This is a genomic window from Enterococcus sp. S53, assembly GCF_016516865.1.
GTDB lineage: Bacteria > Bacillota > Bacilli > Lactobacillales > Enterococcaceae > Enterococcus_D > Enterococcus_D innesii.
Genome location: NZ_JACVUH010000006.1, coordinates 173015 through 222923, shown reverse-complemented (window position 1 = coordinate 222923; position 49909 = coordinate 173015). Strand labels below are relative to the sequence as shown.

Here is a 49909-nt window from a genome sequence, read left to right as displayed (position 1 = left end):
AACCGAAAGAAATTCCAGGGTGGTATGTGCCAGAAATGCCAAGCAATGTGTCTGGAACGTTTACTGAAGAAGCGCAAGAAGTAATCTATATCTATGACCGTTCGGATGCGGCACCTGTAACAGTCAAATATGAAGACACCGAAGGAAATCAACTGTCGGAACCAACGATCTTAAGCGGAAAAGTTGGGTTGCCATACGAGAGCAAACCGAAAGAAATTCCAGGGTGGTATGTGCCAGAAATGCCAAGCAATGTGTCTGGAACGTTTACTGAAGAAGCGCAAGAAGTAATCTATATCTATGACCGTTCGGATGCAGCCCCCGTAACAGTCAAATATGAAGACACCGAAGGAAATCAACTGTCGGCACCAACGATTTTAAGCGGAAAAGTTGGTCTGCCATACGAGAGCGAACCGAAAGAAATTCCAGGGTGGTACGTGCCAGAGACACCAAGCAATGCTCATGGAATTTTTAGCGAAGAGCCACAGGAAGTGATCTATGTTTACGACCGCTCCGATGCGGCACCTGTAACCGTCAAGTATGAGGATAACGAAGGAAATCAATTGTCAGAACCAACGATTCTAAGCGGAAAAGTTGGCTTACCATACGAGAGCGAACCAAAAGAAATTCCAGGCTGGTATGTTCCAGAAACGCCAAGCAATGCTCGTGGAATTTTTAGCGAAGACGCACAGGAAGTAATCTATGTTTACGATCGCTCCGATGCGGCACCAGTGACAGTCAAATATGAGGATACCGAAGGAAATCAATTGTCAGAACCTACGATTCTAAGCGGGAAAGTTGGATTGCCATATGAAAGCGAACCAAAAGAAATTCCAGGTTGGTATGTGCCAGAGGAACCAAGCAATGCCCATGGGATTTTTGGTGAAGACCCACAAGAAGTGATCTATGTCTATGACCGCTCCGATGCGGCACCAGTGATAGTTAAGTATGAGGATACCGAAGGAAATCAACTATCGAAGCCAACGATTCTAACTGGGAAAGTCGACATGCCATATGAAAGCAAGCCAAAAGAAATTTCTGGTTGGACCGTGATGGAAATACCAACCAACGCCTCTGGAACGTTTACGAATGACGTCCAAAAAGTGATTTATGTCTATCAAAAAGAAGGAAATAATGGTGGACAAACTTCGCCTGAAAAAGAGAATCCAGAAAATGACAAAAGAGATCCTGCAGATCCAAAACTTCCCAATACTGGGGAAATGATGGCGGGGCAACGAATCATGCTCATTGTTGGATCACTACTACTATTAATTACCTTAATCATTATTTTTGACAAAAAGAAAAATAAAGACAGGTAAGACTTACATTAGTCAATATTAAAAAAAGCAGCAAAGCCCACGAAGGTTTTGCTGCTTTCTCAAATCTAAAACTAGTTACAAAATAGAGTATTCAATAAATGAAAAGGGATGCGTAGTCCTTTTATGGTATGTGAGAATAATCAGTAAGAGCGGAGAGGAGTATAAGAAAATGTTGTTTGCGACGAAAAAAGAGTATGTCAATTATTTTCAAAAAGAGATAGATCGTTTGCCAAGAGAGAAAGACACGCTGGAAGACTATTTAGAAAAACAAGTAGAACGATTAAATCAACTAATTGAAGAAATTTCGAAAGAAACCTTTTGGGAGGTTATTCCACAAATTCTTGGGATTGATGCAAAATTGGGCCTTTTAGTTGATTTATCTAGGTATGAGGAGTTTTCAGACAACGACATCATAAGAATTATTGAGAGCGACTATAAAAATTACTTTAAAGAATTGTGTGGGTATGATCTTAGTATGGAAACGAAAAACTCAATCGTTTTTAATGTCTGCTGAAGACACTCTTTTTTATTGATCTTAGTACTTGTAAAAAAGAAGATATCTGAATCAATACTTTGTCTGCAATTATTTTTATCAGCACTTAGCATTAGGAGATGAAAAAATACTTGATCTTTCCCTCCTACTTGTTTTTCACGCAAAACCTGCGCTTTTCTTTCAGTTATTGTTATAATAAAAGAAAACGCAAAGGTGGGAAATCATGACAACGATCAAGGACATTGCTGAAAAGGCGGGAGTAGCGAAAAGTACGGTTTCCCGCTATCTGAACAATGGCTATATCAGTGAAGAAAAGCGCAAAAAAATTGATCAGATCATTGCTGAAACTGGCTATCGCCCCAATACATTTGCTCGTTCGCTGAAAGCCCAAGACACGAAATTGCTGGGCGTGATCATTCCTCGACTGAATTCGCCATCGACAAATGATGTGTTGAAAGGGATCGATACGACGGCACGGGAAAACGGCTATCAAATGCTAATCACCAACTCTGATCAAAGCGATGAACGGGAATTAGAAAATATCGAAATGCTGGTCAAACAAAAAGTAGCAGGGATGATCCTGTTTGCGCGCAAAATCACGCCGCAGCTGCAAGCGGTGCTGGCAGAGGTTCCTATGCCTGTTTTATTGTTAGGTCAACAGTTAGCTGGCATTCATTCCATCGTCCATGAAGATTATCAAGCTGGCAAAACCATGGCAGAATATGCAGTCAGCGCTGGCCACCGACGTTATTTATTTGTTGGTGTTAGCGAAAATGATTATGCGGTAGGTGTCTTGCGGAAAAAAGGATTTCTGGATGTCTTAGCACAAACGCCCAACGTCAAAGTCGACTTTATCGAAACCTCCTTTTCAAGAAGAGAAACGTACCAAAAAGCCCTTGTGTTCTTGAAAGATCAATCGGCAACGTACATCGCCTGTGCTACCGACAATATTGCTGTTGCTGTATTGAAAGCCGCCCATGAACTAGGGTATCAAGTGCCGCAAGACTTTTCCTTGAACGGATTTGGTGGCTATGATTCGACGGATTATGTCTATCCGACCATCACAACGACCCAATATCCCTATGTCCAATTAGGCACCGATGCCGTCTTAACGATCCAAAAACTGACGCAAGGGGAAGAGGTTCCTGAGGTGATCGAATTACCGAATCGATTAGTGGTCAAACAGTCGACTGCCAAGCGTGAAAAGCAGGAGAAATAAAGCAAACATTTTTAGAGAAAACAGGACGTCCAGTTGCGGCGTTCTGTTTTTTTATTTTCTTTGCTTGCAATTGCAAGCGGTTTCTGTTAATCTACAAATGTAGAACCGGTTCCACAAATGGACCGACGATCAAAGGAGTGGGAAAAATGAAGGAACAAAAAACGATCGACCAAGTGTTAGAAGCTGTTGGCGGCAAAGAAAATGTCAAAAACTTTGAACACTGTGCCACACGTTTGCGCTTGATTTTGAAAGACGATCAGTTAGTAGATAAAGACAAAGCGGAAGCAGTTGAGGGCAGCAAGGGCTATTTTTTCAACACGGGACAGCATCAGTTCATTTTTGGAACAGGAAAAGTCAATGAAGTTTATCAAGCCTTCGCAGCAGAAATGGGCAATGACGCCTCCGCTGATAAAGCTGGCTTCAAAGATGATGTGTATTCGAATCTGTCACCCGTCCAAAAAGTTGTCCGCACGTTGTCAGATGTCTTGGTGCCATTGATTCCAGCTTTGGTAACGACGGGGCTTTTGATGGGGATTCGGGGATTATTGACCGAGTTGGGGGTCACTTATAGTGCTGACTGGTTAGCTATGTTTGAAATGTTAACGGATACAGCGTTTGCCTTTTTACCTGTTTTGATCGCCTATAGTGCGACGAAAAAATTCGGCGGTAATCCGATCATCGGGATCGTGGTAGGATTGATGATGGTGGCACCGCAATTGCCGAACGCTTGGGCAGTTGCCAGCGGGGATGCAGAGCCACTGCACTTATTCGGTTTATCGATCTCTGGGTATCAAGGGTCGATTTTTCCAGCAATTATTGTCGGGATCTTAGTTTCTAAGCTAGAAAAATGGTTCCGTAAATTTGTTCCGCAAATGATGGACTTGATCGTGACACCATTCTTAACGATTGTCATTACTTTAGGTTTGATTTTGTTTGCGTTAGGACCAATCTTGCAAGTAGCTGAAAGAGCAGTCATCAACAGTATCGTCTACTTGGTGCAAGCACCATTGGGCATCGGTTATATCATTTACGGAGGGGTTCAGCAAGTAATCGTGATCACTGGATTGCACCATTCGTTAAGTATTATTGAGTTAGGGTTATTGAATACGACAGGCGAAAACGTCCTACAAGTCTTAGGTACAGCAAGTATGGCGGGACAATTTGGGGCTGCGATTGCTGCGGCATTTATTTATAAAAACAAAGTCAAACGCTCAAATGCCATCAGTGCGGCGGTTCCAACCTTATTTGGGATCACTGAACCTTTACTATTTGGGGTCAACTTACGCTCGATGCGCATTTTTGGCGCAGGCATGCTGGGAGGCGCAGTCGGCGGGTTTGCGACGTATGTCTTCCAATTAGCTGCCACTGGGATGGGCATCACTTTTATTCCAGGACTGTTGTTGTATACTGGAGATTTCGGTGCCATGCTGAAATACGTTGTCGTGATTTTGATTGCCTTTGGTGTCGGTTTTGCTGGTGTCCAATTGCAGCGCAAACCGCTAGCCAAAGAGTTGAACCAATAAATAATCCCTTGCTGTTCATCGGCAAGAGAAAAGAGGTACCACATTGTTAACGAAGGAATACTGGGCAAAGCTTGCCCAAACCCAAAACGATTTAGCAGAAAAAATCAGTGCTGATACGTGGCGCTTGAACTACCATTTGATGCCGGAAACAGGATGGATGAACGACCCGAATGGTCTTTGCCAATTCAAAGGCGTGGTTCATTTTTATCATCAATATGTACCGCAAACACCCCATGGCGGGGAACCACCCCACTGGGGACACAAAACGTCGACGGATTATGTCACGTTTCAAGAAGAAGCGCTGTTTCTTTCTCCCGAACACAACTATGACAAAGATGGGGTCTACTCGGGTTCTGCCTTTATCGAGAATGACACGATCCATTTCTTCTATACTGGGAATGTCAAACATCCTGGTGATCATGACTATACCTTTAGTGGACGAGAACAAAACACGGTCCATGTAATCAGCAAAGACGGCTATACCGTCGAAAAGCAAGAAGTCGTGATTCCTCATGAGGACTACCCTGAAGGATTTACCGATCATATTCGTGACCCAAAGGTTTTTGCCCACGAAGACACCTACTATATGCTGCTAGGCGCGCGTACGTTGGAAAACGAAGGCAAAATTTTGATTTATGAATCGACGGATTTAAATGAATGGACCTATCGAGGAATCTTTTTCGGTGAGGACTATGCTCTAGGCTACATGTGGGAATGCCCAGACTACTTCCATTTAGATGGCAAAGATGTGTTGGTCTTCTCACCGCAAGGCTTGGCAGCCAAAGAACATGCCTACCAAAATATTCATCAATCAGGGTATCTGATTGGTGAGGTGGATTGGGAAACCCTGACGTTTAAAGAAACTTCTGCGTTTCGTGAACTTGATTATGGGTTTGACTTCTATGCCCCGCAAACCTTTGAAGATGAGCAGAAACGTCGGATCTTGTGGGGCTGGATGGGGCTAGGGGATACCAGTCCTGAATACAGCAATCCTACGATCCCTCGCGGCTGGCAGCATGCCGCAACGCTGCCAAGACAGCTTTCGGTCAAAAATGACCAGTTGTATCAAGAACCTTTGCCAGAATTCCAAAAATTGCGAGACAAGCAAGTCAGCAAAAAAATTGTGCTTTCAGAGAAACCGCAGCACTTGTCTTTCGATGAATTGGCATATGAGTTGCAAGTTACGGCGGAAGTCCCATTGCAGCAGTTCCAGCTTGGACTTTTGCAAGATACGACTTTGGCTTATGAAGCTGGTGTCTTCACGATCCATCATGGCGTTTCTGGCTACGGTCGTAAACAGCGCAGTGTCAAGGTCGATGAACTGACGCAGCTGCAGATTTTTGTCGATACGTCTTCGATTGAGATCTTCCTAAATGGCGGGCAATATTGTTTGACCTCTCGCGTGTATCCCAAACGGACCGAGGCGATCGCTCTCAGCGGAACCGGCACGGTTTGTGTCAATGCTTGGGCATTGGCGAAAAAATAAAGCAACGATCCGAAAACGACAGCAAACAGTTGGTTTTTTTTGTTGCACCCCCAAGAGTCAGCTTTTTCTCTGGCTTTTAGGGGGGCATCATACCAACTATTTTGCTGTCGTTATTTGCTTGTTACTGCTTTTGTTGGTTTTGGATAAAGGTCTGCAGCGCAGGCGCATCGATCAGATAGCCGTCTGCAGTTTTTGTGACTAGTTTTTGCGTTTTGAAATCTTTTAAGGTATACGTTAAATGGCGATAGCTCACGCCTAAGTATTCTGCGGTCTCCGTCAATTTTTCTTGAAAAAGATCATCGATCGAAGCTTCCAACAGTAGATGGGCAAGGCGCCAAGCTAAGGGATAGGTTTGATTGACGGAAAAATGATCCATACGCAGCAGCAATTTTTCACCGATAGTTTTGCCTAGCGTTTGTACAAAAGCCAGGTCTTGCATGAGCCCGTGGGCTGCTGCTTGCATCGGAATGCCCAGACATGTTGTTTCACCGATCGCAACCACGGTTTTCGGTACTGTTTCGGCGCCAATCAACGTGAGATCGCCAATGCAATCACCAGGATGGAGAAACTGCAGCAAGGCACGTTTGCCGTTTTCTTGCGTTTGAATGATCTTGGCTTTGCCAGTCAATAGGACGAAAAAGACCGACATCGGCACCGTTTCTTTTTGGATCGCTTCTCGATGATCAAAGGTCCAGAGGGCACTTTGTTGTAAAATCTCCTCAGGAATCGGCAAGGGGCAGCTTTCTTTGATTGGTACCTGCTTTATTGCCAAGGCATAAGCGGTTTTTTTCACTTTTTCCCTCCAAACTAGGAGAAATCTCCTATTTGTTTTTAGTCAGTATAGCACATACTTAGAAAAGCAAAAAAGAAAGTGTGGGAGAAAAAATGAATAAAAAGCAATGGATAGGATCAGGGATTTTTTATGGGCTGAGTGCATTCGGGATCAGCTTGACCATTAAAGCAAGCGTTGGGGTCAGTAGTTTTAATGCCTTGAATGTCACGCTGGCAACGATGTCAGGAATCAAAGTCGGCACCATCACAACAGCCATCAACTTGGGCTTTTTAGCTGCCTGTTGGCTATTGGATCGGCGGCAGACGTCCCTCAAACAAAAAGGCAGTGAGTACTTGATTATGTTTATCGCTTTGCTGGCATTCGGCTATTTGATCAATGGCTTTGTTTACTACTTCTTGGCATCGCTGCACTTGACGAATTATTGGAGCCAACTAGCTGCTTTGATCGGTGGGATCTTGATTTCTGGAACGGCGACGGGACAAGTCCTACGGTTGCAGGTCTTGAAATTTCCAATCGAGCACTGGTGTCATTTGCTGGCGCAACGCAGTCGTTTGACATTTAAGCAGTACCGTTATGGCGTTGATGCAGTCTGTATTTCGGGGGCACTCTTGCTAGCGATCAGTTTGGGCTTACCGCTAGCGGTGAGGGAAGGGACGGTCATTAGTTTCTTTTTGCTGTCAGGTGCCATCGCTTGGTCGAAGGAACGTGATTTGACTTTGGGAATACCGACACGGCAAAAGCGTCAAGGGTAAATCCTTCAACGCCTTTTGATCTTACGCATCAAATTGCACAGTGATCCCAGATTTCGTCAATTGTTCCCATTCAAGGATCGTTGGCAAGCGGCCTTGGCAAAATAGCTGATCGTCGACATACACGAGTGGCAGACAGCTGCGGCCATTGCTTGCTAATTGCTGCCTGACGGCTTGATTCGTATGAAAAGGGGCAGGATCTTCTGCAAAAAAATATTCGTCGATCGTTAAAGGTTCGTTATGAAATGTTTGATGAGCCTGGGTCCTTTCTTCATTTATTTTTAACTGGTGAGTCAAGTGTGCTTCCCAAGTATCTTCTTTCTGCTCGGTATAAACAGCAATCGTTGGCATTGCATCAAATCCTTTCATGGCAGCTGATTTGTCAAAAGTATACCTGAATTTTTTGCCACGAGCAAAAAAGAGTATCAAAAAGAAGTGAAACAACAAAAAAGACGCAAATGCGTCTTTTTTGTTGTTTCTTATTCGTCAGCGGGTAAAAAATCGAAATTGGTCAACTCGTTGTAAGAATATGCTTGGTCGATTTGACCCTTGTCTTTCGTCCAAGCAATGATTGCGTCGAATTGCTCTTGCGGCACTGCCTTGGCATACGGATAGTCTTCCTGGCTGTCTAAGTAAGTACTCATAGCATCGGGAAATTGATAGTCTGCCAAGATGTCGGCATAGTCTTTTGCTGAATGAGCATTCATGTAATCGATGGCTTCGTTATAAGCAGTGTAGAATGCTTTTAGGTCTTGCGGGCGATTTTGGATAACTTCGTCCATAAATTGCAGTGTGCCGCCTTTGATGCCAGCATCTTTAGAGCTGCCTAAAACAATCGCCCCTTGGGCAGCCAACATGCTGGCTTGCGGTTCCGTATAAACAGCGCCATCGACTTGGTCATTGAGCAATGCTTCGGAACGGGCAGAAAAAGAAGCGATATCCACGATGTCATAGGTAAAATCATTTTCCTGTGCAAATTGGTCCATGATGTATTCTAAAATGAAATTCGGTACAAGGGTGATTTTTTTATCCGCTAACCCTTTCATCTCAGTGATCCCTGAATTCGGTGAAGCGAGAATCTTGAAGTTTTCCAAAATATCAGAAGTGATCGTCATATCGATGCCGTTTTGCTTAAAGGTCGCTTCTGTCATGACATCGCTGATCGTACCATCCAGCTCGCCTGACTGCACCGCCACATTGCGGTCATTCGGGGAAGTGAAGGATTTGAGTTCCACAGTCAATCCTTGCTTTTCGAAAAAGCCTTCTTCTTTTGCTAGAATGATCGGAATCGCTGATTCAGCTGGTAACACCCCGATCGTCAATGTTTGATCTGTGACCGCAGCTTCTGTACTGCTAGTGCTGGAATTGCTGGTACTTGCTGTTTCGTCAGTGTTGCCGCAGGCGGCAGCGCCAACAGCGAATAGTGCTAGGATACTTGCTAAAATCGTTTTTTTCATTGGTTCATTTCCTCGTTTCTAAATCGTTGTTCAAAAGCAGCCATTGGTAGTGAGAACGGGATGACTGCCCGATGGAGTTCCATTGGCTTGGTTTGTGCCGTGTTGATACCTGGTTTAGTGGTAAATGCTAGAACAAAGCCTTCCTTTTCCAAGGTAGCGATCGTCTGTGGATCATAAAAGCCAAAGGGATAGGCAAAAACATCCTTGATGGCCACGTGCTGATTACAGCTTCGTAAGTCTTGCGCAAAAGCTGCTGATGTTTCCCACATTGAACGCCCTTGCTGGTCCTTGCGTTCGTGAAAATGATCGGTATGATTGGCATATTCGAAGACATCGCTCATTTCGGCTAATTCGGCGCTGCTCAATGTCTGCGAAACTTCTGGCTCGTAAGGCTGAGGGGCATCAAAAAGCCAGCCAGTCACGACAAAGGCAGTTGCCTTGAAACCAGCTTCTTTCAACAGTGGGTAGGCATATTCTTTCATCGATTGATAACAGTCGTCAAAGGTCAGCAACACGGATTTTTCTGGTAGCGGCTGCTGCCGGAAATAAAAATCTTTGACTTCTGCAAGGGTCAACGTATGGTAATTTTCTGCTTTCAAAAAGTCGATTTGTTGTTTAAAATGAGAAGTGCTATTGAATAAGGGCAGAGGCAAGGCATCTTGATACCCGTCTGCGACTTTGATCGGGCGGACCTGATCATAAAGTTCTGCTTCGGGACGTATTTCATGAAATACGAGGGTCTGAAACATCATAAACCATCCTTTCTTGTCAATCACGCAAAAAATAGTATAGCATAAAATGTGAAAACCAACACAAATAATTTGAAGAAAGAAGTTTATTCTCTGATGAGTATTCTATTCGATACCGTTTCCTTTACCTATGGAGATACCGCCATTTTTAAAAACCTTTCGTTTTGTTTTGAACAAGGCGTGACCTATGTGCTGCTGGGAGAATCGGGCATTGGCAAAAGCACGCTTTTATCCTTGGTCAAAGGGTTGCAGCGACCGCAATCGGGCACGATCACTTACCAAGGCTGTTCCACTGACAACATCGAGGTCGTTTTCCAAGAACTGCATTTGTTTCCTTGGCAAACAGTCTACCAAGCACTGGAAATGCCGCTGATTATCAACCAAACCCCTAGTGAGAGTCGTAAAAAACGGGTCGCCAGCTGTTTGGCTGAGTTGGGATTGACGCAGGTGCAGGACCGCTATCCGCATCAGCTTAGCGGCGGTCAAAAACAGCGGGCTGCCATGGGGCGGGGACTGATCACACAGCCCGATGTTTTATTATTGGATGAGCCGACTGCTTCGCTGGACCAAGAAACCAAAGCAAACGCCCAAGCCATGATCGCTGCCCAACAGCAGCGCAGACAAAAAAGCTTGATCGTGGTGACCCACGATCCAGAAGAGGCAGTGTTTTTGGGGCAGACGATTTTGCTGCTAAAAGATCAGGGCGTTACGCCGATCAGTAATCCATTTTACGGCAGCCAGCAGGAACGAGACTCGTTGGCTTTTTATGAAGTCGTCTTGCAGTTGAAAGAACAAATGAGGGAGGCGAGGCAATGAAACCCATCAAATCTTTTGCTTGGGGCTTCTGTTCGTTTGTCGTGGTTTGGTGGGGCGTAAGCTGGGTGACCAACAACCGCTCGTTGCCTAATCCTTTAGAAACCGCTGAACGTTTTTGGGCATTACGAGAAGTCTTACTGATCCACGCAGGTGCCAGTTTGCTGCGGGTATTTGCGGCGTTGAGTGGGGCGTTGCTGGTCGGGGTGCCGTTAGGGATCTTGATTGGGCGATCCCAAAGAGTGGATCGGCTGCTTGGTCCACTGCTTTACTTTTTATATCCGATTCCTAAAGTTGCGTTTTTACCCGTCTTTATGATCTTCTTTGGCTTAGGCAATCTCTCAAAAGTTCTCTTGATTTTTGCGGTGATCGTCATTCAAGTGATCGTCTCGATTCGTGATGCAGTCACAAAGATCCCGCCAGCGTATTTTCAAGTCATGAAAAATTATACCAACCAATGGCACCATGTCTTGCGCTTCGTTATTTTGCCCGCGCTCATGCCCGTGCTTTTTGCCAGTGTGCGGGTCAGTATCGGGATCGCGTTGGCTTCCCTCTTTTTTGCCGAAAACTATAACACGACGTATGGTGTCGGCTATCTGATCTTAAGTGCGTGGTCAAAAATGGACTACCCACAAATGCTTTCGGGTATCCTCCTGATTGCTTTGATGGGCTATCTGCTTTTTGCCAGTATCGATTGGTTGGAAAAAGTGGTGTGCCGTTACCGACAATCTTAGAAAAAAATGATCGATTGATAAATGTTTGCGGCAGTTCGTGTATTTTTGAACAAAATGATTTATACTAAGGATATCTTATTGAGAATCATTCTCACTGAAAGGAAGACCTTACTATGAAAGAAATCGATCTGTCAAAAACGCTCTATGAACTTGTGGCACAATATCCTGAAATACAAGAAATCATGAGTCAACTAGGGTTTACGGCGATCAATCAACCAGGGATGCTGCAAACTGCTGGACGTTATATGACGATACCCAAAGGTGCTCAGATGAAGAAGATCCCCTTGGAAATGGTTTGTCTCGCTTTCGAAAAACAAGGTTTTCTTGTGAAAGGAGCGACGAAATGAAAACCAACAGTCAAAGACAAGAACGGATCGTCGAAATACTGAGTTTGCTTCACCAAGGCGGTTCCTTTGAAGAAGCTAAACGCTTGTTTAACGAAGAATTTGATGGTGTGGATGTGACGGAGATCACTGCTGCTGAAAAAGCTTTGATCCAAACGGGGTTGGACCCTTCTGAGATTCAGCGTTTGTGCAATATTCATGCTGCTGTTTTTAAAGGATCGATCAATGAGATCCATCACTCCAATGAAGAATATGGGCAACCAGGCCATCCTGTGCATACCCTGAAATTGGAGAACCAAGTCCTGCAATCCCTGTTGACCGATGAGATCGACAGCCTCTTAGCCAAAATCAAAACCGGTGATTGGACGCCTAAAAAGCGTCTACAAGCTGCCTGCAATGATTTAATGCAGATCGACAAACACTATGCGCGAAAAGAAACGTTGATTTTTTCTTACATGGAGAAGTACGGCATCACTGCGCCGCCAAAAGTGATGTGGGGTGTTGATGATGATATTCGGGTTATGATCAAAGCGCTCAATGAGCTTTTGGCATCCGAAAAAGCTGCCTATAATCCAATCGCTGTCCAATGGGAAGCAGTCAAAAACGAGATCGAAGAGATGATTTTCAAAGAAGAAGAAATCATGGTGCCCATGACGCTGGATGTCTTCAGTCTTAAAGATTGGGAACAAATTGCGGCTGACAGTTTTGACATCGGCTTTGCCTTTATCCCAGAACCGCTTCCTTGGAAACCGAGCCAAGAAGCCCTTGAAAAGGAACAGGCGGCAGAACCCGCACGGCAAGCGGCGATCAAACAAGCCCAAGAAACAACCGCTGGCATCGCAGTCGGTTTAGGATTCGATGACTTTCAAGTCACAGAATCGGAAGATTCGCCGCAAATTGCTGAACAGCCGACCGTTTCATTGCCTACTGGTAATCTGCAATTTGAGCAATTGGTGGCCATTTTTCAAACGTTGCCAGTGGACTTGACCTTTGTAGATAGTGAAGAGCGGGTGCGCTTTTATTCAGAAGGCAAGAGTCGCGTCTTTCCACGAACGAATTCGGTTTTAGGTCGTGAAGTCGTCAACTGCCATCCACCGAAAAGCATGCATCTCGTGCAACAGATTTTGGATGATTTTCGAGCGGGTACAAGGGAGACAGCTGAATTTTGGATCGATATGCGGGGCCGTAAAATCTATATTCGCTACTTTGCATTAAAAAATGAAGCAGGCATCTATTTAGGTTGTCTAGAAGTCACGCAAGACATTACGGAGATCCAAACAATCGAAGGGCAAAGCCGGTTGCTGGATCAGTGAGCAGTTTGGAGAAAGGCTGATCCGTGTCTAGTTGAAACGAAGCAAAAAAAGAAAAATCAATAAAACGCTTGCAACGTTTCTGGAAAAATAGTATAGTAAAGGCAATCAAATGGGTAGTTACTGATAATGCAGGCTATACCTTTTTACGTGTGTATGGATCCTACACATGTATTAAGGTATCGCCTTTTTTCATTTTAAGGAGGTGAGAAGCGTCTTGAAGATCAAAAAAATCTTAAACAACAATGCAGTTTTGGTCGGACAAGATGGCAAAGATTTTATCTGGATCGGTACCGGCCTTGGCTTCAAAATGAAACCAGGACAAACCGCCGATGAATCAAAAATTGAAAAAGTGTTTGTGCTTCATAAGAAATCCTCTGATCGTTTGATGGAATTGCTAGAGAACATTCCAATCCAATATGCGTCTCTTGCGGATGATATTATCCGTTATGGAAAGCAAGTCATTTCCTACCAATTAAGTGATTCCATTTACATCTCTTTGACGGATCACATCTATAATTTGATTCGCTTGAAAGAAGAAGGGATCAGCATCAACAATCGCTTGACTTGGGAAATCAAGCGTTTCTATCCCAACGAGTATGCAGTAGGAGAGCATGCGGTTCGATTGATTGAAAGCAAAACGCAATTCTCCCTAAATGAGGCAGAGATCAGTAATATCGCCATGCATTTTATTAATGCGCAAATCAATGACGATTCAGAGAAGATGGAAGATATCGAATTGCTGACACAAAAAATCAAAGACATTATTTCACTTATTCGTATTCACAATCGTGTGCACATTGATGAGAATAGTTTAGCTTTCGATCGCTTCGTCACCCATTTGAGATTCTTTTTTAAACGGATTGAAAACAAGGAAATCGTTGAAGGCGTCGGGAATCCTCTGTTAGTCCACGTGATTGATAAATATCCTAAAGCCTATGAAACCACCCGTTTGATTGGCGAATATTTAAATAAAACATTATATGACGATGAACAATTGTATTTAACGCTTCATGTACAAAAATTGATCGATCAATAATTCAAGGTGTTACTGGTAAAGCAGGCAAGACTTGACAAGGCTACAAGAAATGTAGTGTTGTTTGGTCTTGCCTTTTTTATTGGTTGTATAGTAGAGAAAGGAATGAATGAGATGCAATACCAAGAATTGAATGAACAAATTTTAAAGAATATCGGCGGAAAAGAAAACATTGCTGGATTGACGCATTGTATTACCCGTCTTCGGTTTAAACTTAAAGATGAATCAAAAGCCCAGACCCAAACGATCAAAAATTTGCCGGGGGTTGTCACCGTCGTCCAAAGTGGGGGACAATATCAAGTAGTTATCGGAAATCACGTAGCAGAAGTTTATAAAGAATTTACGGACATGATCGATATGAATACGGAAGAAACTTCTGGACAAGAGGAAGAACCAAAAGGGATTTTAAACCGATTTATCGATATTGTCGCTGGTATTTTTACGCCGATCATCAATGTCTTGATGGCAGCAGGGATGATCAAAGGGTTACTTGCTTTATTGACAACATTTGAAGTGCTGGATAAAGCATCAGGGACGTATTTGATTTTAAATGCGACAGGGGATGGATTGTTTTATTTCTTCCCACTCTTTCTAGGGTACACTGCTTCGAAAAAATTTGGGGGTAAACCTTTTATCGGAATGGCGATCGGGGCAGCATTAGTTTATCCGACGATCGTAGCAGCAAATGGCGGAAGCGAAGCGATGTATACCTTATTTGCAGGTTCTGTCTTAGAATCTCCAATCTATATTACTTTTCTTGGAATCCCTGTTATATTGATGAGCTATACTTCAAGCGTGATTCCAATTATTGCAGCTACTTATTTGGCATCAAAACTAGAAGCTTTCTTTTCTTTATTGATTCCACGAGCAGTGCGGAGTTTCTTTGTTTCTTTTCTGACCTTGATCATCACAGTTCCCTTAGTCTTTCTAATCGTTGGACCGATTACTACTTGGGCAGGATTATTATTAGGGCAAGCATTGTCAGCTGCTTACGAATTTAGTCCGATTATCGCGGGTATTGTTATCGGTGGATTTTGGCAAGTCTTCATTATGTTTGGCCTGCATTGGGGCTTTGTGCCGATCGCTTTGAACAACTATGCCACACTAGGGTACGATGTCGTGATGATGGCTGGTCTGGCAACACCTGTGGCGATGGCGGGAGTCACCCTCGCAATCTTTTTGAAAACTAGAAACAAAAAATTAAAAGAAATTGCCTTCCCTGCTTTTCTTTCGGCAATCTTTGGTATCACGGAGCCAGCACTGTATGGGGTAACCTTACCAAGGAAAAAAGCATTTTATACTACCTCCATCGCAGTCGCTGTTGCAGGAGGAATCATGGGATTGTTCAAAACGAGAGTCTACATCAACGGCGGGACAGGTATTTTCGCTTTACCACGATTTATTCACCCAGAAAATGGCATTGATAACAGTTTTATCGGGTTTGCCTTAGCTAGTGCCGTTGCCTTCGCATTAGGATTTTTGATCACATTCTTTTATGCCTATAATCCCAAAAGTGATGACGAACCAGCTAGTGAAGGAGCCAACGAAAAAAACGTGGAGCCATCGACACTGAATCATGAACTTGGACAAACTGTTCTCTATGATTTAGCAACACCAGTTAGAGGAACGATCATCCCACTAAAAGAAGTAAAAGACGAAGCGTTTTCCAGCGGATTGTTAGGGAAAGGATTAGCTGTCATTCCGTCAGAAGGAAAGGTCTACGCACCAGCAGATGGAATCGTTTCAACACTTTTTCCGACAAATCATGCTGTGGGAATCACGACCGCAGATGGTGTTGAAGTTCTGATTCATGTAGGGATGGATACAGTGAATTTGAAAGGACAGTATTTCCAGCCAGCCGTTGCCCAAGGAGACTCAGTAACGAAGGGACAATTACTTTTGAGTTTTGATAAAGACGCATTGGAAAAAGAAGGCTATTCCATCGTGACACCGATTATTATTTCAAACACGGCGGATTACCTAGATATTGTTGAAACAGACAAACAAGATGTTGAAAAACAAGATACCTTATTAACGGTCATCGGTTAGGAGGAAAGACAAGTTGAAAAAAAATATCTTTTTATTCGTAGCAGATCAGATGAGAAATGACGCACTCGCACATATGGGGAATCCCGCATCAATCACCCCTAACTTTGATGAACTGGCAGAAGAAGGGGTCTCATTTGAAAATGCCTACTGCCAAAACCCTGTCTGTGTGCCTTCTAGAAATAGTTTTCTGACGGGTTTTTATCCACATGTCAATGGGCATCGAACGATGCACTATTTGCAAAGAGAAGATGAACCCAATATTTTGAAAGAAATGAAGAATCAAGGCTATGAAGTCATCTGGATCGGCAGAAATGATGTGGTTCCAGGGGATAAACCAAAAACAGACTATTGTGATGAATATTATGACGGTGTGGTAGACGAAAACACTCGGGATGCTCAAAACAGTGAAGTCAATCATTCTGCTGATATGAACGAAGCCAGTAAACAGCTGTACGACCAGATGCTTTCAGGAGATACGTATTATTCATTTTATATGGGAAAATTACCAGACAGTGAGGGCTATGGCAAAACGGACTGGAATTGTGTGAAAAAGGCGTTGGACTATCTTGAACGTCGCAGTCAGGAAAAGACAGACAAACCATTTTTCGTTTATTGTACGATCTCATTCCCACATCCACCCTATGCTTGCGAAGATCCATGGTATTCGAGTATTGATCGTCAGAAACTGCCGAAACGCCGGCCGAATATCAAAGATATTCCTAACAAAGCCTCAATGCTGTATGGCATCAATGAGAAACAGAATTTAAACGGTTGGACAGAAGAGCGCTTTGATGAATTACGTGCCACCTATTTAGCAATGGTTTCGCGTTTTGATCATCAACTGGGCATGATCAAAGAGAAGCTGCGTGAAACAGGCTTTTACGATGAGACAAACCTCATTGTTTTCAGTGACCATGGAGACTATACTGGTGACTACACGATCACTGAAAAAGTCCAAAACTGTTTTGAAGAGCCGATCACGAATGTCCCATTGGTCATCAAACCTGCTAAAACGATTGAAAGTGTGCCGCGAATCACCAAAGCACAAGCGGAACTGCTAGATTTACCAGCAACGATCGCCGAACTGGCTGAGTTCGATCTTTCCTATACACAATTTGGAAAATCCTTGGTTCCTGTGATCAAAGGAGCCGAAGAGCACAAAGATGCTGTTTTTTGCGAAGGCGGACGCATTCATGGCGAGACACAAGCGATGGAGCTGGGGCATGGACCGAAATCTCCGTATTGGCCGCGGCTTGCGACACAGTATAGCGAAGGTCCGGAACATACTAAAGCAGTTATGTGCAAGATGGGGAACTATAAATATGTGATGCGTCTTTATGAGCATGACGAATTATATGATTTGGAAAAAGACCCAATGGAAATCAAAAACTTGGCGCTAGAAAAAGAATACGCCGAAATTGTTGAGAAAATGAAGCAACGCGTTACTCGTTTTTATATGGAAACGACTGATTTTGTTCCGATGAAACGGGACAAACGCTAAATAAGTAAAAAAAGAATCGAGGCCTCCACATGAAACACATCTCCGTATTGATCAAGCCAGCATCCTCTCTTTGCAATCTGCGCTGCACCTATTGCTTTTATGCTAACGTCAGTTCCTTGCGTGAAGTGCGTTCCTTTGGCAAAATGAAAGAGGATGTAATGGAAAAGATGATTGCAAACATTTATGCAGACTTAGAAGCTGGCGATCATTTGACGTTGGCATTTCAAGGCGGAGAGCCGACGATGGCGGGGCTGAGTTATTTTAGAAAACTAACGGCTTATGTTGCGGCGCAAAAAAAGCAAGTGACAGTACACTATGCGATCCAGACCAACGGCATGGTGATCAATGACAAGTGGTGTCGTTTTTTGAAAGAGCATCGCTTTTTAGTCGGGCTGTCGATCGATGGGCATCCGCTTGCGCACGATCGTCATCGATTAGACGCCAAAGGGCGGGGAACCTTTGCGCGGGTTTTACAGACCAAGCGGTTATTGGATGCCTATCAGATCGAGTACAATGTCTTGTGCGTGTTGACAAATCCGTTAGCAAAGGAAGCCCAGCGTGTGTTTGACTTTCTCAAGGAAGAGCAGATTGCATTTGTGCAATTCATTCCTTGCTTGGCTGATTTGGATGCCACATCAACCAACGACTATGCCTTGACACCAAGAAGCTTTGCTGGCTTTTATCAGCAGCTGTTGGCGTTTTGGCTGCAGGAATTGAAGCAAGGGCGCTACCTAAGTATCAAGCTGTTCGATGACTTATTGAATCTATTGGTGCGGCAGCAAGTAACTGCCTGCGGGATTCTAGGCAATTGCCAAGTGCAGTATGTGATCGAAGCCGACGGCAGTGTCTATCCTTGTGACTTCTATGTATTAGATGAGTATCGCATGGGCTATATCAAAGAGCAAACGTTACGGGAATTGTTTTCTCAAGACTGTTCGCAGCAGTTTTTGTGCCAGAAAAAAGACATGCCTTCGAAGTGTACGCAATGTCCTTTCCAAAAAATGTGCCGAGGAGGCTGTAAACGAATGAAAGATGCAATGTACGTGGATAGTGAGGGTTTTTGCGGTTATCAGGAGCTGTTAAAAGACTTCGCACCTAGAATCAATGAGATACTGGGGCTTTTGCAAGGGGTGAGACAATGATCGGACTGATTTATTTTCTCGTGATCGTCTTAGCAAATGCCGTAGGCGCAGTTTCCGGCATGGGGGGTGGCGTGCTGATCAAACCGATTTTCGATTTTATCGGCGCCCATTCTGTTGCTGCGATCTCTTTTTACTCGGCGACAGCGGTCTTCACGATGTCCATCGTTTCGACAGCTAGACAATTAGCCAGTGGACGGAAAATCAATTGGTCGATTGCCTTGTGGGTTTCTGGCGGCGCTGTGTTAGGCGGTGTTTTAGGCAATGTTGCCTTTGAACAGCTATTGCTTGTCTTTCGAGACGACAAGCTGGTTCAGCTGATCCAAATCCTTGTGACCGTGCTGACACTATTGTTTGCTTTTTTGTATACAAAATATAACTGGCGTGGGTTTGCGCTGGAAAAAGTCGGCTGGTATGCAGCTTGCGGCTTGATTCTCGGCTTTCTAGCCAGTTTGCTGGGGATCGGCGGCGGACCCATCAATGTTTCTTTATTGATGCTGCTGTTTGCCATGCCGATCAAAGAGGCGACGATCTATTCAATTTGTACGATTTTTTTCTCGCAGCTGGCAAAAATTTTGACGATCGCTTTTTCGACAGGTTTTGGTGCGTATGATCTGCAAATTTTGTGGTTTGTTATTCCAGCCGCGATCGTGGGAGGACTGTTAGGCGCCAAGGCCAGCAACGTCCTGTCACCGCAGCGAGTGACACTGGTATTTCAAACTGTGATCGTGCTGGTGTTACTGATTAATCTGTACAATGGCTATCAATTATTGTAAAAAGGAGGCAAGCAGATGCCCACGATTCCAGCAGGAACTTATCGAATCGGCACGAATACGATGGACGGCTTTGCCGAGGATCTTGAGGGACCGCAAATCAGCCTCGACAGCCCAGCATTTGCCATTGATGCCACGACGGTGACGAACCAAGCTTTCCAAGTTTTTGTGGAAGCAACAGGATATGTCACAGAAGCCGAGCGCTTTGGCTGGTCGTTCGTTTTTCACTATTTTTTAAGTGAGCAAACGAAACACCGCAGTCAAAAGGTACCAAATATGGCTTGGTGGTACGCGGTTAGCGGCGCAGATTGGCGTCATCCTGAAGGACCTGATTCAACGATTGCCCAGCGGATGGATCACCCAGTGGTTCAGGTGTCTCGCAACGATGCGATCGCCTATTGCCACTGGGCAAAAAAACGCCTCCCAACAGAAGCAGAGTGGGAGATCGCTGCAAAAGGCGGGACAAGTTTTGAAAAATATCCTTGGGGAAGGGAATTTTTGGCTGAAAATACCTATCATTGCAATATTTGGCAAGGAGAGTTTCCAAAAAGCAACACGCGAGCAGACGGCTTTGCCAATACAGCGCCTGCGAAATGGTATGAGCCCAATGGCTTTGGTCTCTATCAAGTGATCGGCAATGTCTGGGAATGGTGCGTCAATCCTGCCCGCATCCCGCTGACACAGTTTCAACAACAGACGGGACAAACCTTTTGGGCAAGGAATCAAACACAAGATGATCAAATGTATGCGACTCGCGGCGGTTCGTTTTTGTGCCACGAATCCTATTGCAAACGATACCGAATTGCCGCTAGAAATGGTAATTCTGGGATGTCGGCAGCCAATAATCTAGGGTTTCGGTGTGTCAAAGACTTGGATCAGTAAATCGTTAAATGCAAAAGCGGCGCCTATTCACGTGGATAGGTGCCGCTTGTTTTATTGCCATTCGGATTGATAATTTCCTTTGAGATCATAAACATAATTGATCTCGGTGCGATTACGAATCCCATTTAAACCAACGGTCCAAGTCCATTCACCTTGGGAGCCGTTTAAAATGACGATGCTGACGCCAGGGACATAGTGATCCAGCTGAGCTGCTCGTGCCTCAGAATCCTTGATGATCTTGGGAATGACGCCCCAATCGATGGCATCAAAGGCAATGGTATCTTCCATCGAAAGCTCGATCGTATCGTCGTCTTTTTTCCATTTGGTCAACAGATTTTCTGGGTAATACCAATACTCGTCTTGCAGGCCTGTGTTTGGATTGATCACTCGCGCAACTGCATAAATGCCGCTTTTTAGCGGGACATTGCGGATGTGAAAACTATAGCTGACCAGTTGCAGCTCTTTGTCCTTGAGTGAGGATTGATTCGGCAGCGCAGCCATGATTTCTTTGGCACTGGCTTCTTCTCGAAAGAGTTGGCGGTCTACAGGTAAAAAGGTGGAAACTACGCCAATACAAAAGAGAATCACTGGCAGCAAGAGCAATGAGAATAACCAATAGAATGGCGATTTTTTGCGTTTCTTGATGCCGATGATCAGACCGATCAAAAAGACCAGCAGGATCCCTGCTACCCAAAAGTAGGGGAACAAACGAATGATCTGATGTCTGGTTTCAACGACTTGGTATTCATTCAGACCAAACCAATTTTCTGCGATGGTGAGGTTATTTAAAACAATGATTCCGCCAATAATACTTAGAATAAATAAGAAAATCAATAGCAAAAGTATCCGGCCGAGTATCCGACGTATCAGTGAGGGTCTAGTAGGTGGGGTCATGAGTCACGTCCTTTTTATTTTTTTCGAAAATAGTAGGTTAAATACAAGAGTAGTACAACTAGTGTTTTTTTTCAATGATTGTAGACAAAAAAACTGCATCCGCAGATGCGACCTCAAAAAGTTAGACCAAAAATCTAACTTTTTTGGGGTCAGTACACCGCAGATGCAGGTTTTATTTTCAATTAGTCGAGGGTTTGTTGGCGGGCGATAGCTGGAAAGAATTTCAGGCTATACAATGCGCTGATCCCAACTAGAATATAAATGACGCGGGCAATGATCGACGTGCTGCCGCCGGTGATCGCTGCGACAAGGTCAAACTCGAAGGCGCCGACCAGCAGCCAATTGATACCGCCGATGATCAATAAGGTCAGTGCGATCCCATCAAATGTTTTTAACATAGGAAACTCCTCTCTAGTTGTCGCCCCATCAACGTTCATCGTCGGTGATGGTGACATCTTTTTCTTTCTCGCCTTGTTGATTGCGATCATTATAGATATAGACATGGCGAACGATTTTAATCAGCGGGCGAATGGTCAAAAAGACTCCGCCGATCAAATAGGCGATCGTTCCGTAAATCGCAGGCAAGCTAGTTAATGAAACGATACTTCCGAAAATATAAAACAAGCCCGTCAAAATATCATTCGTAAGTGAGATCAACATGTAGCGATTTTGAAAGTAGATGCGAAAGCGGCTTGCCTTGATGATCACATCTTCTTCTTTTCCCGGATCGAATTGATGTTCACTCCGTTTGATTTTTGGCATAGGTGCTATCACTGCTCCTTTGTTTGTGCTAAGGTTTCAAGACAACTTTGATGTTCTTGTCTTCTTTTTTGTCAAAAATCTCATACGCTTTGGCAGCATCTGCTAAAGGCATCGTGTGAGTGATGATCTGTGACGGGTCAAACAAACCATCGGCAATCATGTCATAAATTTTCGACATTAAATGGATCACAGGTGCTTGCCCGTGTTTGACATCAATGTTGCGCATAAAGAATTCTTGCAATGGATAAGAAGAAGCAGGAGTCATGTAAACGCCAGTGATTTGGACGGTACCAAATTTTTTGACTGCTTTGGCGGCCATCTGGATCGGTGAGATCGTTCCACTTTGCAAGCTGACTAGGTTTTTGGCTTTTTCTTTGACGGGTTCTAAACCATCCATCCCAACACAGTCGATGATCACATCAGCGCCACCTTTGGTCAGCTCATACAGTTCATCAGCACTAGTAGCCAAATCATCCAATTGGAATGTTTCGACTTGATTGTAGCTGCTGGCTTTTTCTAAGCGATGAGCAACAGGATCCACGGCAATCACCCGCTTAGCGCCTGCCATCACGGCAAATTTTTGGGCAAACAACCCAACTGGGCCTGAGCCTAAGACGATCACGGTATCATCCTTTTTGACGCCAGCGTTTTGGACGCTCCAATACGCTGTAGGTAAGATGTCAGATAAAAACAATACTTTTTCATCAGGGATCGTTGATTCAGGTACGATAAACGAGGTGAAATCTGCGAAAGGTACGCGCAAGAATTCGGCTTGACCGCCCCAGTGGTTACCGTTCATTTTTCCGAAACCGAACAAGCCGCCATACAATGTATCTTCTGAAGAATTGTCGCATTGACTTTCCATTTCATTTTGACAAAAGTGGCAATGGCCGCACCCGATATTGAAAGGGATGACGACACGGTCGCCTTTTTTTAGTTTCTGTACTTGACTGCCAACTTCTTCGACAATACCCATTGGTTCGTGACCAACGACATAGCCTTCTTCCAAGACCGAGCCGCCATGGTGGTAAAGGTGGAGATCAGAGCCGCAGATTGCGGTTGCGGTGATTCGGATGATCGCATCCGTCGGTTCTAAAATCGTTGGATCTTCTACACGACGAACGTCCATTTTTTGATTTCCTTGCCAGGTTACTGCTTGCATCATTTTTCCTCCTTGTTTGTTCAGATAAGTTCGGACAATCACTAATTTTTTCAACAACACGTTTTTACTTTTTAGTAACAGATAATTTAATTCTGCAAGGATTTTAACGATTTGACAACGAAAACGCTCAAAACGGTTGATTTGATTTTTCTTCATCAATGGTTTAAAAAAAGAAAAACAGATGATTTGCTAAAAAAGTGAAAGCGTGACACTATTAAAGTGAAGCATGCATGTGTTACGAGTATCTAACGGAACCTGCATCAACCAGTGACAAGAAATGAGGAGGGATGATCATGGATCTAACGATTCGAGGAAAAGCTTCCTGCACGAATTGCAATGAAAACTTTGATGGGAAGCTGGTCGTTCATTTACAAGAAGACAGCGAGGGGCAATTAACCATGGTACCACCGTTGGAAACGAATGAATTGGCAGAAGATGAAATCGCTATTCATTATGCTTACGGGGAAGTGAAGGAAGCCATCGAAGGAACCTTCGTATGTCCAAACTGTCAGACTGAAAATGAGGTTCGGATTGAAATTCCGACCGAGCTATTAGATGGCTCAATGAATTAAATGAATAATCAAATTGAAAAAGCTCTCTGTTCCTTGAACAGGGAGCTTTCGTTACCTATTGGTCATTGGTTTGTTTTGTGCCATCAATGATTTGGACATTGAAGTCTCGTAAGATATCGAGTCCTTGCGACTCGTGGTTTTTACCAGCGACTAATGTTTTATTGATAGTGAAATCAGCGTCAGGAAAGGCGCTTTGGATCTCGATGGTATTGGAAAGGACACAGATGTTGGTTTCAACACCAGTGATTTCGATTTTCTTTTCTTCTTCAGGTTCAAATAGATTTTTCTTAATGTCGATCAAGACTTCAGGTGGAATACTGTAATAGTATTTCTTGACGACTTTTTCATTTTCGAGAGGCTTAAGTTCTGGGATCAGCTGCAGGGCATCGGCTTCTTCATCAGGCGTTCCTTTGACTTCGATTGGAATGTCGCGGGTGTGTAAGATGTACTCCCCATCCGCCCGTGCTTGTTGTAGGCGCTTGGCGATTCGTTTGACGAGAGCGGCGCCATCTGGCACATACGCTTCGTTCTCTTCATCGAGAATTTGGTTTTGCATATCGACAATGACTAGCATGTGGTTACTCCCTTTCTATAAACATCGTTTTTCAAATGGTCTGACGTGAGGTTGAAAAATAGGTGCTATTTCTATGATGCCCCACTTTTTTTATATTTTCAAAGAAAACGCTCTTCTTGTCGAGAAACGGTAAAAACGTTATTTTTTTATTCGAATCACGATGCTTTTTATTTGCTGAAAAGAAGAAGTAGTGATAGCTTTTAAATAGTACATTAAAAATAAATGAAAGTAGGTTAGGTTAAATGAGAAAGTTATTTTATATGGGGACTTTGCTTTTTTCAGTTGGTGTACTGGCGGCAGGATGCGGCAACAGTGAAACCGCTGATTCCTCGGGGAATGAGTCAGCAGATGGCAAAACGACGTTGGACTTTTGGTCCTTCTGGGGGTCTGGTGCAAGACAAGAAGTAATTGAAGAAATTATTGATGATTTTAATGCGTCACAAGATAAAATCGAGGTCAAATACAGCTACCAGCCTTGGGGCGATATTTGGACAAAATCACTGTCGTCGATCACTGCTGGCAATCCGCCTGATGTTATTGTACAAGATATCAATTCTGTTGCTCAGCGGGCAGAAGCGCAGCAAGCAACGAATTTAAGTGAGTATATCGAAGAGGGCTTTTCTGATGAATTTTATCCGCAATTATGGGATACAGTGGAGTACGAAGGGGATGCCTATGCCGTTCCTTTCAATACAGATACGCAAGTTATTTTCTACAATAAGACACTCTTTAAAGAGGCTGGTATCAGTGAAGAGCAACTGCCACAAACGTGGGAGGAGTTAGAAACAGTTGCTCGTAAATTAGACGTCAAAAACGGTGATGACTTTGAGCGGATCGGCTTTTACCCATTGTGGAATTTAGGCGCTGACGTGTGGGCGTTGAATGCCGACGATGGCGTCAGCTGGTTTGACAAGGACGAGAACGTCAAAATCGATACAGACAACAAAGTGGAAGCGTTGGAATGGATCTTAGACTGGCAAGAGTATTATGGTCAAGATACCATCAATCGCTTAGAAGCTGAATTTGGTTCAGGGGTTGCCGATCCATTCATTTCCGGATTAGTGGCGATGCGTGCGCAAAACATCAACTACTACTCAAGTTTGGCGGAAAATGCACCAGATGACTTTGAATTTGGGGTCATTCAAATTCCTGAAAAAGAAAGCGGCTCTGGTCACTGGTCATGGGGCGGCGGGTTCGTCCTAGAAGTGCCATACGGTGCCAAAGATCCTGAAGCGTCCTATGAGTTTATCAAATACTTGTCGACACCAGAAGTTCAAGAGAAATTTGGCGAGAAGAGCTTTGATATCATGGCGAATCGGACAGCCAACGAAAACTTGGTCAACAACGACAATCTAGATGAAAACGGCCAAATGATCTACCAAATGGCGGATGAAAACTTTGCCCATACGGTGATCACGCCTGTGCCATTGACAGCGCCTGACTTCAGCAGTCTTGTCAATGAACAGATCGACCAAATCATGCTAGGTAGCAAAACACCGGCTGAAGGGTTGGCAGATGCGCAAAAAGCGGTGGAAGATCTTGTTGAGCAAAACAAATAAACTTCAAAACGAGCGTTTTTAAAAAAGAAGGAAAGTCCAGTCGGTTAGCGGACTGGGCTTTGCTTTCTGCTTTGCGAAGCGGACATGTTTTCTTGAACAAACAATGAGTAAAAATAGAATGGAAATGAGTAAAAATAGAATGGAGTGGAAGGAATGCCAAAGAAGCGTTCAAAAAGTAAACGGCAAGAAGCTCTTTGGGGCTACTTCTTCGTAGCACCATTTTTGCTTGGGTTCGTGGTGTTTATGTTAGGGCCCATGCTGTTTTCCTTCGTAGGAAGCTTTACCGATTACAATCTGACTTCGAAAATGAATTTTATCGGCTTTAAGAACTTTACCCGCATGTTTACGCAAGATACCCTGTTTTGGAAATCTCTCTATAACACGGCGTATTTTGTACTCTTCAATGTTCCCTTAACCACGTTGTTCAGTGTCTTTCTAGCCACGTTATTGAATCAAAAAATCCGCGGAATCAGTTTTTTCCGAACCACCTTTTACTTGCCAGCGATCCTTTCAGGGGTTGCCGTCTACGTCTTATGGATGCAATTATTATCTCCTTCCGCAGGATTGATCAATACCTTCTTGAGCTGGTTCAATATCAAAGGTCCAGCATGGCTGTTTGATCCCGAATGGACGAAACCAGCGTTGATTTTGATGAAGATTTGGAGTTCGGGGGGCGCGATGCTCTTGTATCTAGCTACCTTGCAAAATATTTCACCGACGCTGTATGAATCGGCTGAGATCGATGGGGCGGGAGTTTGGGCGAAATTCAAAAATATTACGATCCCTTTGATCACGCCAATCATCTTCTATGATGTGATTACTTCAACGATCGGTTCTTTTCAAATTTTCCAAGAAGCATACGTGATGACCAAAAATGGTACCGGCGGTCCGGCAAATTCGCTGCTCTTCTATAATTTGCATATGTGGAACAAAGCCTTCGTCGCCTTTGATATGGGCTATGCGATGGCCATGTCGATGATCTTGTTCTTGATCGTCTTAGTCTTGACCTTTATCAATCTCAAGCTGGCACCACGCTGGGTTCACTATACCGGAGGTGGCAGCTAATGGAAATGACGACAAAAACACGAAGCAAATCAAGCCAACAGCGAGTCAAAAAAATCATCAGCTATGTGGTGATGTCGATCATCGGGATCGTGCTACTGATTCCGTTGCTGTGGATGGTCTTTACGTCATTGAAACCGATGGAGGAGATCGTGCGCTACCCGCCGACCTTTTTCCCAGAAGAAATCAATCTTGGCAATTATTTGGAGACTATCAACGCCTTTCCATTTTGGCAGTATGCAAAAAATACGTTATTCATTACCGTCTTAGTGGTCTTCGGGAATGTCTTATCAAATTCCTTCATTGCTTATGGGTTTGCAAAATTGGCCTTTCCAGGAAAAAATCTGATCTTTGCCCTCGTCTTGTCTACGATGATGATTCCTGGCTTTGTGACGATGATCCCGCAATATGTCTTATTTTCCAAAATCGGCTGGGTCGGCACCTATCTGCCGCTGATCGTTCCAGCGTTTTTCGGCAACGCCTTTAACATTTTCTTGATGCGGCAGTTTTACTTGTCCGTCAACAATGAATTGATCGAAGCCGCTAAGATCGATGGCGCCAATCATCTTTATATTTGGAGCCATCTAATGATCCCATTGACGAAACCCGCGCTGATCACGATTGCCATCAACTCCTTCAATGGGGCGTGGAATGATTTCTTAGGACCATTACTGTATATTCAAAACCAAGAAAAGTACACGCTGCAGATTGGCCTGCAAGTTTTCCAAAACCAATCAACGACCCAGTGGAACTACTTGATGGCAGGAGCAACGCTTGTGCTATTGCCGACGATCTTGCTGTTCTTCCTCGCTCAACGTTACTTTATTGAGGGAATGGATCTGACGGGAGGTTCCAAAGGATGAGAACAAAAGTTACCCCTCAACGCTTAAACCAAGCGCTGTTGACTGGCATCAACTGGCTTCCGCATTTACTGGTTTTACAAGGCATGTGGCTGTTGTATTCCTTGCCTTTGATCACGAGTACCACCGCTAGTCGAGCATTGATCGAGACGTTGACGGAACTGCGGAACGATGGCTTGGAGGCAAGCAGCAAAGCTCGTTTTCAGCAAGCATTTCATCAGCAGTGGGCAACAAGAAAAGGGCAAGACCGTTTGCTCAGTCTATTCTTCCTGCTGCTTTTGGCGGACAGCTTTATCTTTAGCCGTTTGCAGTACCCGCTGTTTCAGATCGCTAGTTACGCGTTAGCGTTCACCTTTGGCTTGTTTTGCTTGGTCTTACTTTATCAAACGAGGCTGCTTCACACCTATCCGCAGCAGCCCAGCTCATTGTTTTATAGTTTTTATCAGTTTGCTCGTTCACCCAAACGAGTACTGGCGCATCTTTTAGCAACAGTGACGCTTGTCTTGACCTTTTTGCTGTTTGGCCCAGTCTACTTATTGGTCTTAGGAATCAGCACCTTGTATTTGGTCAATGTCGTGCTCTGTGACCAAGCGCTCAAATAGAAAACAAATGGGCATCCCGAAACTTCCTTAGTGAAAAGCTAAGGAGTTTCGGTTTTTTTGTGAAAAGAAGGTTGACAGGGTCAAAAATTATGCCTATGCTGAATGTAAATTTAGTAAACAGTAAACAGATGAGGTGCAGCTATGGCAAGTATGAGAGATATCGCGAAATTAGCCGGGGTGTCGGTAGCAAGTGTTTCTAGAATCCTTAACAATGATGAAACCTTCAGTATCAATGAACACACGCGGCAACGAGTCATTGAGATCGCCAACCAAATGAACTACTCAAAAGAAAAAAATCAACCCCATTCCCGTGACGTCGGCGACCAAAACACGATTGCCATCATTACCCGCCACGATCGAGAGTCGGAAAGAAACGATCCGTACTTTATGATGATCCGCAATGGGATCGAAAAGGAAGCGGCAAAGTGGCGCTTAAAAACGATTCGGGCCTTTTCCATGCGGGAGCCTCAAAAAGATTTGGCACAATTGGCGAAGTATGGCGCAGTCATTATTATTGGAGAGATGACCAGCGATGCTTTGGCAGAGATCAGTCAGCAAAATGCCAATATTATACTGGTGGATAATTATAGTGAAGCACCTAGCTACGATTGCATCCAAACCGATTTTGCCCAAAAGACCCACCAGATCCTCACGATGTTAAAAGAGAAGGGCCATGAGAATATCGCCTTTGTGGGTGGTGTTGCCAGCCGAGTGACGATTTCTGGCGAAGTCGTTTACGATGAACAAGAGATTCGAGCAGAAAACTACCGCCAATGGATGCTGCTCAATAAATTGGAAAAGTTCACAACCGTGCTGCAGGGGAAATGGTCACCAGAGACTGGGTTGCATTTTGGTCAGCAGATCGCGCAAATGAATCCTCGCCCCACAGCGATCGTCGTTGCCAGCGATCCTATGGCTGTCGGGGTTTACAAGGCACTCGCTGAAGCGGGGTTATCGATTCCTAAAGATGTGTCAGTCGTTAGTTTTGATGATATCGAAATGGCGCAATTTATGACGCCCGCACTGTCTTCCGTCAAGATGAAAGCTGAAGAGATGGGGCAGATGAGTGTCGAATTAGCGAAAAATAAAATCCTTGGGGTGCGGACGATGCCTGTTCGCGTCGTTTGTGGCAGTGAATTGATCATTAGAGAATCGATTGCCGAAAAAGATCAGTGACGTCTGATCTTTTTTTATTTTAGGGGTTGTGTAAACATTAACTAAACAACTATACTGATTGTAGTAAACGTTTACAGTTAAAAATAAAGGAGAAAACGAAATGAAGTTTATTGATAAATTAGCCGAAAAGATGGTGCCTTTTGCTCAGATCATTGCCAACAACAAATACTTGTTAAGTCTTCGTGATGGGTTTATGGTCGCTTTTCCTGCAACAATGTTTGCGTCAATTATGATTATTATTCAAAATCTGCCTGCTACTTTCGGACTCTCGGAAAAACTTCCAGAGGGATTCATCACGTTTCTAAACGACTTTTTTGGTCCTATCGGAAATGCGACCATGAGTATCACCGCTATTTTCGTTGTTTTTGGGATCGGCTATCAATTGGCTGGCAAGTATGGACAAGCCAAATTATTTGCGGGTGCCATCTCACTGTCTTCGTTTTTGATGCTGCTGCCTTTTGGCTCATCCGAAGAGTTAGGTACAGTGATCCCCTTGTCGAAATTAGGGGCTGAGGGAATGTTTGTCGGAATCATCACGGCCATTATCGCTACGCAGATCTATTGCAAAATCAGTGCGGCTGGGCTGACGATCAAAATGCCAGATTCGGTTCCGCCAATGATCGCAGAATCATTTATCGCCATCATTCCTGGTGCGGCACCGTTGTTTCTTTTCAATTTGATTCGCTACTTGTTCACCTTTACTTCATGGGGCAATGCCGTTGATTTCGTTTATGAGATTTTGCAAAAACCATTAATGGGCTTAGGCGGTACGTTGCCAGCAGTACTGATCGCCGTCTTGTTCACCCAATTCTTCTGGTGGTTTGGGATTCACGGGACACTAGTGGTCAATGCGGTGATCGATCCAATCATGAATGCGTTAGCGATCGAAAACTATGAAGCTTACAAAGCAGGGGCTGAACAATTGCCCCATATCATTAACACTACGTTTATGGGCGTGTTCGTCAATCAAGGAATGCAGCTGGGGATCTCGATTACAATGGCCTTCTTTATCGCTCGTTCGATTCGGATGAAAAAATTAATGAAGACGGTGATCGCTCCATCTGTTTTCAACGTATCTGAACCGATGACCTTTGGTTTGCCGATCGTCTTGAACCCGATCGCTTTTGTCCCATGGATCTTAGCGCCATTAGCCAGTACGACGATCTCTTACTTTGCGATCGCCGCAGGCTTGGTGCCACGACCAATTGGAGCAACGGTGGTTTGGACGACCCCTGTTTTCTTATCTGGTTGGTTAGGCACTGGTTCTGTTGCCGGCGCAATCTTACAGTTAGTGACGGTTGCCGTAATGACCTTGATTTGGGTGCCATTCTTGATCGTAATGGATCGCGGGTACTTGAAAGAAGAAAAAGCAGAAGCGGCATTAAATGAACAAGCGGCATCTGAAATGATCAATCAAAGAGTAGAAGAAAGATAAGCCCAGAAACGGAAAGGAATGCAATAGCGCACCCTTTAGAAAGGAATTTGTGATGAGAACCGATACATTGTCTTGCAGTTATCAAATGAATACCACACCTACGGACTTTTCCCGTGTGTTATTGGCGGAACAAGAGAAATTCTTTCTAGCCAAACAAGCCCAAGAACCGTTCGGGGAAGGCTGCCGTATTGAAACGATGATCCAAACCAAAACCGCCCCGCGGTTGGTACCTGCCGTCATGACGGTCAAAAAAATTGCCGCGGATGAGCTGTGGCTTCGTACGACCCATGAAGAAGGAGTGATCGATCAACGGTACAGTTTTGCTCCAGGACGAAAAGGGAAGCTGCAAGTCACGTATTCGGAACAAAGCCGTTTTGCGCAGCAGAAAACAACCTACAGTTTTATGCTGGCGGCGCTGTTTTACAAATTCTTTTTCAATCGCGGCGTCAAAAAACGCTTGCGTTATCTTGAAGCAGCTTGTCAACGAGCAGGGACAAATGAAAAAAATGGGGAAAATTGAGGATAGCAATGATAGAAATTAGGAATGAACAACTCTTTCACTTATACAATGAAAAAATCAGTTATATCATAAATGTGTTACCAAATCAGCAACTGGGTCATGTCTATTTTGGGCCATCTCTAGGCACACTGGCGCCATTTGATCAAGCGTACCTTGAGAAAAAAGAGAATAAATCGGCAGGAACCGTCAAGTTTTTTGAAGCTGACAATCTTTTTACCTTGGCGGACCGTTTTCAAGAATTGCCAACGTATGGGACTTCTGATTTTCGAGAAGGGGCAGTGTCGGTTTTTGAGGAAGAAACCCCTCTTTATGTGGATTTTAAACTTGTGGCTTTTCACTGTTTTGAGGGCAAAGAACGAAAGCTGGCGCAACCAGCCAGCTTTGCTTCTGCCGATGAAAGCCAAAGCATCGTCTTTGAATTAGTAGATCAAGAGCGGCAGCTGGAAATGGCGCTCACCTATACGATCTTCAAAGGATCAGGAACGATCACGCGGCAGCAAACACTGACCAATAGGGGGAGCAAGCCGAGAACCATCCAGCGCTTTTTGAGTGGTGTCTTGGAGCTGAAAAATCGCGATTTTGAACTGCTGCATCTTTCAGGCGCATGGCTGAAAGAACGGCATATCAAGACGGTCCCTTTGACCCAAGGGACGATCAGTGTCGGCTCGTTAAAAGGAGCGTCTGGTCATCAGCACAATCCTTTTGTCGCCTTAAAAGAACAGCAAGCCACCAATGACACTGGTCACGTCTATGGTGCCAACCTGATTTATTCGGGCAACTTTTTGGCGCAAGCGGAAATGGATGAATGGGACAACGTTCGATTGATGTTGGGGATACATCCTGAGCATTTCAGCTGGCAGCTTTCACAAGGAGAAACTTTTGAAGCCCCAGAATGTCTCTTCACCTTCACCGCTGCTGGTCTGAATGGCTTGAGTCAAGAATCCGCCCAATTTATCGAAAAGCATGTAATTGCTCCTTATTGGCAAAAGCGGCAGCGGCCGATCGTCTTTAATAACTGGGAAGCGACTTATTTTGATTTTAATGAAGAAAAGCTGTTGACCTTAGCTCAAGAAAGCAAGGCGTTAGGGATGGAGTGCTTTGTGCTGGATGATGGTTGGTTTGGAAAACGCAACGACGATCGCAGTTCATTAGGCGATTGGGTGGCGGACCCTGCCAAATTTCCAAAAGGAATCGGGTCTTTTGCTGAGAAAATTCATGCCATGCAGCTGCAACTGGGGATTTGGTTTGAACCAGAAATGGTTTCGCCGGATAGTCAGTTGTACCAAGAGCACCCTGAGTGGGTAGTCAAGCATCCTTATGAGCGGATCTCTGTGGGGCGCGGACAATACGTGTTGGATTTTGCCAATCCAGCAGTGGTTGAGGCGATTTTCGAAGCGATGCAAAAAGTGATCCTTGAAACCAAGCTGGATTACATCAAATGGGATATGAACCGCAATATCACTGAAGCTTACTCTCCCTATTTAGCGGAACAGGGAATTTCTCAGACGGAGTTTTATCATCGCTACATTTTAGGTCTTTATCGCTTATATGAAAAAATCTTAGCTGCGTTTCCGACCCTTTTGATCGAAGGCTGTGCTGGCGGCGGGGGCAGATACGATTTAGGGATCTTATTTTACAGTCCGCAGATTTGGCCTAGTGATGATAGTGATGCAGTGGAACGTTTAGCCATCCAAAGCGGAACGTTGTTAGGGTATCCTTTGTCCTCCTTCAGCAATCACGTGTCGGCGGCACCAAACCACCAAGTCGGCAGGTCAACGTCTTTAGCCTTTCGGCAAACCGTCGCAATGTTTGGGCCTTTGGGGTATGAACTCGATCTCTTTCACTTGTCTGAAACTGAAAAACAGGCAATCAAATCCCAAATCGTCTTTTATAAAAAACAGCGGCAATTGCTGACCTTTGGCACTTTTTACCAGCTGCAGCAGTTGGACCATGCCAATGAAACGACTTGGGCGGTGTATGATCCGCAAAATGAAGAAGCCTTGGTTGCTTTCTTTCGCGTGTTGGCACAAGCCAATCCGACGGCGGAAGACTTTTTGCCCGCAGCCTTTCTCAATGTCCAACAGGTGTACCAGGTCAATGGCGAAACTGTCTCTGGTCAGCTGTTAAGGCAATTAGGGTTGCGTAAACCCTATCAGTTTAATGCCGTCAACCATGGAACAGCACAAGTCACTGGCGATTTTCAATCATTTGTCTACCAGTTACAAGCCAAAAAAGGAGTAGAATGATGAGCAATCAATTGTTTGATCAGCAGTTTATGCATGGCGGGGATTACAACCCCGATCAATGGCTGGCTTATCCAGAAATCTTGCAAAAGGATCTTGCTTATATGCAGCAAGCCCATGTCAACACCGTCACATTAGGGGTATTTGCTTGGAGTGCCTTAGAGCCGCAAGAAGGCGTTTATCAGTTTGACTGGTTGGATCGTGTGTTTGATCAGATCCATGGCATCGGCGGCAAAGTCATTTTGGCCACTCCTAGCGGTGGGCGGCCTCAATGGCTAAGCCAAAAGTATCCTGAAGTCAATCGGACCAACGCCCAAGGGCAAAAACATACCCATGGGTTTCGCCACAATCACTGTTACTCTTCACCGATCTATCGGGAAAAGGTGACGCAAATCAATCAGCAGTTGGCAAAACGTTACGGCAAGCATCCGGCATTAGCCATGTGGCATATCTCCAATGAGTACTCTGGGGAATGCTTTTGCTCCTATTGTCGGGAAAACTGGCGCAGCTGGCTGCAAAAAAAATATGGTGATTTAGCCACGTTGAATCATGCCTGGTGGACTTCTTTTTGGGGCGGTACGTACTCTGATTGGTCGCAGGTTTTACCGCCTTCACCTTTAGGGGAACACAAAGTGCATGGCATGGATCTTGATTGGAAACGATTTGTCACAGATAGGACGATCGATTTTTATTTGCATGAATGTGCGCCGATCCGTCAGCTGACACCGGACATTCCTGTGACGACGAATTTTATGGCGGAAGGACATGCTACCCAAGATTTTATTCCTTTGGAAGGCATTGATTACAGCAAGTTCGCTCGTCATGTGGACATCGTTAGCTGGGATAGTTACCCTGATTGGAACAACAACTTTGAATCCTTGGCAGCGACAGCGATGAAATCCGCCTATGTGCATGACCAGTACTGGTCATTGAAGAAACAGCCCTTTTTAGTGATGGAATGCACGCCGAGTTTTGTTAACTGGCATTCCTTTAATAAAGCGAAAAAGCCTGGTGTCCATCAGTTGAGTGCCATGCAGCAGATCGCTCACGGCTCAGATAGTACCTTGTATTTTCAATGGCGCCAATCCCGCGGCAATTCAGAAAAATTCCATGGGGCAGTCGTGGGACATGATGATTCCACGGAGAATCGGGTCTTCAAAGAAGTTGCGGCTTACGGCAAGCGCTTGGAAAAAATCAAAGAGATTCAAGGAACCACAAGAAAAAAAGCAGTGGCGATCCTTTTTGACTGGGAAAGCAACTGGGCATTGAAGCGAGGCGGCGGGTTTGGTCGACCAACCAGACGGTATCCGCAAACGTTGCAGGAGCATTATCGTTATTTCTGGGAACAAGACATCGCTGTCGATATTTTGACGCCAGAGCAAGATTTTTCTGACTATCAGTTGGTGATTGCTCCAATGCTTTACTTGATGACATCAGAGACGATGGCAAAACTTTGCCAGTACACGGAAGCCGGTGGTACCTTGATTTCCAGTTACTTTAGCGGCATGGTCAATGAAACCGACTTGTTGTATCTGGGGGGCTTGCCACAGCCGTTGCGAGGGTTATTAGGCATCAACGTGCTGGAGCTAGAAACTCTTTTTGACACTGAACACAATCAGTTGGTTTTTCAAGGACAGCCCTTTGAAACACGGGACTATTCTGCAATCATCGAAGCCGAAACAGCGGAGGTACTAGGGGAGTATCAAGCGGATTTTTACCAAGGAACACCTGCGATCACCAAAAATGCCTTTGGTGCAGGCACTGCCTACTATCTGGCGGCTCGCACCAACTATGACTTTTTCGAACAGTTTTATGCCTCTTTGGTCCGTGAGCTGTCCTTGGCAGAGGAAAGGATCGCGCATGCCAATCCTGCAGTCTCGATCCAAGGCAGGTTCAGTCCAGAACGAACGTACTTTTTCATCATGAATTTTTCTGAGAAAGAGCAGACATTGGACTTGATCAAAGAAGTCGTTGATTTAGAGACCAATCAAGCAGTCCCTCAAACAGCAACCTTGGCGCCGTATGAAGTGCGAGTGGTTTATTTTAACAATTAGCTGACCATTGGAAAAAACGTCCCTTTCGATAAATGCAGAAAGGGACGTTTTTTTGATGAATGGTTTATCAGAAATCATTCTGGATCGGATGCTTGGTGCTTTTTCATCCATTGAGGCAATGCGGCACTGATTTGTGTCGGCAAAACGACATAGTGCTCTTTTGCCAATGCTTCGCCAATCAGGCTATGGAGATAGACAGCCGCTTGGATCGTTTCCTCTGTTTTTTCAAACTGTGCCAAAAAGCTGGTGATCATGCCTGCCAGCGTATCACCCATCCCACCAGTCGCCATTGCGGGTTTTCCGAGGGGATTTTGGGCGATGTTGCTGCCGTAAATTTGTGTGCGATGGCTTTTTAAGACTACCAGACTTCCGAGTTTTTGTTGGGCTTGCTGGTTGTTTTCTTCTGTCTGGTCGGCAATTGCCAGTCCGCTGAGCCGTTGCCATTCCATCTGATGCGGCGTGAAGACGACTTGTTCAGGAAAGGGGATGATCAGCGGATATTTGGCAGCCAAATTGATCGCCGAACCATCGATCACCAACCATTGGTGTTCTTTTTGGGCAGAAACGATCCGCTGCAGCAGATCAAAATTGCTTTTTCCTTCGCCTAATCCAGGACCAATCAGTAGGACGTCTGCCGATTCGGTGACCGTATCGATCAGTTCTGTTTGCTGCCAATCGACAAACATCGCTTCAGGCAAGCGGGCGTGCAGGGCGGTTCGGTTGACGCCATCGGAGATCACGGTGGTCAAACCAGTTCCCCCATACACACAGGCTTGCGCAGCCATTAAGATCGCCCCACCGAATTGGCGGTTGCCCCCTACTAAAACGGCTCGGCCAAAAGTGCCTTTGTGGCTTTTTGTCGGGCGCTGTTGGATCACTTTGGATAAAATTGCAGAATCAAGTTGCTCCATGCAATGACTCCTTTCGTTAATCAAAATCGAGTTATATTTATTATACCTGTTTCCTAGAAATTTCATAGAAAAGACCCATGGAAAAAGGCGCAATTTTTTTTCCTTTTTTGGTTTAAGAGTGTTATCATAAATAGCGAGAACAGAAATGGAGGGAACACTATGACAATCGATTGGAAAAAAGAGGTCGAAGCCCGCAAAGACGATTTGCTGAACGACTTGATTGATCTATTGAAAGTGAAAAGTGAAAGAGAAGATGATAAAGCGACTGCGGATGCGCCATTTGGTCCTGGACCTCGTGATGCGTTGCTACACATGCTAGCTTATGGCGAACGTGATGGCTTCACAGTCAAAAACGTCGATAACTACGCTGGTCACATCGAATTTGGTGAAGGAGACGAAACATTAGGGATCTTCGGCCACATGGATGTTGTTCCTGCAGGTGACGGCTGGTCAACCGATCCTTATGATCCAGTCATCAATGACAACAAAATCTATGCTCGTGGTTCTTCTGATGATAAAGGTCCTTCAATGGCTGCCTATTATGGGATGAAGATCATCAAAGAATTGGGCTTGCCATTATCGAAAAAAATCCGTTTTGTCGTTGGTTCTGATGAAGAAAGCGGCTGGGCAGATATGGATTACTACTTTGAGCATGAAGAAAAGCCTGATTTTGGCTTCTCACCAGATGCCAATTTCCCAATCATCAATGGAGAAAAAGGGAATGTGACGTTAGGTATCCATTTCCAAGGCAACAATGAAGGAGACTTCACGCTGCAAAGCTTTACTGCTGGCTTGCGAGAAAATATGGTACCAGGAACGGCAACAGCAAGCTTCATTGCTCCATCAACAGAAGAAGCATTAGCGATCGAAAAAGCCTTTTTCGATTACGTTGAAGCCAATCCAGTGACGGGGACGATTGAAACAGAAAATGAACAAGTGACGATCGAATTAGTCGGTAAAGGTGCTCATGGTGCCAGCCCACAATCAGGAATCAATGCGGGGACTTTCTTAGCAGTCTTCTTAGATAACTATGCCTTTGGCGGCGGCGCAAAACAATTCATCCATGCAGCAGCAGCCTATGTCCATGAAGATTTCTACGGTGAAAAATTAGGTGTGGCGTACGAAGACGAAAAAATGGGTAAATTGACAATGAATGCTGGCTTGTTTGCTTTCAAAGCGAACCAAGCAGGAACGCAAGCAGACAACTTTATCGCATTGAACTTCCGTTATCCTAAAGGCGTAACTGCGGAAGGACTTGAAATCGGTGTGGAACGCACCGTCGGTATGGAAGGGGCAACCGTTACCCGCAATGACCGCAACATGGAACCTCACTACGTGCCAGCAGATGATCCATTGGTAGAAACTTTATTGGCGGTTTATGAAGAACATACCGGCGAAAAAGGCTTCGAACAAATCATCGGCGGCGGCACATACGGTCGTCTATTGAAACGCGGCGTTGCTTATGGCGCAATGTTCCCTGGCTATGTCGACACCATGCACCAAGCCAATGAATTCATGAGCTTGGATGACCTATTCAACGCAGCGGTGATCTATGCAGATGCTATCTACCGTTTGGCGAAATAAAGAGAGATTGATTAGGTCTGTTCACTCGCTAAATAAATACAATTGAACGTTTCGTGCGGCATTCTCGTATCTTTTTCATGTGAGAGAATGCCGCACTTTTTTAGTATGGAACAGGGGGATGAGTAGTAAAAAACACCTCATAGTGATGAGGTGTAGAAGCAATTAGTCTTTACATTTTTTCTTTAGGATTGCGTCAGTGAGGATTTCTGAAAAATCTAAATGCATAGTTCGTCCTAGTTTATCCGCCCGTTGAGGAATCGCCAGTTTTTTCTCGACGAAGGTTTGATTCTCTAAATATTCTGAAACATCAACAAGGACCATCGATAGAAATGATTTTTCTTTGTCGTAATCGAATTCAAAATCTAAATCGTCTATAAACGGATTATTCGCTTCCAGTGATAAACAAATAATGGGGGTAGAGAGCGGAATCTCCCGATTATTTTCAATACAATCTGCCAAAACGATTCCGAGCCAATCGGATGCCATGAATAAAGCATCGGCGATGTCTAAGCCTTGAGTGCCGACTTGCTCAGGAAAATCAGGAAAAGAAATAAAATACTTCACTTCGCTTTCGTCTGTATCGGTGTAATAAAACAATGCAGGGTAACTTGCTAACATAGTGTACAACTCCTTTTTCGCGATTCTCTACAGATCTGATTGCAATGGTAGCGCTCTTATTTTTTACTAGTACCCAGTAGTCTTAAGCAAGAGTTGTCGCTTTTTCAATTGTACCAGTGTCATAAATACTGAACAATAGGCAATTTTTTTTAAGAGGAGAGTATCAATTCAGAAATTCTGATGATTGAAAGAACATCATCTTTTGTGGTAATTTAAAAATCTTTGTGTCTATTATCAATGAAAATGTTCTATTTTATTATTGACATCAAATCATCTGAATGATTTACTTTTTGTAAGGAGTTGAAAAGTGATGCCTGATTTGGTGAAATTTATTTTGGTTATTCTGGCGATTTGGGTGGTTTATCAAGTATTTACGACGATTTTATTTACCCTTTCCCAAAAAGCAGTTGCCAAACGAATCAAAAGCGGGAAGATGTCTGATCAGCAATTGGCGAATTTGTACCACGCTGTAGCACGAGCAAATCAAGGAAGCAATTTCCAAGCGATTTTCTCTTATGGGCTCTTTTACCGCAGCCATGCAAAGCAAAGTGATGCGGTCTATGAACTGTATCGCGCAGAAATGGCGAAAAGAAATCTGCTGTAACCAACTGTGAAGCAGCTGCTTTCGAGAATATTGCTCGAAGTAAAAAAGCCTAGGTCCTGCACAACAAGTGCAGAACCTAGGCTTTTTTGGTATTTACTGGGCAGCAAGCTGTAACAGATAAATACAGATCCTTGCTGCTGCTATTTCTTGTCTTTGCTGCTTTTTTGATCCATGCCCGCACCGATCGCTACCCCTAGTGCGATGCCTAAACCCATGCCTAATGCTAGATTGTCAAAAAACAGCATCCCAAATGCAGCACCTAATGCCATTCCGACACCGATCCCCAGTCCCATATTGTTAGAAGCGGCTTCCTTTTCTTCAGACGTTTGCGGCGGTTTTTTCGTCATTGTGAAAAACCCCTTTCTTTTTAGTATAGAGGGGTTTCGTTTGGATGACAAATATTCGAACTGCTGCTCAGTGATATGCATCAGGAGAGTGCAGGCGCTGAGTACAGTAAACGGGTTGAACCATTGGTCTATCTTCCGCCGGGCAAATAGTTACGCTCGGGGTTGTAGCGGCGAATGATCTTATTTTCAGCGAGTACGTGCTCATAATAATAAACAGGTGCATCCTTAGTCTCTAGTCGAAAAACAAAGACGAGCGGAACCTTTAAGACGGAATAGCGCGCGGGGATCGCAATATACGATTTTTGATTGCGCTCCATCGTCAGTGCGAATTCATCAAACAAAAGCGCCACTGGTGTGGGAAAGTTTACCAATTCATAATAGTGTTTTTCAAATGCATAGGTTTCTTGTTTTGCATAAGCGATTTTTGCAGCTGGCATACACATTCACCTCACTTGAATTATACGAACGTTTGTTCTGTTTGTAAAGTGAAAAATCACCAAGCGAGGAAAAAGGGGGCGTTCTCTATGAAAAAGATGTTTTGCTAACAAGAAATTTGCTACACTAGAGAAAAGAAGGAATCAAAAAGGAGCAGATACCATGGATTACGAACGTTTCGCACGATTGCAGGCACGCTTTGCCGATGAAAAACTGCTGACCAAAGAAGGGGTCTATCGGTTGCGTTTGTCAGGGAAGGCGCAGTTCGAACTAGCCTTTATCAAAACCGGACCCTGTGGCGAGTCTGTCTACCAGCCGCTGATCAAGGGCACTTTTGCTGAAAAAGAAGCAATCCCTACCTATTTGCTGGATCTTGCGGCGCAGCCTATGACGCAAATCAGTCAGCGAACCTCCGAAAATGAAGCAGTGTTAGATAAAGCGTTAGTAGCATTAATGGAAAAATGTGAGCAGGCAGTTGCCGTCAACGAAGCCGCACAAGAAGCCACACGTTAATTAGCGCGACAAAGATACAAGAGCCGCCTGAACTTGATTTTTTACACTAAGCAAAAAACGATCCTGACAAGATTCCTTGCCAAAGATCGTTTTTTATTTTCCCGTGGTAATTAGTGTCCTCATTCGCCGAAGTGGTCTGAGAAGCCTTGTTGCTTCATAAAGGCAGCGACATCTGGACGTCGCGGTTCACGGAAAAATTCCGTCATTTTCGTTTGCCAATTGGTTTGCTGTTGATTGCTGCTGCGCTGTGCATAATAGGCTTCTGTCGTTTGGTTGTACTGAGCTGTTTGCTCCTGCGTCAGCGGTTGATACTGATCGACACTTACGATCGCTTCTTGGGGCAAGCGGACTTTCGGCTCATTTCTGTGTTGCGGATAGCCGATCGTTAAACCGAATAACGGAAACGTCAATTTTGGTAAGCCGACAAGTTCTGCGATACGAGGCAAATCATTGCGGATGCCGCCGATGTAACAAATTCCTAAGTCTTGTGCTTCAGCGTAAGCTACCATATTTTGGGCAGCGATGGTCGTATCAACGACAGACACAATAAATGGTTCCATCGTGGTTAAGTGGGTATCAGGCACCCCTGCTTGGGTCAGCAGCTGCTGGTGTTTATGTAAGTCGGCGACAAAAAGATAGAAGACGCCCGTTCGAGTGATGTAATTTGGGGCACCGGCAATTTTTTCGATGGCAGCCAGTTTTTCAGGATCACTGACCTCAATGATCGAATAGGCTTGAACAAAGTTCGAACTGGAACCGCTCTGGGCAACCGTTACTAATTTTTGCTTGAGTTCCTTTGATAGTGGGCGGGGTTGAAAATCTCGGACAGAGCTGTGGCGGGTAAAAGTATCAAAAAGATCCATCGTTTTTCCTCCTGTAACGTACAAATTTCTTTCTTCCTTAGTGTAACAGAAAAAAAGGAATGGGGACAAAAAGAATGTTTTCAAAAAATTTTCAAATTGATGTTTTATAGTTGCCAAGCACAAAAGTTTCCGTTATGATAATGATACATTCTTATTATTATTCCTTAGGGGAGTAACCGGTGGCGCAAGCTGCGATAATATCAACAGTAAGTAAGCTGGCGACAGCTTTCTGGTATTATTTGAAATGGTGAGACCTAAGACAAGCGTATACTTGTCTTAGGTCTCTTTTTTTCTAGCAGAGTGCCTAAGGAAAATAAAATTAAAAGGGGCAAAAAAATTGGCGAAAGAAATGTATCAAAAAGAAATCTCGGAAATTATGGCAGAGGTCCAGAGCAGTCCAGAGGGGTTGACGCAGCAAGAGGCAGCCAAGCGGTTAGAAAATGGCTTGAACCAGCTGAAGGAAGCACCTAAGAAATCTAGCTTTGCCTTATTCTTAGATACCTTCAAAGATGCGATGGTGATCGTCTTGCTGATCGTGGCAATCATCCAAATGGTTATGGGTGCCCACGTTGAGTCGATCGTTATCTTCGCAGTACTCTTGTTGAATTCCGTCGTCAGTGTGATTCAAACGAAAAAAGCCGAAGGGTCGTTAGACGCTTTGAAAAGCCTGTCGGCACCAGATGCTAACGTCATTCGGGATGGCAAAGAACAAAGTGTGCTGGCGAAAGAATTGGTTGTCGGCGATATCGTTATTTTAGAAGCTGGGGACTATGTACCAGCAGATGGTCGATTGATCGAAGAGGGTTCTTTGAAGGTCGATGAAGGAATGCTGACTGGGGAATCAACGCCAGCGGAAAAAGAATTAGGTGTGATCGATCGTACCGCACCGATCGGCGACCGTGACAACATGGTCTTCAGTGGAACGATCGTCACTTATGGACGTGGTCGGTTTATTGTAACCGCGACTGGTAATGTGACGGAAATCGGTCAAGTAGCTGGCTTATTGGAAAGTACAGTTGAACACAAAACACCATTGCAAAGAGGATTAGACAGCTTCAGTAAAAAACTGAGCTTGGCGATCTTAGTCCTTTCATTGATTATTTTAGGGGTTCAAGTCGCACGGTTGTTCTTAGGTGACGGAACAGGTGATATGACACAAGACTTAGTCAACGCCTTTATGTTTGCGGTAGCCGTAGCCGTTGCAGCGATTCCAGAAGCCTTGCAATCGATCGTGACGATCGTTCTTTCGATCGGAACAAAACAAATGGCGAAGCGTCATGCCATCATTCGAAAACTACCAGCGGTTGAAACATTGGGTTCAACGAGTATCGTTTGTACCGATAAGACCGGGACTTTGACTCAAAACAAAATGACCGTTGTTGACTACTATTTACCAAATGGGCAAACGGGCACGTTCTCCGATGAACCAACTACCTGGACATTGCCTGAAAAACGCTTAGTAGAGATCAGTGTCTTGGCCAATGATGCTGCCATCAGTGAAGATGGGGCGAAGCTAGGAGACCCTACTGAAATTGCTTTTCTGGATTACAGTGAGAAACTAAATCAGCCTTATCGGGCAATTCGTCAACAGTTTCCTCGTTTGCAAGAATTGCCTTTCGATTCTGATCGTAAATTGATGTCTACCTTACATGAGATCGATGGCGAACATTTATTGTTGACCAAAGGTGGGCCAGACATCGTCTTTGGCCGCAGTACCAAAGTCTTGATCGATGATCAAGTCGTGCCTTTAACAGATGAAATCAAGCAGAAATTGCAGCATCAAAACGAAGAATTCTCAAAACGGGCCTTACGGGTCTTGGCGTTTGCTTACCGTCCATTGACTGATGCCCAATCACGAGAATTGACACTTGAAGATGAAAACGAGCTGATTTTGGTTGGTTTGATGGCGATGATCGATCCTCCTCGTAAAGAAGTCAAACAAGCCGTAGCGGATGCCAAATCTGCTGGTATCAAAACAGTAATGATCACAGGGGACCACAAAACGACAGCCGTGGCGATTGCACAAGAGATCGGTATTTCAGCCGAGGGCGACTTAGCCTTGACCGGTACGGAATTGGATGCTCTTTCTGAAACCGAACTAGCGGATCAATTAGACAAAATCACGGTTTATGCTCGTGTTTCGCCTGAAAATAAAATCCGTATCGTGCGGGCTTGGCAAGACAAAGGCAAGATCTCTGCCATGACCGGAGATGGGGTCAATGATGCACCCGCCTTGAAACAAGCGGATATCGGGATCGCAATGGGAACCGGAACGGACGTTGCCAAAGATGCAGCGGCGATGGTCTTGACGGATGATAACTTTGCCTCGATCATTCGTGCCGTAGAAGTTGGCCGAAACGTCTTTGACAACATCAAAAAAGCCATTTCGTATTTGTTTGCTGGAAACTTAGGTGCGATCATTGCGATCGTCTTTGCCTTAGTGATGGGTTGGGACAATCCATTTACTGCCTTGCAGCTACTCTTTATCAACTTAGTCAACGACTCATTACCAGCAATTGCTCTGGGAATGGAAAAAGCCGAACCAACCATCATGCAACGTCAGCCTAGAGATCCAAATGCTGGTATCTTCACTGGAAAAACATTGATCTCAGTAACGTATCGCGGTATTTTGATTGCCGCTGTCGTGATTTTGGCACAATGGTTAGGGATGAGTCAATCACCTGAGTTAGGTGTAGCGATGGCCTTCTCAACACTTATCTGGAGCCGGACATTGCAAACATTACCAGCACGCTCAAACACTGAGACTGCTTGGCAAGCTGGCCTTTTTGCCAATAAAATGGTATGGTTGGCGATCGTCGTTTGTGGTGGACTATACAGCATTACCTTGATTCCTGGCATCCGTGAAGTCTTTGCGATTCCAGCAACCTTCACTTTAGGACATGTCGGTTTATGTATCGCAATGGCTGCTGTGGCAGTTGTTTTGATGGAAATCACGAAGCTGATTATTATTGCCGTTCAAAAACGTCAAGGAAACGCCTAAAGCAAAAAACGTATCGATCGTTTGATCGATACGTTTTTTTGTCGTTTATCCTCACTGCTTAGTTGATTTTTTTCAGCTGACTGATTTGGGCAGCGACTTGCTTCAAGAAGGCTTCTTGACTAGCCGGCTGTTCTTGGCTGTAAAGGTAGGCTTCGTATTGCTGCGTCAAGTGGATAAAATCACCATGGAACAGTGGATAGAATGCTTCGAGTCGTTGGGCATAATCGATCAACGGCTCCGCCTCGTTACGGTACAGAACTTTCGTCGTTTGCCGCAAAAACAAAGGATAGGCAGCAACTAGCGGCTGTTTGTTAAAGCGGCAGATCAACCATAAATGAATACGGAAAAACGAATGGCGGAAATAGAAAAGTAGGCCAAGTCCTAGGATAGCTAAGCCTCCAAAGAAGCCATTGCGCAGCGTTTGTTTCAGCTCCTCAGTCAACCAAACGTCATCGGTAACCGCGGCTGTTGCAGAACTGCTGGTCGTGGTTTCACTGCTTTCTGTTTCCCTGCTGCTCGTTGGTGTTGTTTCACTGCTAGCGGTCGGCGTTTCTTCGGAGCTAGTAGATTCTTGCGTCAACACGGGACGATCTGGATTTTGGAAACTAGGGGTCGGTTCAAAAGGCACCCAACCGTATCCGTCAAAGTAGACCTCCACCCATGAGTGGGCATTCAAGTTGCGAACGGTATAGGTAGTGATGCCGTTTTCTGTCGCAGGAGATCCAGGAGAAAAGCCTTTTGCCCAGCGAGCAGGGATCTCTAAACTCCGTAGTAGCACGACCATTGCCGTGGAAAAATTGTCGCAGTAGCCGACTTGTGATTCAAATAAAAATTGATCAACATAATCTTGCTCTTCTGCAGGCACGACGGCATCGGTTTTGGAATAGCGGAATACTAGCGGATCTTTCAGATAGCTTTCAACCGCCGTGACTTGATCAAACAGACTGTTGCTGTCAGCGGTGATCTCAGCTGCGAGATCTCGTACCCGCTGCGGCAAAGAATCGGGTAACTGGATATAATCGATCGGAGAATCCGGATAGATCAAAGGCAGATTTTGGAGATTTTCTGCGGCAAAATCTGGATGGTCCCAATCGAGGGTCAAGGTGGTGTCTGGGAGTGGATCAATGAGATCGACCCGCTGGATGGCGTCGCTGATCTGAAACCCGCGAGCACCGTTTTCAAGGGACAACGTGCTGCGTCCATAGGGCAATGGGACATAGTCTCCATGGTTTTGAAATTGGACCCGAACAGACTCGTTCTCAAGATAGGCTTGCTGATAGCTTTGATCCGCGATCGTGACGCCCTCTGCTTCTAAGCGAGCCTCTTCGCGGCTCGTACTGATCCAGCCCTTACCAGAATAAAAATCTTTGCTTTCCACCCGCCAGTAATGCGGGGTTTCTTGTTGCGCTTCAAATAAAATCGTCGCATCATCCAGTAGTGGTCCGCCTAATTGACGGTCGTTTTCACTGAATCCAGTGCGAGAGCCGCTGGGCGTGCCATGTTCTTCAATAAATTGATAAAAACCCAGCTGATTCAGATTTGTCCGTATAGGCGTGGAACGGGCTGCCAACTGTTCCCGCAGGCTCGTTTGCGGCAAGTAGACAGCAGTGACGGCTAATCCACCAATCAATAGCATCACAGCGAACCAGGGAGCGATCGTTTGACTGGATTGAAAGACGCTGCGCTGGATCAGTGAAGAAGCCAAGGCACAAAGAAAAATACCCATCAAATGCCACGTCAGATCAAATTGATTAAAAATCACGACTGTTAGCAAGTAGCCGATCATGGTAGCGTAAATCAAGAAAAAGCGTTGATAAGCGATCGGTAAGATCGCTAAAAACAAAACCCAACTAACGATCAATGTCACCGCCGCCAGTTCGGTGATATAGCCGACTTCACCGCTGAGGATCTCTTGAAAGGCACGGTGCAGGTCTAGCCAAAAACGCAGCAGCCAATCAAAAGAAAAGGCAGTCCCATAAGGAAAGATCCGATACAAGACGATCAGCCAAGCGGCTGCCAGCAAAGGCAAACTGTAACGGACTTTCGGCACCACGGTCAAAATCAAACAGACACTAAAGGCATAAGTTAAAAGGGTGAACTGATTGCCAAGGTCATAAACTGCGATAAACGGCAAGATCACCAGTGATAGACTGAGAAAGGTCAGAAGACCAATCAGCGCTTTCTTAATAAATCTCATCCTACCGCCTCCTCAAGTTTATTCAACTGCCTCATTAAATCAGCGTAGGTAAACACTTGGCAGCTGTTTTTTGCTTCCAACTGACTGAGGTAGTCTTCCAGTTGTGGGGTGAAAACCGGGGTAATGAAGACAAGATGGCTGCCAGTCAAAAGCGGTACCCCTTCAGGAACTTTCTCGAAGGGAAGGATCTGGGCATAGGCAGCGGCATCCGTTTGGTAAGGAGAAGTCAATCCGTCACCAATCAAGAGCGGCTGAAAAAGTCGTTGATTTTGCGAGAAATGGTGGATCGAATAAAACAGTGTCAAAGTCTCTTCAAAAGCAGGATGATCTTCTCCCCAAAAGAGCAGAACGATGTCTTGTTCTTCTTCATGTTCTCGTTCGCGATAGATCAATTCCTGTTGTTTGCTGGATAATTTCCAATCGATATTTTTTAATGAATCCCCTAACTGGTATTGACGGAACTGTCGAATAGAAAAATTGGGTTCTCCGTGGGTTTGGCTGCGGACTTGCTGTTTAAAAAATGGCAGCAGGGTAACGGCTTCTGGCGCCAATTTAGGCAGGATCAAAATCGATTGTTTCGCAACTGCAGCGTAGCTTTTTTCAAAAAAGCCAAAGAGATCCTGGCTGTACAATTGAACGGGCAATTCTTCATAGCTGCCTCGCTCCTTTGGGGTCCAAGGCAGCTGCAGCCGAATCAGATTGCCTCGATAAAAGGCGCTGTGATGACTTTCCTTGAAACGATCGTCAAATTGTAAGGTGAAATCGACCAGCGGCAGCAGCGTCGGGCGATACTTGAAGACTTGCAGCGGTAAGGTGATCGCTGTGTGTGTTTCAGCTTGGATCGATTCTTCTAAAATGATTTGGACCTTCTTGAGGGAGGGGAGCAAGAATACTGCATCAAGCAACAATAACAAAGTCAGTAAAAACCAAAGGCTCCAGCCAGCATTGTTATTGAAGATCACACAGTAAGCCAGCAGCAGAAAATAAGCAGCGCTAAACAACAGGAGGCGCAGCAGGCGTTCAAGCTTCTTTTTCTTCATCGCTATCTCCTCGTTGGGACAGGCACTCGTTGGATCATCTGTTTCATCAAGTCTGAAAGGGTCTTCGTGCTGGCATGAACGCCACCTTTCAGTAATAAACGATGACCGAAGACTGCTGGTAAAATTCGCTGCAAGTCTTGCGGCGTGACAAAGGTCCGACCTTCCGTCAATGCTAACGCTTTGGCCCCTTTTAAGAAGGCGATCCCACCACGAGGGCTGATACCAAGGTCAATGGCATTATGCTGACGGCTCGCTTGAACCAGCTGCAATGCGTAACGGGCGACCTGCTCATCGACATACACGTCATCGACCATCGCTTTTAAAGCGGTCACTTCATCAGCATGTAAAATGGTTTGGATCTGATCCAAGCTTTGCTGTCGTTTTCCAGTCAAGAGGGCGAGCTCATCTTGAAAATCTGGGTAACCGATATGCAGGCGGAACAAAAAACGATCCAATTGGGCTTCAGGCAAAGGATACGTTCCTTCATACTCGATTGGATTTTGCGTGGCTAAAACAAAAAAGTGGGGACTCAATGGGTACGTTTGATTGTCGATGGTGACATGATTTTCTGACATGGCTTCTAAGAGTGAGGCTTGCGTCCTTGGTGTGGTTCGGTTGATCTCATCTGCCAAGAGGACGGAGGTGAAGATCGGGCCAGGACGAAACTCGAACTGGTGGCTTTGGGAATTAAAAATCGACACACCTAACACATCGTTAGGTAAAAGGTCTGGGGTAAACTGTACCCGTTTGTAGTCACTTTGAATGGCTTTGGCTAACGATTTGACCAACATCGTTTTCCCAACACCAGGGATATCTTCGAATAAAACGTGTCCGCCAGCAAGCAGCGCAGCCACGGTAAATTGGATCACATCTCGTTTGCCTAAAATCACTTTTTCCACTTCTGCGATCAAGGCATCTATTTTTTGTAATTCAGCGGTCATCTGATAACCTCCCTACGTTCGTTTCTTCCATTGTAACGGTTTTCTAGGACTGTCGCAATTTTCGTGTAACAATTAAAGAAAATTTCAAGAATATTCAAAAAAAGAAAAATCCTTTCTGCGGATTTGCGAAAGAAAAACAAAAAACTCCCGAAGCGTTTCCTCGGAAGTTTGCGTTTGATAGAAAAGAAGCGACTAGAAGGTGTGATGCAAGAGGTCAGTGGCGATCTGGTCCGCCTGCCGTAAATTCCAAGCATCGGTTCCTGGCTGAGCAGTGGCAGCCGTCAGCCAGTGGATGCCTTCTGTGGGAATCCCAAAACAATAGAGGGTAGGGTAAGGACGGTCATCTGGTCCAAGGATCTGATTGGTCTCAGGATCGATGGCGATCGCACCCGTCTCAAAAGGCACCTCATTGGGGATCGCCAACTGGTGCGGGTGAATGATCCGATCGTTTAGCAGTTGCCGCAACAAGGAATTGTTGGTTCGACGAATCGCTGTCGATGGAATGCGAGCCTCAATTAATTGCGTCGCGTGATAGTGTGTGTCGTCAAATCGCTTTGAATACGTACAGTAAGCCTCCTCGATCTCAACAGTCATGTCAGGACCTAGTAAGGTCACCACTCCCGCTTCCATCAATGCCACCAGTTCCTGCAGGCGCTGAACTGGCGGTCCGATCGATAAAAAGCTGTTCAAGGGAACGAAAGACTGCCAAAAGAGTGTTTTCAGGTCTTGTGCTGGCATTAGCTGATGATCGAGAACAAACCGAATCGGGTCCCGCAGATCTTTGAAGACTTCCAAGGCACTGCTGATAGGTCCTGTTAGATTGCCTTTTTCGGCATCTTGGATTTGGGTACGTAATAGTGCAATGAAAAAGTCTTGCAACGACTGTTGCTTTTTCTGAGCAAAGGGGTCGGCTAGTTGTTGCCATGACCACCACTCCGTCGTAGGAAGCTGCCATTTTTTCAGCAAGTCTTCAGATCCTTCAGAGGCAACAAAGGCGGCGGTAAAAGCGGCAAG

Annotated in this window: 48 protein-coding genes (1 of these 48 only partly in view); 30 read left to right on the top strand and 18 right to left on the bottom strand. The window is 44.8% G+C overall.

The window, feature by feature from the left end:
* From IAE45_RS10310 to IAE45_RS10290, 5 genes are all read left to right on the top strand, one after another.
* The coding region (locus tag IAE45_RS10310) for a MucBP domain-containing protein (protein WP_200143127.1) at positions 1-1316 on the top strand (1316 nt) is incomplete at its 5' end.
* Between the two features lie 169 nt (positions 1317-1485).
* A complete protein-coding gene (locus IAE45_RS10305; protein WP_200126398.1) occupies positions 1486-1830 on the top strand; it encodes a DUF7006 family protein in 345 nt (114 codons plus the stop codon).
* A 202-nt stretch (positions 1831-2032) separates the two neighbouring features.
* Entirely contained in the window at positions 2033-3028 is a 996-nt protein-coding gene (locus tag IAE45_RS10300; protein ID WP_200126396.1) for a LacI family DNA-binding transcriptional regulator, read from the top strand.
* Positions 3029-3174: 146 nt separating this feature from the next.
* Positions 3175-4551, top strand: a complete 1377-nt coding sequence (locus IAE45_RS10295) for a PTS transporter subunit EIIC (protein ID WP_015509272.1) — start codon at positions 3175-3177, stop codon at positions 4549-4551.
* A gap of 43 nt (positions 4552-4594) precedes the next feature.
* Positions 4595-6037 carry a glycoside hydrolase family 32 protein gene (locus tag IAE45_RS10290; protein WP_200126394.1) on the top strand — a complete coding sequence of 481 codons (1443 nt, stop codon included), beginning with the start codon at positions 4595-4597 and terminating at the stop codon, positions 6035-6037.
* A 121-nt stretch (positions 6038-6158) separates the two neighbouring features.
* Here the strand turns inward: IAE45_RS10290 and IAE45_RS10285 are convergent, their stop codons facing one another.
* Positions 6159-6830, bottom strand: coding sequence for a cyclic nucleotide-binding domain-containing protein (locus IAE45_RS10285; protein ID WP_200126392.1), 672 nt, complete (start codon positions 6828-6830; stop codon positions 6159-6161).
* A gap of 92 nt (positions 6831-6922) precedes the next feature.
* Here IAE45_RS10285 and IAE45_RS10280 point away from each other — a divergent pair, with 92 nt between their 5' ends.
* Positions 6923-7582, top strand: a complete 660-nt coding sequence (locus IAE45_RS10280) for a YczE/YyaS/YitT family protein (RefSeq protein ID WP_200126390.1) — start codon at positions 6923-6925, stop codon at positions 7580-7582.
* A 21-nt stretch (positions 7583-7603) separates the two neighbouring features.
* Here the strand turns inward: IAE45_RS10280 and IAE45_RS10275 are convergent, their stop codons facing one another.
* From IAE45_RS10275 to IAE45_RS10265, 3 genes are read right to left on the bottom strand one after another with little or no spacing between them, the layout of a single operon-like run.
* On the bottom strand, positions 7604-8008 hold the full coding sequence (locus tag IAE45_RS10275) for an arsenic metallochaperone ArsD family protein (RefSeq protein WP_200126406.1): 405 nt from the start codon (positions 8006-8008) through the stop codon (positions 7604-7606).
* A gap of 50 nt (positions 8009-8058) precedes the next feature.
* The gene (locus IAE45_RS10270) at positions 8059-9036 is read right to left on the bottom strand and encodes an ABC transporter substrate-binding protein (protein WP_200126388.1); all 978 of its coding nucleotides are present in this window, start codon (positions 9034-9036) and stop codon (positions 8059-8061) included.
* Positions 9033-9785, bottom strand: coding sequence for a polysaccharide deacetylase family protein (locus IAE45_RS10265; RefSeq protein WP_200126386.1), 753 nt, complete (start codon positions 9783-9785; stop codon positions 9033-9035). The genes IAE45_RS10270 and IAE45_RS10265 overlap by 4 nt, the downstream gene beginning before the upstream one ends.
* Before the next feature lie 96 nt (positions 9786-9881).
* On the opposite strand from IAE45_RS10265, the gene IAE45_RS10260 reads away from it, so the two are divergent.
* The 10 genes from IAE45_RS10260 to IAE45_RS10215 all read left to right on the top strand — a co-directional run bounded on the left by IAE45_RS10260 (position 9882) and on the right by IAE45_RS10215 (position 20366).
* Positions 9882-10601: an ABC transporter ATP-binding protein gene (locus IAE45_RS10260; protein WP_233619004.1), complete on the top strand. Its 720-nt coding sequence runs from the start codon at positions 9882-9884 to the stop codon at positions 10599-10601.
* Entirely contained in the window at positions 10598-11332 is a 735-nt protein-coding gene (locus tag IAE45_RS10255; RefSeq protein WP_200126382.1) for an ABC transporter permease, read from the top strand. Before IAE45_RS10260 ends, IAE45_RS10255 begins: the two co-directional genes overlap by 4 nt.
* A 113-nt stretch (positions 11333-11445) precedes the next feature.
* Positions 11446-11679 (top strand): DUF1858 domain-containing protein, encoded by a 234-nt coding sequence (locus IAE45_RS10250; RefSeq protein WP_010747746.1) that lies wholly within the window; start codon positions 11446-11448, stop codon positions 11677-11679.
* Entirely contained in the window at positions 11676-12989 is a 1314-nt protein-coding gene (locus tag IAE45_RS10245; protein ID WP_200126380.1) for a DUF438 domain-containing protein, read from the top strand. Before IAE45_RS10250 ends, IAE45_RS10245 begins: the two co-directional genes overlap by 4 nt.
* Before the next feature lie 214 nt (positions 12990-13203).
* On the top strand, positions 13204-14025 hold the full coding sequence (locus IAE45_RS10240; protein ID WP_010747748.1) for a PRD domain-containing protein: 822 nt from the start codon (positions 13204-13206) through the stop codon (positions 14023-14025).
* 111 nt (positions 14026-14136) lie between these two features.
* On the top strand, positions 14137-16071 hold the full coding sequence (locus tag IAE45_RS10235; protein WP_151195817.1) for a beta-glucoside-specific PTS transporter subunit IIABC: 1935 nt from the start codon (positions 14137-14139) through the stop codon (positions 16069-16071).
* A gap of 13 nt (positions 16072-16084) precedes the next feature.
* Entirely contained in the window at positions 16085-17572 is a 1488-nt protein-coding gene (locus IAE45_RS10230; RefSeq protein ID WP_142973759.1) for a sulfatase-like hydrolase/transferase, read from the top strand.
* Between the two features lie 29 nt (positions 17573-17601).
* Complete coding sequence (locus tag IAE45_RS10225; RefSeq protein WP_200126378.1) at positions 17602-18714, top strand: radical SAM/SPASM domain-containing protein; 1113 nt, start codon at positions 17602-17604, stop codon at positions 18712-18714.
* A complete protein-coding gene (locus IAE45_RS10220; RefSeq protein ID WP_128488153.1) occupies positions 18711-19487 on the top strand; it encodes a sulfite exporter TauE/SafE family protein in 777 nt (258 codons plus the stop codon). Before IAE45_RS10225 ends, IAE45_RS10220 begins: the two co-directional genes overlap by 4 nt.
* A 15-nt stretch (positions 19488-19502) precedes the next feature.
* Entirely contained in the window at positions 19503-20366 is an 864-nt protein-coding gene (locus IAE45_RS10215; protein ID WP_128488155.1) for a formylglycine-generating enzyme family protein, read from the top strand.
* A gap of 51 nt (positions 20367-20417) precedes the next feature.
* On the opposite strand, the gene IAE45_RS10210 is transcribed toward IAE45_RS10215, so the two are convergent.
* The 4 genes from IAE45_RS10210 to IAE45_RS10195 form a co-directional block, all read right to left on the bottom strand.
* Positions 20418-21260 (bottom strand): hypothetical protein, encoded by an 843-nt coding sequence (locus IAE45_RS10210; protein ID WP_200126376.1) that lies wholly within the window; start codon positions 21258-21260, stop codon positions 20418-20420.
* A 182-nt stretch (positions 21261-21442) separates the two neighbouring features.
* Positions 21443-21658, bottom strand: a complete 216-nt coding sequence (locus IAE45_RS10205; RefSeq protein ID WP_008379021.1) for a DUF378 domain-containing protein — start codon at positions 21656-21658, stop codon at positions 21443-21445.
* Between the two features lie 28 nt (positions 21659-21686).
* Positions 21687-22022: a YrhK family protein gene (locus IAE45_RS10200; protein WP_128488157.1), complete on the bottom strand. Its 336-nt coding sequence runs from the start codon at positions 22020-22022 to the stop codon at positions 21687-21689.
* A 28-nt stretch (positions 22023-22050) separates the two neighbouring features.
* Positions 22051-23184, bottom strand: a complete 1134-nt coding sequence (locus IAE45_RS10195; protein ID WP_200126375.1) for an alcohol dehydrogenase catalytic domain-containing protein — start codon at positions 23182-23184, stop codon at positions 22051-22053.
* 287 nt (positions 23185-23471) lie between these two features.
* On the opposite strand from IAE45_RS10195, the gene IAE45_RS10190 reads away from it, so the two are divergent.
* On the top strand, positions 23472-23756 hold the full coding sequence (locus IAE45_RS10190) for a hypothetical protein (protein WP_026008050.1): 285 nt from the start codon (positions 23472-23474) through the stop codon (positions 23754-23756).
* 55 nt (positions 23757-23811) lie between these two features.
* On the opposite strand, the gene IAE45_RS10185 is transcribed toward IAE45_RS10190, so the two are convergent.
* On the bottom strand, positions 23812-24330 hold the full coding sequence (locus IAE45_RS10185) for an isochorismatase family protein (RefSeq protein ID WP_128488159.1): 519 nt from the start codon (positions 24328-24330) through the stop codon (positions 23812-23814).
* 242 nt (positions 24331-24572) lie between these two features.
* Here IAE45_RS10185 and IAE45_RS10180 point away from each other — a divergent pair, with 242 nt between their 5' ends.
* The 9 genes from IAE45_RS10180 to IAE45_RS10140 all read left to right on the top strand — a co-directional run bounded on the left by IAE45_RS10180 (position 24573) and on the right by IAE45_RS10140 (position 35841).
* Positions 24573-25889: an ABC transporter substrate-binding protein gene (locus tag IAE45_RS10180; protein WP_200126373.1), complete on the top strand. Its 1317-nt coding sequence runs from the start codon at positions 24573-24575 to the stop codon at positions 25887-25889.
* A gap of 153 nt (positions 25890-26042) precedes the next feature.
* The gene (locus IAE45_RS10175; RefSeq protein ID WP_005234717.1) at positions 26043-26954 is read left to right on the top strand and encodes a carbohydrate ABC transporter permease; all 912 of its coding nucleotides are present in this window, start codon (positions 26043-26045) and stop codon (positions 26952-26954) included.
* On the top strand, positions 26954-27814 hold the full coding sequence (locus IAE45_RS10170; protein WP_005225484.1) for a carbohydrate ABC transporter permease: 861 nt from the start codon (positions 26954-26956) through the stop codon (positions 27812-27814). Before IAE45_RS10175 ends, IAE45_RS10170 begins: the two co-directional genes overlap by 1 nt.
* On the top strand, positions 27811-28413 hold the full coding sequence (locus IAE45_RS10165) for a hypothetical protein (protein ID WP_200126371.1): 603 nt from the start codon (positions 27811-27813) through the stop codon (positions 28411-28413). The genes IAE45_RS10170 and IAE45_RS10165 overlap by 4 nt, the downstream gene beginning before the upstream one ends.
* 141 nt (positions 28414-28554) lie before the next feature.
* A complete protein-coding gene (locus tag IAE45_RS10160) occupies positions 28555-29589 on the top strand; it encodes a LacI family DNA-binding transcriptional regulator (protein WP_086294853.1) in 1035 nt (344 codons plus the stop codon).
* Positions 29590-29689: 100 nt separating this feature from the next.
* Entirely contained in the window at positions 29690-31024 is a 1335-nt protein-coding gene (locus tag IAE45_RS10155; RefSeq protein WP_200126369.1) for a PTS sugar transporter subunit IIC, read from the top strand.
* Between the two features lie 52 nt (positions 31025-31076).
* Positions 31077-31544 carry a hypothetical protein gene (locus tag IAE45_RS10150; protein WP_015509293.1) on the top strand — a complete coding sequence of 156 codons (468 nt, stop codon included), beginning with the start codon at positions 31077-31079 and terminating at the stop codon, positions 31542-31544.
* 8 nt (positions 31545-31552) lie between these two features.
* Positions 31553-33790: an alpha-galactosidase gene (locus IAE45_RS10145; RefSeq protein ID WP_200126367.1), complete on the top strand. Its 2238-nt coding sequence runs from the start codon at positions 31553-31555 to the stop codon at positions 33788-33790.
* A complete protein-coding gene (locus IAE45_RS10140) occupies positions 33787-35841 on the top strand; it encodes a beta-galactosidase (RefSeq protein WP_200126365.1) in 2055 nt (684 codons plus the stop codon). Before IAE45_RS10145 ends, IAE45_RS10140 begins: the two co-directional genes overlap by 4 nt.
* A gap of 74 nt (positions 35842-35915) precedes the next feature.
* On the opposite strand, the gene IAE45_RS10135 is transcribed toward IAE45_RS10140, so the two are convergent.
* Positions 35916-36752: an NAD(P)H-hydrate dehydratase gene (locus tag IAE45_RS10135; protein WP_200126363.1), complete on the bottom strand. Its 837-nt coding sequence runs from the start codon at positions 36750-36752 to the stop codon at positions 35916-35918.
* Between the two features lie 159 nt (positions 36753-36911).
* Here IAE45_RS10135 and pepV point away from each other — a divergent pair, with 159 nt between their 5' ends.
* Positions 36912-38336 (top strand): dipeptidase PepV, encoded by a 1425-nt coding sequence (gene pepV, locus IAE45_RS10130; protein WP_005225493.1) that lies wholly within the window; start codon positions 36912-36914, stop codon positions 38334-38336.
* A 162-nt stretch (positions 38337-38498) separates the two neighbouring features.
* Here pepV and IAE45_RS10125 read toward each other — a convergent pair whose 3' ends face one another.
* Complete coding sequence (locus tag IAE45_RS10125; RefSeq protein WP_200126361.1) at positions 38499-38954, bottom strand: type II toxin-antitoxin system HicB family antitoxin; 456 nt, start codon at positions 38952-38954, stop codon at positions 38499-38501.
* 310 nt (positions 38955-39264) lie between these two features.
* Here IAE45_RS10125 and IAE45_RS10120 point away from each other — a divergent pair, with 310 nt between their 5' ends.
* Positions 39265-39558 (top strand): hypothetical protein, encoded by a 294-nt coding sequence (locus tag IAE45_RS10120; RefSeq protein WP_005234725.1) that lies wholly within the window; start codon positions 39265-39267, stop codon positions 39556-39558.
* 140 nt (positions 39559-39698) lie between these two features.
* Here the strand turns inward: IAE45_RS10120 and IAE45_RS10115 are convergent, their stop codons facing one another.
* Positions 39699-39905, bottom strand: a complete 207-nt coding sequence (locus IAE45_RS10115; protein WP_015509297.1) for a hypothetical protein — start codon at positions 39903-39905, stop codon at positions 39699-39701.
* 128 nt (positions 39906-40033) lie between these two features.
* Positions 40034-40342, bottom strand: coding sequence for a DUF5960 family protein (locus IAE45_RS10110; RefSeq protein WP_008378984.1), 309 nt, complete (start codon positions 40340-40342; stop codon positions 40034-40036).
* 160 nt (positions 40343-40502) lie between these two features.
* On the opposite strand from IAE45_RS10110, the gene IAE45_RS10105 reads away from it, so the two are divergent.
* Positions 40503-40853, top strand: coding sequence for a hypothetical protein (locus IAE45_RS10105; protein WP_010747767.1), 351 nt, complete (start codon positions 40503-40505; stop codon positions 40851-40853).
* Positions 40854-40972: 119 nt separating this feature from the next.
* On the opposite strand, the gene IAE45_RS10100 is transcribed toward IAE45_RS10105, so the two are convergent.
* Positions 40973-41716 (bottom strand): NADPH-dependent oxidoreductase, encoded by a 744-nt coding sequence (locus tag IAE45_RS10100; protein WP_034872315.1) that lies wholly within the window; start codon positions 41714-41716, stop codon positions 40973-40975.
* Between the two features lie 349 nt (positions 41717-42065).
* Between IAE45_RS10100 and IAE45_RS10095 the strand changes: the two genes are divergently transcribed.
* A complete protein-coding gene (locus IAE45_RS10095; protein WP_200126404.1) occupies positions 42066-44717 on the top strand; it encodes a cation-translocating P-type ATPase in 2652 nt (883 codons plus the stop codon).
* Between the two features lie 58 nt (positions 44718-44775).
* Here the strand turns inward: IAE45_RS10095 and IAE45_RS10090 are convergent, their stop codons facing one another.
* From IAE45_RS10090 to IAE45_RS10075, 4 genes are all read right to left on the bottom strand, one after another.
* Positions 44776-46914 (bottom strand): transglutaminase-like domain-containing protein, encoded by a 2139-nt coding sequence (locus IAE45_RS10090; protein WP_123834095.1) that lies wholly within the window; start codon positions 46912-46914, stop codon positions 44776-44778.
* Complete coding sequence (locus IAE45_RS10085; RefSeq protein WP_200126360.1) at positions 46911-47954, bottom strand: DUF58 domain-containing protein; 1044 nt, start codon at positions 47952-47954, stop codon at positions 46911-46913. Before IAE45_RS10085 ends, IAE45_RS10090 begins: the two co-directional genes overlap by 4 nt.
* Before the next feature lie 2 nt (positions 47955-47956).
* Positions 47957-48895, bottom strand: a complete 939-nt coding sequence (locus IAE45_RS10080) for an AAA family ATPase (protein ID WP_200126358.1) — start codon at positions 48893-48895, stop codon at positions 47957-47959.
* A 192-nt stretch (positions 48896-49087) separates the two neighbouring features.
* Positions 49088-49909, bottom strand: the final stretch of a protein-coding gene (locus IAE45_RS10075) for an FAD/NAD(P)-binding protein (RefSeq protein ID WP_200126356.1). It continues 1020 nt past the right edge of the window; 822 of the gene's 1842 nt are visible here — the last part of the coding sequence; its start codon lies beyond the right edge, outside the window; it ends in the stop codon at positions 49088-49090.

What these genes read in the sequence shown, in the direction of transcription:
- IAE45_RS10245 (WP_200126380.1), top strand. Translation starts at nt 11,676, where the DNA reads ATGAAAACCAACAGTCAAAGACAAGAACGGATCGTCGAAATACTGAGT.
- IAE45_RS10165 (WP_200126371.1), top strand. Translation starts at nt 27,811, where the DNA reads ATGAGAACAAAAGTTACCCCTCAACGCTTAAACCAAGCGCTGTTGACT.
- IAE45_RS10180 (WP_200126373.1), top strand. Translation starts at nt 24,573, where the DNA reads ATGAGAAAGTTATTTTATATGGGGACTTTGCTTTTTTCAGTTGGTGTA.
- IAE45_RS10205 (WP_008379021.1), bottom strand. Translation starts at nt 21,658, where the DNA reads ATGTTAAAAACATTTGATGGGATCGCACTGACCTTATTGATCATCGGC.
- IAE45_RS10280 (WP_200126390.1), top strand. Translation starts at nt 6,923, where the DNA reads ATGAATAAAAAGCAATGGATAGGATCAGGGATTTTTTATGGGCTGAGT.
- IAE45_RS10135 (WP_200126363.1), bottom strand. Translation starts at nt 36,752, where the DNA reads ATGGAGCAACTTGATTCTGCAATTTTATCCAAAGTGATCCAACAGCGC.
- IAE45_RS10170 (WP_005225484.1), top strand. Translation starts at nt 26,954, where the DNA reads ATGGAAATGACGACAAAAACACGAAGCAAATCAAGCCAACAGCGAGTC.
- IAE45_RS10260 (WP_233619004.1), top strand. Translation starts at nt 9,882, where the DNA reads ATGAGTATTCTATTCGATACCGTTTCCTTTACCTATGGAGATACCGCC.
- IAE45_RS10250 (WP_010747746.1), top strand. Translation starts at nt 11,446, where the DNA reads ATGAAAGAAATCGATCTGTCAAAAACGCTCTATGAACTTGTGGCACAA.
- IAE45_RS10100 (WP_034872315.1), bottom strand. Translation starts at nt 41,716, where the DNA reads ATGGATCTTTTTGATACTTTTACCCGCCACAGCTCTGTCCGAGATTTT.
- IAE45_RS10110 (WP_008378984.1), bottom strand. Translation starts at nt 40,342, where the DNA reads ATGCCAGCTGCAAAAATCGCTTATGCAAAACAAGAAACCTATGCATTT.
- IAE45_RS10255 (WP_200126382.1), top strand. Translation starts at nt 10,598, where the DNA reads ATGAAACCCATCAAATCTTTTGCTTGGGGCTTCTGTTCGTTTGTCGTG.
- IAE45_RS10185 (WP_128488159.1), bottom strand. Translation starts at nt 24,330, where the DNA reads ATGCTAGTCATTGTCGATATGCAAAACCAAATTCTCGATGAAGAGAAC.
- IAE45_RS10200 (WP_128488157.1), bottom strand. Translation starts at nt 22,022, where the DNA reads ATGCCAAAAATCAAACGGAGTGAACATCAATTCGATCCGGGAAAAGAA.
- IAE45_RS10145 (WP_200126367.1), top strand. Translation starts at nt 31,553, where the DNA reads ATGATAGAAATTAGGAATGAACAACTCTTTCACTTATACAATGAAAAA.
- IAE45_RS10115 (WP_015509297.1), bottom strand. Translation starts at nt 39,905, where the DNA reads ATGACGAAAAAACCGCCGCAAACGTCTGAAGAAAAGGAAGCCGCTTCT.
- IAE45_RS10150 (WP_015509293.1), top strand. Translation starts at nt 31,077, where the DNA reads ATGAGAACCGATACATTGTCTTGCAGTTATCAAATGAATACCACACCT.
- IAE45_RS10225 (WP_200126378.1), top strand. Translation starts at nt 17,602, where the DNA reads ATGAAACACATCTCCGTATTGATCAAGCCAGCATCCTCTCTTTGCAAT.
- IAE45_RS10140 (WP_200126365.1), top strand. Translation starts at nt 33,787, where the DNA reads ATGATGAGCAATCAATTGTTTGATCAGCAGTTTATGCATGGCGGGGAT.
- IAE45_RS10195 (WP_200126375.1), bottom strand. Translation starts at nt 23,184, where the DNA reads ATGCAAGCAGTAACCTGGCAAGGAAATCAAAAAATGGACGTTCGTCGT.
- IAE45_RS10160 (WP_086294853.1), top strand. Translation starts at nt 28,555, where the DNA reads ATGGCAAGTATGAGAGATATCGCGAAATTAGCCGGGGTGTCGGTAGCA.
- IAE45_RS10105 (WP_010747767.1), top strand. Translation starts at nt 40,503, where the DNA reads ATGGATTACGAACGTTTCGCACGATTGCAGGCACGCTTTGCCGATGAA.
- IAE45_RS10265 (WP_200126386.1), bottom strand. Translation starts at nt 9,785, where the DNA reads ATGTTTCAGACCCTCGTATTTCATGAAATACGTCCCGAAGCAGAACTT.
- IAE45_RS10300 (WP_200126396.1), top strand. Translation starts at nt 2,033, where the DNA reads ATGACAACGATCAAGGACATTGCTGAAAAGGCGGGAGTAGCGAAAAGT.
- IAE45_RS10085 (WP_200126360.1), bottom strand. Translation starts at nt 47,954, where the DNA reads ATGAAGAAAAAGAAGCTTGAACGCCTGCTGCGCCTCCTGTTGTTTAGC.
- pepV (WP_005225493.1), top strand. Translation starts at nt 36,912, where the DNA reads ATGACAATCGATTGGAAAAAAGAGGTCGAAGCCCGCAAAGACGATTTG.
- IAE45_RS10190 (WP_026008050.1), top strand. Translation starts at nt 23,472, where the DNA reads ATGATCATGGATCTAACGATTCGAGGAAAAGCTTCCTGCACGAATTGC.
- IAE45_RS10080 (WP_200126358.1), bottom strand. Translation starts at nt 48,895, where the DNA reads ATGACCGCTGAATTACAAAAAATAGATGCCTTGATCGCAGAAGTGGAA.
- IAE45_RS10305 (WP_200126398.1), top strand. Translation starts at nt 1,486, where the DNA reads ATGTTGTTTGCGACGAAAAAAGAGTATGTCAATTATTTTCAAAAAGAG.
- IAE45_RS10210 (WP_200126376.1), bottom strand. Translation starts at nt 21,260, where the DNA reads ATGACCCCACCTACTAGACCCTCACTGATACGTCGGATACTCGGCCGG.
- IAE45_RS10270 (WP_200126388.1), bottom strand. Translation starts at nt 9,036, where the DNA reads ATGAAAAAAACGATTTTAGCAAGTATCCTAGCACTATTCGCTGTTGGC.
- IAE45_RS10235 (WP_151195817.1), top strand. Translation starts at nt 14,137, where the DNA reads ATGCAATACCAAGAATTGAATGAACAAATTTTAAAGAATATCGGCGGA.
- IAE45_RS10175 (WP_005234717.1), top strand. Translation starts at nt 26,043, where the DNA reads ATGCCAAAGAAGCGTTCAAAAAGTAAACGGCAAGAAGCTCTTTGGGGC.
- IAE45_RS10095 (WP_200126404.1), top strand. Translation starts at nt 42,066, where the DNA reads ATGTATCAAAAAGAAATCTCGGAAATTATGGCAGAGGTCCAGAGCAGT.
- IAE45_RS10220 (WP_128488153.1), top strand. Translation starts at nt 18,711, where the DNA reads ATGATCGGACTGATTTATTTTCTCGTGATCGTCTTAGCAAATGCCGTA.
- IAE45_RS10120 (WP_005234725.1), top strand. Translation starts at nt 39,265, where the DNA reads ATGCCTGATTTGGTGAAATTTATTTTGGTTATTCTGGCGATTTGGGTG.
- IAE45_RS10295 (WP_015509272.1), top strand. Translation starts at nt 3,175, where the DNA reads ATGAAGGAACAAAAAACGATCGACCAAGTGTTAGAAGCTGTTGGCGGC.
- IAE45_RS10125 (WP_200126361.1), bottom strand. Translation starts at nt 38,954, where the DNA reads ATGTTAGCAAGTTACCCTGCATTGTTTTATTACACCGATACAGACGAA.
- IAE45_RS10215 (WP_128488155.1), top strand. Translation starts at nt 19,503, where the DNA reads ATGCCCACGATTCCAGCAGGAACTTATCGAATCGGCACGAATACGATG.
- IAE45_RS10155 (WP_200126369.1), top strand. Translation starts at nt 29,690, where the DNA reads ATGAAGTTTATTGATAAATTAGCCGAAAAGATGGTGCCTTTTGCTCAG.
- IAE45_RS10090 (WP_123834095.1), bottom strand. Translation starts at nt 46,914, where the DNA reads ATGAGATTTATTAAGAAAGCGCTGATTGGTCTTCTGACCTTTCTCAGT.